56 protein-coding genes (2 of these 56 only partly in view) are annotated in these 55,159 nt (G+C 67.0%); 24 read left to right on the forward strand and 32 right to left on the reverse strand.

Translation table 11 applies throughout. The features are described from left to right. On the forward strand, positions 1-127 hold the end of the coding sequence (locus ABC347_RS14415; protein ID WP_413246403.1) for a DUF924 family protein. Its footprint begins 434 nt before the window's first position; the window shows 127 of its 561 coding nt (coding positions 435-561); its start codon lies beyond the left edge, outside the window; the stop codon is at positions 125-127. Positions 128-134: 7 nt separating this feature from the next. Here ABC347_RS14415 and dnaN read toward each other — a convergent pair whose 3' ends face one another. Continuing rightward, the gene (dnaN, locus tag ABC347_RS14420) at positions 135-1,247 is read right to left on the reverse strand and encodes a DNA polymerase III subunit beta (RefSeq protein WP_413246404.1); all 1,113 of its coding nucleotides are present in this window, start codon (positions 1,245-1,247) and stop codon (positions 135-137) included. 141 nt (positions 1,248-1,388) lie between these two features. After that, the gene (locus ABC347_RS14425; RefSeq protein ID WP_413246405.1) at positions 1,389-1,967 is read right to left on the reverse strand and encodes an outer membrane protein; all 579 of its coding nucleotides are present in this window, start codon (positions 1,965-1,967) and stop codon (positions 1,389-1,391) included. Positions 1,968-2,121: 154 nt separating this feature from the next. On the opposite strand from ABC347_RS14425, the gene ABC347_RS14430 reads away from it, so the two are divergent. The 4 genes from ABC347_RS14430 to ABC347_RS14445 are packed head-to-tail and all read left to right on the forward strand — an operon-like array spanning position 2,122 to position 5,877. Continuing rightward, positions 2,122-2,613: a hypothetical protein gene (locus tag ABC347_RS14430; protein ID WP_413246406.1), complete on the forward strand. Its 492-nt coding sequence runs from the start codon at positions 2,122-2,124 to the stop codon at positions 2,611-2,613. A gap of 47 nt (positions 2,614-2,660) precedes the next feature. After that, positions 2,661-3,869 carry a dual-specificity RNA methyltransferase RlmN gene (gene rlmN / locus ABC347_RS14435; RefSeq protein WP_413246407.1) on the forward strand — a complete coding sequence of 403 codons (1,209 nt, stop codon included), beginning with the start codon at positions 2,661-2,663 and terminating at the stop codon, positions 3,867-3,869. Between the two features lie 47 nt (positions 3,870-3,916). After that, a complete protein-coding gene (locus ABC347_RS14440) occupies positions 3,917-5,149 on the forward strand; it encodes a class I SAM-dependent methyltransferase (RefSeq protein WP_413246408.1) in 1,233 nt (410 codons plus the stop codon). Further along, positions 5,146-5,877 (forward strand): lysophospholipid acyltransferase family protein, encoded by a 732-nt coding sequence (locus tag ABC347_RS14445; protein WP_413246409.1) that lies wholly within the window; start codon positions 5,146-5,148, stop codon positions 5,875-5,877. The genes ABC347_RS14440 and ABC347_RS14445 overlap by 4 nt, the downstream gene beginning before the upstream one ends. Positions 5,878-5,881: 4 nt before the next feature. On the opposite strand, the gene ABC347_RS14450 is transcribed toward ABC347_RS14445, so the two are convergent. Next, complete coding sequence (locus tag ABC347_RS14450; protein ID WP_413246410.1) at positions 5,882-6,448, reverse strand: EF-hand domain-containing protein; 567 nt, start codon at positions 6,446-6,448, stop codon at positions 5,882-5,884. Between the two features lie 173 nt (positions 6,449-6,621). Between ABC347_RS14450 and ABC347_RS14455 the strand changes: the two genes are divergently transcribed. Beyond that, positions 6,622-7,842: an argininosuccinate synthase gene (locus tag ABC347_RS14455; protein WP_413246411.1), complete on the forward strand. Its 1,221-nt coding sequence runs from the start codon at positions 6,622-6,624 to the stop codon at positions 7,840-7,842. A 45-nt stretch (positions 7,843-7,887) separates the two neighbouring features. Here the strand turns inward: ABC347_RS14455 and ABC347_RS14460 are convergent, their stop codons facing one another. From ABC347_RS14460 to ABC347_RS14490, 7 genes are all read right to left on the reverse strand, one after another. Next, the gene (locus tag ABC347_RS14460; RefSeq protein ID WP_413246412.1) at positions 7,888-8,241 is read right to left on the reverse strand and encodes a HesB/IscA family protein; all 354 of its coding nucleotides are present in this window, start codon (positions 8,239-8,241) and stop codon (positions 7,888-7,890) included. Further along, positions 8,241-8,687, reverse strand: coding sequence for an SUF system Fe-S cluster assembly protein (locus tag ABC347_RS14465; protein ID WP_413246413.1), 447 nt, complete (start codon positions 8,685-8,687; stop codon positions 8,241-8,243). Before ABC347_RS14465 ends, ABC347_RS14460 begins: the two co-directional genes overlap by 1 nt. Then, positions 8,684-9,898 (reverse strand): cysteine desulfurase, encoded by a 1,215-nt coding sequence (locus tag ABC347_RS14470; protein ID WP_413246414.1) that lies wholly within the window; start codon positions 9,896-9,898, stop codon positions 8,684-8,686. The genes ABC347_RS14465 and ABC347_RS14470 overlap by 4 nt, the downstream gene beginning before the upstream one ends. After that, positions 9,895-10,977 carry a SufB/SufD family protein gene (locus tag ABC347_RS14475; RefSeq protein ID WP_413246415.1) on the reverse strand — a complete coding sequence of 361 codons (1,083 nt, stop codon included), beginning with the start codon at positions 10,975-10,977 and terminating at the stop codon, positions 9,895-9,897. Before ABC347_RS14475 ends, ABC347_RS14470 begins: the two co-directional genes overlap by 4 nt. Continuing rightward, positions 10,974-11,717, reverse strand: a complete 744-nt coding sequence (gene sufC / locus ABC347_RS14480) for a Fe-S cluster assembly ATPase SufC (RefSeq protein WP_413247073.1) — start codon at positions 11,715-11,717, stop codon at positions 10,974-10,976. The genes ABC347_RS14475 and sufC overlap by 4 nt, the downstream gene beginning before the upstream one ends. Positions 11,718-11,816: 99 nt before the next feature. Then, the gene (gene sufB, locus ABC347_RS14485; RefSeq protein WP_413246416.1) at positions 11,817-13,301 is read right to left on the reverse strand and encodes a Fe-S cluster assembly protein SufB; all 1,485 of its coding nucleotides are present in this window, start codon (positions 13,299-13,301) and stop codon (positions 11,817-11,819) included. Continuing rightward, positions 13,298-13,723: an SUF system Fe-S cluster assembly regulator gene (locus tag ABC347_RS14490; RefSeq protein WP_413246417.1), complete on the reverse strand. Its 426-nt coding sequence runs from the start codon at positions 13,721-13,723 to the stop codon at positions 13,298-13,300. The genes sufB and ABC347_RS14490 overlap by 4 nt, the downstream gene beginning before the upstream one ends. Before the next feature lie 140 nt (positions 13,724-13,863). Between ABC347_RS14490 and ABC347_RS14495 the strand changes: the two genes are divergently transcribed. Beyond that, positions 13,864-14,223, forward strand: coding sequence for a DUF4440 domain-containing protein (locus tag ABC347_RS14495; protein WP_413246418.1), 360 nt, complete (start codon positions 13,864-13,866; stop codon positions 14,221-14,223). Here the strand turns inward: ABC347_RS14495 and ABC347_RS14500 are convergent. Both ABC347_RS14500 and ABC347_RS14505 read right to left on the reverse strand, forming a co-directional pair. After that, positions 14,216-15,085: a helix-turn-helix domain-containing protein gene (locus tag ABC347_RS14500; protein ID WP_413246419.1), complete on the reverse strand. Its 870-nt coding sequence runs from the start codon at positions 15,083-15,085 to the stop codon at positions 14,216-14,218. The two genes, ABC347_RS14495 and ABC347_RS14500, sit on opposite strands and share 8 nt — an antisense overlap. Positions 15,086-15,329: 244 nt before the next feature. Further along, entirely contained in the window at positions 15,330-17,192 is a 1,863-nt protein-coding gene (locus ABC347_RS14505; RefSeq protein ID WP_413246420.1) for a DUF885 domain-containing protein, read from the reverse strand. 87 nt (positions 17,193-17,279) lie between these two features. On the opposite strand from ABC347_RS14505, the gene ABC347_RS14510 reads away from it, so the two are divergent. Genes ABC347_RS14510 through ABC347_RS14520 form a run of 3 tightly spaced genes read left to right on the forward strand, consistent with a single transcriptional unit; the run spans position 17,280 to position 21,820 of the window. Next, a complete protein-coding gene (locus ABC347_RS14510; RefSeq protein ID WP_413246421.1) occupies positions 17,280-18,305 on the forward strand; it encodes a quinone-dependent dihydroorotate dehydrogenase in 1,026 nt (341 codons plus the stop codon). A gap of 55 nt (positions 18,306-18,360) precedes the next feature. Beyond that, complete coding sequence (gene ggt / locus ABC347_RS14515) at positions 18,361-20,028, forward strand: gamma-glutamyltransferase (protein WP_413246422.1); 1,668 nt, start codon at positions 18,361-18,363, stop codon at positions 20,026-20,028. A 28-nt stretch (positions 20,029-20,056) separates the two neighbouring features. Continuing rightward, complete coding sequence (locus ABC347_RS14520) at positions 20,057-21,820, forward strand: AMP-dependent synthetase/ligase (protein ID WP_413246423.1); 1,764 nt, start codon at positions 20,057-20,059, stop codon at positions 21,818-21,820. Between the two features lie 8 nt (positions 21,821-21,828). Here ABC347_RS14520 and ABC347_RS14525 read toward each other — a convergent pair whose 3' ends face one another. The 8 genes from ABC347_RS14525 to ABC347_RS14560 all read right to left on the reverse strand — a co-directional run bounded on the left by ABC347_RS14525 (position 21,829) and on the right by ABC347_RS14560 (position 28,485). Then, on the reverse strand, positions 21,829-22,227 hold the full coding sequence (locus ABC347_RS14525; protein WP_413246424.1) for a hypothetical protein: 399 nt from the start codon (positions 22,225-22,227) through the stop codon (positions 21,829-21,831). Between the two features lie 49 nt (positions 22,228-22,276). After that, a complete protein-coding gene (gene gloB / locus ABC347_RS14530; RefSeq protein WP_413247074.1) occupies positions 22,277-23,008 on the reverse strand; it encodes a hydroxyacylglutathione hydrolase in 732 nt (243 codons plus the stop codon). After that, the gene (locus tag ABC347_RS14535) at positions 23,008-23,421 is read right to left on the reverse strand and encodes a VOC family protein (RefSeq protein ID WP_413246425.1); all 414 of its coding nucleotides are present in this window, start codon (positions 23,419-23,421) and stop codon (positions 23,008-23,010) included. The genes gloB and ABC347_RS14535 overlap by 1 nt, the downstream gene beginning before the upstream one ends. A gap of 24 nt (positions 23,422-23,445) precedes the next feature. Then, positions 23,446-24,168, reverse strand: a complete 723-nt coding sequence (locus tag ABC347_RS14540; RefSeq protein WP_413246426.1) for a tetratricopeptide repeat protein — start codon at positions 24,166-24,168, stop codon at positions 23,446-23,448. Beyond that, a complete protein-coding gene (locus tag ABC347_RS14545; RefSeq protein ID WP_413246427.1) occupies positions 24,165-24,896 on the reverse strand; it encodes an alpha/beta fold hydrolase in 732 nt (243 codons plus the stop codon). Before ABC347_RS14545 ends, ABC347_RS14540 begins: the two co-directional genes overlap by 4 nt. Positions 24,897-24,953: 57 nt before the next feature. Then, positions 24,954-26,063: a M48 family metallopeptidase gene (locus ABC347_RS14550; RefSeq protein WP_459565463.1), complete on the reverse strand. Its 1,110-nt coding sequence runs from the start codon at positions 26,061-26,063 to the stop codon at positions 24,954-24,956. Next, positions 25,984-27,108, reverse strand: coding sequence for a YjgN family protein (locus tag ABC347_RS14555; protein WP_413246429.1), 1,125 nt, complete (start codon positions 27,106-27,108; stop codon positions 25,984-25,986). The genes ABC347_RS14550 and ABC347_RS14555 overlap by 80 nt, the downstream gene beginning before the upstream one ends. 63 nt (positions 27,109-27,171) lie before the next feature. Next, positions 27,172-28,485, reverse strand: coding sequence for a dicarboxylate/amino acid:cation symporter (locus ABC347_RS14560; RefSeq protein WP_413246430.1), 1,314 nt, complete (start codon positions 28,483-28,485; stop codon positions 27,172-27,174). 174 nt (positions 28,486-28,659) lie between these two features. On the opposite strand from ABC347_RS14560, the gene ABC347_RS14565 reads away from it, so the two are divergent. The 4 genes from ABC347_RS14565 to ABC347_RS14580 all read left to right on the forward strand — a co-directional run bounded on the left by ABC347_RS14565 (position 28,660) and on the right by ABC347_RS14580 (position 32,547). Beyond that, positions 28,660-29,481, forward strand: a complete 822-nt coding sequence (locus ABC347_RS14565; protein ID WP_413246431.1) for a ferredoxin--NADP reductase — start codon at positions 28,660-28,662, stop codon at positions 29,479-29,481. 79 nt (positions 29,482-29,560) lie between these two features. Continuing rightward, entirely contained in the window at positions 29,561-31,564 is a 2,004-nt protein-coding gene (gene thrS / locus ABC347_RS14570) for a threonine--tRNA ligase (RefSeq protein ID WP_413246432.1), read from the forward strand. A 129-nt stretch (positions 31,565-31,693) separates the two neighbouring features. Continuing rightward, a complete protein-coding gene (gene infC / locus ABC347_RS14575; protein ID WP_413247075.1) occupies positions 31,694-32,203 on the forward strand; it encodes a translation initiation factor IF-3 in 510 nt (169 codons plus the stop codon). A gap of 14 nt (positions 32,204-32,217) precedes the next feature. Beyond that, the gene (locus tag ABC347_RS14580; RefSeq protein ID WP_413246433.1) at positions 32,218-32,547 is read left to right on the forward strand and encodes a hypothetical protein; all 330 of its coding nucleotides are present in this window, start codon (positions 32,218-32,220) and stop codon (positions 32,545-32,547) included. On the opposite strand, the gene ABC347_RS14585 is transcribed toward ABC347_RS14580, so the two are convergent. The 4 genes from ABC347_RS14585 to crtY are packed head-to-tail and all read right to left on the reverse strand — an operon-like array spanning position 32,511 to position 36,701. Next, positions 32,511-33,485: a phytoene/squalene synthase family protein gene (locus tag ABC347_RS14585; RefSeq protein WP_413246434.1), complete on the reverse strand. Its 975-nt coding sequence runs from the start codon at positions 33,483-33,485 to the stop codon at positions 32,511-32,513. The genes ABC347_RS14580 and ABC347_RS14585 overlap by 37 nt on opposite strands. Further along, positions 33,482-34,063: an LOG family protein gene (locus ABC347_RS14590; protein ID WP_413246435.1), complete on the reverse strand. Its 582-nt coding sequence runs from the start codon at positions 34,061-34,063 to the stop codon at positions 33,482-33,484. Before ABC347_RS14590 ends, ABC347_RS14585 begins: the two co-directional genes overlap by 4 nt. After that, positions 34,060-35,544, reverse strand: coding sequence for a phytoene desaturase (locus ABC347_RS14595; protein ID WP_413246436.1), 1,485 nt, complete (start codon positions 35,542-35,544; stop codon positions 34,060-34,062). The genes ABC347_RS14590 and ABC347_RS14595 overlap by 4 nt, the downstream gene beginning before the upstream one ends. Next, a complete protein-coding gene (crtY, locus tag ABC347_RS14600; RefSeq protein ID WP_413246437.1) occupies positions 35,541-36,701 on the reverse strand; it encodes a lycopene beta-cyclase CrtY in 1,161 nt (386 codons plus the stop codon). Before crtY ends, ABC347_RS14595 begins: the two co-directional genes overlap by 4 nt. A gap of 89 nt (positions 36,702-36,790) precedes the next feature. Here crtY and ABC347_RS14605 point away from each other — a divergent pair, with 89 nt between their 5' ends. The 3 genes from ABC347_RS14605 to ABC347_RS14615 all read left to right on the forward strand — a co-directional run bounded on the left by ABC347_RS14605 (position 36,791) and on the right by ABC347_RS14615 (position 40,218). After that, positions 36,791-37,705 carry a sulfite exporter TauE/SafE family protein gene (locus tag ABC347_RS14605; protein ID WP_413246438.1) on the forward strand — a complete coding sequence of 305 codons (915 nt, stop codon included), beginning with the start codon at positions 36,791-36,793 and terminating at the stop codon, positions 37,703-37,705. Between the two features lie 23 nt (positions 37,706-37,728). Further along, complete coding sequence (locus tag ABC347_RS14610; RefSeq protein ID WP_413247076.1) at positions 37,729-38,463, forward strand: TIGR02186 family protein; 735 nt, start codon at positions 37,729-37,731, stop codon at positions 38,461-38,463. A 90-nt stretch (positions 38,464-38,553) separates the two neighbouring features. After that, the gene (locus tag ABC347_RS14615) at positions 38,554-40,218 is read left to right on the forward strand and encodes an ATP-binding protein (RefSeq protein WP_413247077.1); all 1,665 of its coding nucleotides are present in this window, start codon (positions 38,554-38,556) and stop codon (positions 40,216-40,218) included. Positions 40,219-40,384: 166 nt separating this feature from the next. Here the strand turns inward: ABC347_RS14615 and ABC347_RS14620 are convergent, their stop codons facing one another. Next, entirely contained in the window at positions 40,385-41,899 is a 1,515-nt protein-coding gene (locus tag ABC347_RS14620; RefSeq protein WP_413246439.1) for a M23 family metallopeptidase, read from the reverse strand. Positions 41,900-42,139: 240 nt separating this feature from the next. Here ABC347_RS14620 and ABC347_RS14625 point away from each other — a divergent pair, with 240 nt between their 5' ends. Continuing rightward, positions 42,140-44,689 (forward strand): helicase-related protein, encoded by a 2,550-nt coding sequence (locus tag ABC347_RS14625; RefSeq protein WP_413246440.1) that lies wholly within the window; start codon positions 42,140-42,142, stop codon positions 44,687-44,689. After that, positions 44,682-44,945 (forward strand): RNA-binding S4 domain-containing protein, encoded by a 264-nt coding sequence (locus ABC347_RS14630; protein WP_413246441.1) that lies wholly within the window; start codon positions 44,682-44,684, stop codon positions 44,943-44,945. The genes ABC347_RS14625 and ABC347_RS14630 overlap by 8 nt, the downstream gene beginning before the upstream one ends. A 114-nt stretch (positions 44,946-45,059) precedes the next feature. Here ABC347_RS14630 and ABC347_RS14635 read toward each other — a convergent pair whose 3' ends face one another. After that, complete coding sequence (locus ABC347_RS14635) at positions 45,060-45,608, reverse strand: (2Fe-2S)-binding protein (protein ID WP_413246442.1); 549 nt, start codon at positions 45,606-45,608, stop codon at positions 45,060-45,062. Positions 45,609-45,795: 187 nt separating this feature from the next. Between ABC347_RS14635 and rpsU the strand changes: the two genes are divergently transcribed. Together rpsU and ABC347_RS14645 are read left to right on the forward strand one after the other, a co-directional pair. Next, positions 45,796-46,002 (forward strand): 30S ribosomal protein S21, encoded by a 207-nt coding sequence (rpsU, locus tag ABC347_RS14640; protein ID WP_093315719.1) that lies wholly within the window; start codon positions 45,796-45,798, stop codon positions 46,000-46,002. A gap of 69 nt (positions 46,003-46,071) precedes the next feature. Next, positions 46,072-46,635 carry an FKBP-type peptidyl-prolyl cis-trans isomerase gene (locus tag ABC347_RS14645; RefSeq protein WP_413246443.1) on the forward strand — a complete coding sequence of 188 codons (564 nt, stop codon included), beginning with the start codon at positions 46,072-46,074 and terminating at the stop codon, positions 46,633-46,635. 283 nt (positions 46,636-46,918) lie between these two features. On the opposite strand, the gene ABC347_RS14650 is transcribed toward ABC347_RS14645, so the two are convergent. The 6 genes from ABC347_RS14650 to pyrE are packed head-to-tail and all read right to left on the reverse strand — an operon-like array spanning position 46,919 to position 51,679. Then, positions 46,919-47,977, reverse strand: a complete 1,059-nt coding sequence (locus ABC347_RS14650) for an AI-2E family transporter (protein WP_413246444.1) — start codon at positions 47,975-47,977, stop codon at positions 46,919-46,921. After that, the gene (gene lepB / locus ABC347_RS14655) at positions 47,974-48,855 is read right to left on the reverse strand and encodes a signal peptidase I (RefSeq protein ID WP_413247078.1); all 882 of its coding nucleotides are present in this window, start codon (positions 48,853-48,855) and stop codon (positions 47,974-47,976) included. Before lepB ends, ABC347_RS14650 begins: the two co-directional genes overlap by 4 nt. A 17-nt stretch (positions 48,856-48,872) precedes the next feature. Then, positions 48,873-49,289, reverse strand: coding sequence for a holo-ACP synthase (gene acpS / locus ABC347_RS14660; RefSeq protein WP_413246445.1), 417 nt, complete (start codon positions 49,287-49,289; stop codon positions 48,873-48,875). 4 nt (positions 49,290-49,293) lie between these two features. Continuing rightward, a complete protein-coding gene (locus ABC347_RS14665) occupies positions 49,294-50,022 on the reverse strand; it encodes a pyridoxine 5'-phosphate synthase (RefSeq protein ID WP_413246446.1) in 729 nt (242 codons plus the stop codon). Then, positions 50,019-51,089, reverse strand: coding sequence for a serine hydrolase domain-containing protein (locus ABC347_RS14670; protein WP_413246447.1), 1,071 nt, complete (start codon positions 51,087-51,089; stop codon positions 50,019-50,021). Before ABC347_RS14670 ends, ABC347_RS14665 begins: the two co-directional genes overlap by 4 nt. Then, positions 51,086-51,679, reverse strand: coding sequence for an orotate phosphoribosyltransferase (gene pyrE, locus ABC347_RS14675; RefSeq protein ID WP_413246448.1), 594 nt, complete (start codon positions 51,677-51,679; stop codon positions 51,086-51,088). The genes ABC347_RS14670 and pyrE overlap by 4 nt, the downstream gene beginning before the upstream one ends. 173 nt (positions 51,680-51,852) lie before the next feature. On the opposite strand from pyrE, the gene coxB reads away from it, so the two are divergent. The 3 genes from coxB to ABC347_RS14690 all read left to right on the forward strand — a co-directional run. Continuing rightward, the gene (gene coxB, locus ABC347_RS14680) at positions 51,853-53,031 is read left to right on the forward strand and encodes a cytochrome c oxidase subunit II (protein WP_413246449.1); all 1,179 of its coding nucleotides are present in this window, start codon (positions 51,853-51,855) and stop codon (positions 53,029-53,031) included. After that, on the forward strand, positions 53,028-54,686 hold the full coding sequence (gene ctaD, locus ABC347_RS14685) for a cytochrome c oxidase subunit I (protein WP_413246450.1): 1,659 nt from the start codon (positions 53,028-53,030) through the stop codon (positions 54,684-54,686). The genes coxB and ctaD overlap by 4 nt, the downstream gene beginning before the upstream one ends. An 83-nt stretch (positions 54,687-54,769) precedes the next feature. Beyond that, positions 54,770-55,159, forward strand: partial view of a heme o synthase gene (locus ABC347_RS14690; protein WP_413246451.1) — the 5' end (the start) only. It continues 519 nt past the right edge of the window; only the first 390 of its 909 coding nucleotides appear in the window; it begins with the start codon at positions 54,770-54,772; the stop codon falls past the right edge of the window.

Here is a 55,159-nt window from a genome sequence, read left to right on the forward strand (position 1 = left end):
CTACGCCCAACTGCACGCCGAAGTGATCGATCGCTTCGGCCGCTTCCCGCACCGCAACTCCGCGCTGGGCCGCGAGACGACGGCGGAGGAGCAGGCCTATCTCGATGAGGGCGGGTTCGCGGGCTAGCCGTGGATCACACCCGCATCGGCATCAGCACGTACAGCGCCGGCGCCTTGTCGTTCTCGCGGATCAGGGTGGGGGCGGCGGCATCCGCAAGGTGAACCTCGACGCTGTCGCCTTCGATCTGCCCCAGAATATCCATCAGGTAGCGCGCGTTGAAGCCGATCTCGAACGGCATCGCGGCATAGTCGCCCGGCACCTCTTCGGCTGCGGTGCCGTTTTCCGGACTGGTGACGGAAAGCGTGATCTTGTCGCGGTCGAGCGCCATCTTCACGGCGCGGGTCTTTTCGCTGGCGATGGTCGCCACCCGGTCGACGCCTTCCATGAAGCTGCGCGGATCGAGCTTCAGCAGCTTGTCGTTCGCGGTCGGGATGACGCGGCTGTAATCGGGGAAGGTGCCGTCGATCAGCTTGCTCGTCAGGATCGCCGTGCCGAGGTTGAAGCGGACTTTGGTGGTGGACAGCGACACTTCGACCGAGCCGTCGACTTCGTCGAGCAGCTTGCGCAGCTCGCCCACGCATTTGCGGGGGATGATGACGTCTGGCATGCCGGCGGCGCCATCGGGACGGGCAACGGTGACGCGCGCGAGGCGGTGGCCGTCGGTGGCCGCCGCCTTCAGCACCGGCTGCGCATCATCGGCGACATGCAGGAAGATGCCGTTCAGATAGTAGCGCGTCTCCTCGGTCGAGATCGCGAACCGGGTCTTGTCGATGATCTGCTTCAGCGTCTCGGCGGGCAGTTCGAACTTGGTGGGCAGATCGCCCTCGGCGATCACGGGGAAGTCGTCCCGCGGCAGCGTCTGGAGGTTGAAGCGGGCACGCCCGGCCACGATCAGCATCTTGCCTTCGGCCGCGGTCAGCTGGACCTGCGATCCTTCCGGCAGCTTGCGCGCAATATCGAACAAGGTGTGCGCGGAAACCGTGGTCGATCCGGCAGTTTCGACGTCGGCGGAGACGGTGTCCACGATTTGCAGGTCGAGATCGGTCGCCATCAGCTTCAGCGCGCCATCCGCCGTCGCCTCGATCAGCACGTTCGAGAGGATCGGGATGGTGTTGCGCCGCTCGACCACGCTCTGGACGTGGCTGAGGCTCCTCAACAGGATCGCGCGCTCGATCGTCGCCTTCATTCTGTGCCCCAAATCCCCGAAGTCCAAACGGACTGGCGTTATAGCGCGGGTGACGGGGGCCGGAAGAGGGGCCGCACAGAAAAAGGCCGGACGTTGCCGCCCGGCCTCTTCCCGCATCCCTGATAAGAGGGGCGCGATCGATCAGAAGCGGAAGCCGAAGCCGGCGACCGCCTGGTGGCGTTCCACACCGGCTTCATAGTTGGAATAGCGATATTCCGCCTTCACGAAGCTGTTCGGGCCGACCTTCTGCTCAAGTCCGGCGCCGACGCGCACGCCATCGAGATTGCCGTCGGCCAATTCCACGCGGCCGGTGCCGTCGTCGCCGGTCGCACGGAAGCCGGCATTGGTGTAACCGACCTTGCCGTAGACGAGCGTATCGGGACCGATCGCAGAGCCGACCCGGCCGCCGGCGTAGAGATCACGGCCGACACGGGCACAGACTTCCGGGCTGGCGGCGGTGCGCGCGCCAACGCAATCCTTGATGTTGGAGTCGGTATATTCACCTTCCAGGCCAACGACGAGGCCGCCCAACTGCATGTCGTATCCGGCCGCGACGCCGTACATGACGCTGTCGTCCTTGCCCGGGTTCACATCGACCTTGTCGTAACCGATGATGCCTTCGACGCGCGGGCCGGTGAACGGAGCGGCCTCCTGCGCGAGGACGGGGGATGCGGCCGCGCCGGCGAGCAGCAGGGCGGCGGTGTAAGCAAAGCTACGCATGATCAAACTCCATCACGAATCCCCGTTGCCGGGGCCCGCGCTCAGTGCCTGAGAGCGATCGAGGTTGCATGAACCTCACATAAACGAGCCCTTCCGTTGTATTTGGGCCACAGATCGGGGAAGGTGGGCTATGCTCCTTCGATCCTCGCGACCGATGATCCGCGCAATCCTGATGGCCGGCCTGCTGTTGGCGGCGTCGCCGGCTTCGGCAGCGCGAGAGTCGCTTGGCGTGTTCGACGGCTGGGGTTCGTTTCGCGACGATCGCCCGACGCGCTGCTTCGCAGTGGCGGAGCCGGTCGTGCGGCGGGGCGGGGGGGATTGGCGCCCGTTTGCCAGCATCTCCTTCTGGCCGGCGCGCGCGGTGCGCGGGCAGATCCATATCCGGCTGCGGCGCGCGAAGTTGCCGGGCGCACCGGTCACGCTGGCGATCGGCGATCGGCGATTCGCGCTGATCGGCGGCGGCGGCGATGCATGGGCGCCCGACCCGCGCACGGATGCCACGATCGTGGCGGCGATGCGATCCGGCACCAGCCTGTCGGTCGAGACCCGCGCGCGCGACGGGCGCGCGTTCGTCGATGCCTATCGATTGCGCGGCGCTGCCACCGCGATCGATGCCGCCGCCTTGGGATGTGCACGGCGCGGTTGACTGCGGCAACGGTGGAAAAAATGGCGCACTTCGACTACATCGCCGCGATGAACGCCCCCCAGACCATCGCCATGCCCATCCCCGGCCATATCGATCCGGTGCCGGTGCCGCGCCCGCAGGTGCCGCGCGCCGACGGACGGGTCGACCTGATCGGGCTAACCCGCGATCAGCTGCGCATGGTGCTGGCGGACGCCGGGCTGGAGCCCAAGCAGGCACGGCTGCGCGCCAAGCAGCTGTGGCACTGGATCTATAACCGCGGCGCGACCGACTTCACGGTGATGACCGACATCGCCGAGGCGATGCATCCTTGGCTGGCCGAACGGTTCGTGATCGGCCGCCCGCAGGTCGTCGAGGCGCAGGTCTCGACCGATGGCACGCGCAAATGGCTGCTGCGGTCTGATGATGACCAGGATTACGAGATGGTGTTCATCCCGGATGCCGATCGCGGTACGCTGTGCGTATCGAGCCAGGTGGGCTGCACGCTGAATTGCCGCTTCTGCCACACCGGCACGATGCGGCTGGTGCGTAACCTGACCGCAGGCGAGATCGTCGGGCAGGTGATGCTGGCCCGCGATGCGCTCGGCGAATGGCCGAGCCAGCCCGAAGGCCGGATGCTCACCAACATCGTGATGATGGGGATGGGCGAGCCGCTCTATAATTTCGATAATGTCCGCGATGCGCTGAACCTGGTGATGGATGGCGACGGGCTGGCGCTGAGCAAGCGCCGGATCACGCTCAGCACATCGGGCGTGGTGCCGATGATGGCGCGGGCCGGTACCGAGATCGGCGTCAATCTCGCCGTGTCGCTGCATGCGGTGACGAAGGAGGTGCGCGACGAGATCGTGCCGCTCAACCGCAAATATGGAATCGAGGAACTGCTGCAGGCCTGCGCGGATTATCCCGGCGCCAACAACGCGCGGCGCATCACGTTCGAATATGTGATGCTGAAGGACAAGAATGACAGCGACGCCGATGCGCGCGAGCTCGTCCGCCTGCTGCGCAAGTACAAGCTGCCCGCCAAGGTGAACCTGATCCCGTTCAACCCCTGGCCGGGCGCGGCCTACGAGACATCGACGCGCGAGCGGATCGCGGCGTTCAGCGACATCGTGTTCAAGGCCGGCATCTCGGCCCCGGTGCGCACGCCGCGCGGCCGCGACATCGATGCCGCCTGCGGACAGCTGAAGACTGCATCGGAGAAGAAGAGCCGCGCCGAGCTCGACCGGCTGGCGGAAGAGAAGCAGGCCGCGCTGGGCTGATCGCGCATGGTCTTGTTTTTGCTTCGTCCGGCGAGCTAGCAGGAGCCATGTGGCTGCTCGATCGAATGCTGCGCCGGATCGTCAAGCGCGGCGAACTCCTCGTCACAGAGGCGGATGGGACGCTGCATCGCTATGGCGCGGAAGATCCTGCCTTCGGCCGGGTCGCGATCCGCTTCACCGACGCCGCCGTGCCCGCCTTCATCGCCCGCCACCCGCGGCTCGGCGCGGGCGAGGCGTGGATGAACGGTCGGATGGTGATGGAGGAAGGCGATATCCTCGCGCTGATCCTGCTGATCCGCAGCAATGCGCCATGGGAAAAGGGCGGGTCCAAGCTCGGCGGCAACAAGGTCAAGCAGCGGATCGGCGCGGCGGCATCGCTGGTCGGCCGGCTGAACTGGGAACGGCGTTCGAAGCGCAATGTCGCCCATCATTATGATCTGGGCGATCGGCTCTACGATCTCTTCCTGGATGCCGACCGCCAATATAGCTGCGCCTATTTCACCGATCCCGGCAACAGCCTGGAACAGGCGCAGGCCGACAAGAAGGCGCACATCGCCGCCAAGCTGAACCTGAAGCCGGGTCTGCGTGTGCTGGATATCGGGTGCGGCTGGGGCGGGATGGCGCTCTATCTGAACCGGGTTGCCGATGTCGACGTGCTGGGCGTGACGCTGAGCGAGGAACAGCTGAAGACGGCACGCGCGCGCGCCGAAGCTGCCGGCGTCGCCGATCGGGTGAAGTTCGAGCTGATCGACTATCGCCGCGTGGAGGGCCAGTTCGACCGGATCGTCTCGGTCGGCATGTTCGAACATGTCGGCCCGCCCAATTATCGCCGCTTCTTCGCCAAGTGCCGCAGCCTGCTGGCGGAAGACGGGGTGATGCTGCTGCACACGATCGGCCGCTACGGGCCGCCGGGCACGACCGATACCTGGACCACGAAGTACATCTTCCCCGGCGGCTATAATCCCGCACTGTCCGAGATCGTTTCCGCCAGCGAGCGATCGAAGCTGATCCTGTCGGACATGGAAACGCTGCGCGTCCATTATGCGCTGACGCTGGAGCAATGGTATGCGCGGGCGGTGGCGGCGGAGCGTCGGATCGTCGAGCTGTATGACGAGCGCTTCTACCGGATGTGGATCTTCTATCTGGCCGGGGCGATCGCGGCGTTCCGGTTCGGCGGGATGTGCAACTACCAGCTGCAGTATATCCGCCGCCGCGATGCACTGCCGATCACGCGCGACTATCTGACGACGGCAGAGGCCAGCCTGAAAGCGCTGGGTTGAGACGGCTGGGGCGGCTGCGCGCCGGCATCGGCGTCCTCGCCGGTCTGACGCGGGTGCCGCTGTGGTTGGGTGCGGCACCGCGCAGCCCCTACGCGCGCGGACGGGAGCGCAGCTTCTTCCGGCGCGTGCTGGCCGGCTTCGGCATTCATCCAAGGTTCCGGGGTGCGGATCCGGCCGGGCCGGGCACGCTTTATGTGGCGAACCATGTCAGCTGGGCCGATATCCCGTTGCTGGGCGCGCTGCTGGATGCCGATTTCGTATCGAAGGACGATGTCGGCGGCTGGCCATTGCTGGGGCGGTTGGCGCGGCGGCGCGGCACGTTGTTCATCGATCGCGATCGCAAGCGCGAGACCGGCGGGCAGGCCGACGCGATGGCGGATCGGCTGGCCGAAGGCCACAGCCTGGTGCTGTTCGCGGAAGGCACGACCGGGGATGGCGTGACGCTGCTGCCGTTCCGATCCAGCCTGTTCGCCGCAGCCCGCGCGGCCCGGATGATCCAGCCGGTGCTGATCCGCTACCGCGCAGCCGACGGCGCTCCGCTAGATGCAGCAGCGATGCGCGCGTTCGCCTGGAGCGATCATCCGCTGGGGCAGAACGTCGCTCATATCGCGCGGACCGGAGCGGTGGCGGAGGTGGTGCTGCTCGATGCCTTTGCCCCGGGCGAGGACCGCAAGGCGATCGCGGCCCGCTGCCGGGACGCGATCGCCGCTGCCTGGAACGCGGACTGACCGATCAGCCTGCGGGACGCGCGCGTATTGCCGCCCGCGCCGCCTTGCGCTCTTCGGCCGTGACGGTGCCGTCGCGGTTGGCGTCGGCCGCATCGAAGCGGGCGATCGCGCGGGCCGACAGCTCGGCATAAGTCAGCTGGCCGTCCTTGTTGGCATCGGCCTGCATCAGCATCGCCCCGCCTCGCCCGCCCATCCGGCCGGCACCCCGCCAGTGACGTTTGCCATCGCGCTTCGAGGCGTCGGGGCGGGGGGCGGTGAATTCTTCGCGGCTCAGCGTGCCGTTCCGGTCGGCGTCGAGCGTGGCGAACAGCGCGGTGCGGCGCTCGCCGCGCTTCGCCTGCCGCTCGGCCTTCTTCCCGGTGCGATGGGCGTCGATTTCGGCCTGGCTGATGCTGCCGTTGCGATCGGCGTCGAGCTTGGCGAACCGGGTCTTGAGGCGAGCTTCGAGATCGGTGCGAGTCATTGCTGGGCGCGGATCGGCCGGAGCGGCGATGGCGGGAACGACGGTGGCGCCTAGCGTGGCGACGGCGGCCAGCGCCAGCAGGGGCAATTGCGCAGAGAATCGGTTCATGATCGGCTCCTTCACGCGCGGCAGGTCTGGACCGCGCGGAGATTCGGCTAAGCGCGCGATATTGCTGCCGTTGTTCGATCCTGACGCATGCATTTCATCCCTGCAACATGGCAACGCGCTTGAACCCGCCGTCCGCCCTGTGGCAGGGGCGGCTCGCCTTTCGGGAGACGATGATGAGCGACGCCGTAAAGCGAGTGGTGCTGGCCTTTTCGGGCGGGCTCGACACCAGCGTGATCCTGAAGTGGCTGCAGCAGAATTATCGCTGCGAAGTCGTGACCTTCACGGCCGACCTTGGCCAGGGGGAAGAGCTGGAGCCGGCGCGCGCCAAGGCGCGGCTGATGGGCGTGCCCGACGAGCATATCTTCATCGACGATCTGCGCGAGGAATTCGTGCGCGATTATGTGTTCCCGATGATGCGTGCCAATGCGCTGTACGAGGGGCTTTACCTGCTCGGCACCTCGATCGCGCGGCCGCTGATCGCCAAGCGCCAGATCGAGATCGCGCGGATGGTGGGTGCGGATGCGGTGGCGCATGGCGCGACCGGCAAGGGCAATGATCAGGTCCGTTTCGAACTCGGCTATTATGCGCTGCAGCCCGACATCAAGGTCATCGCGCCCTGGCGTGAATGGGATCTCACCAGCCGTACCGCGCTGATCGCCTTTGCCGAGCAGCACCAGATCCCGGTGCCGAAGGACAAGCGCGGCGAAAGCCCGTTCTCGACCGACGCGAACCTCCTTCACACCTCGTCCGAGGGCAAGGTCCTCGAGGATCCGTGGGACGAAGTGCCCGATTATGTCTTCTCGCGCACCGTATCGCCCGAGGAAGCGCCGGACGTGGCGACGACGATCACGATCGATTTCGAGCGCGGTGATCCGGTCGCGATCGATGGCGAGGGGCTTGCGCCCGCGGCGCTGCTCGCCAAGCTCAACGATCTTGGCCGCGACAATGGCATCGGCCGGCTCGATCTGGTCGAGAACCGCTTCGTCGGCATGAAGAGCCGGGGCATGTACGAGACCCCGGGCGGCACCATCCTGCACTTGGCGCACCGCGCGATCGAGCAGATCACGCTGGATCGCGGCGCCGCCCACCTCAAGGACGAGCTGGCGCCGCGCTATGCGGAGCTGATCTACAACGGTTTCTGGTTCAGCCCGGAGCGCGAGATGCTGCAGGCCGCGATCGACCACAGCCAGCAGAAGGTGTCGGGCACGGTGCGGCTGAAGCTCTACAAGGGCGGGGTGCACATCACCGGCCGCAAATCGCCTTATTCGCTCTATTCGGAGAAGGTGGTGACCTTCGAGGACGATGCCGGCGCCTATGACCAGCGCGATGCGGCGGGCTTCATCAAGCTCAACGCGCTCAGGCTTCGTCTGCTGGGGCGCCGGGACGGGCGGTAGGCCATCGTCGCCCCTGCCTACGCAGGGGTGACGCGCCTTGTTAGATCAGACCGTGAAGCTCTCGCCGCAGCCGCAGGCGCCCTTGGCGTTGGGGTTCTGGAACACAAAGCCGGCGGTGAAATCGTCTTCCACCCAATCCATCGTCGATCCGATCAGGTAAAGGATCGATCCGCCGTCGACATAGAGCGTGCCGCCCGGCGTCGCGATCGCCTCGTCGAACGGATCCGCGGTCGAGACATAATCGACCGAATAGGCGAGGCCGGAACAGCCGCGGCGCGGGGTCGACAGCTTCACGCCGACCGCATCGGCCGGGGCGCGGCCCATCAGATCGGCGATGCGGGCCTCGGCCGAAGGCGTCAGGATCAGCGCGGCGGGGCGCGGGCGGGCGGTGGTGGCCATCACAGCATCCCCAGTTCGAGCTTGGCCTCGTCCGACATCTTCTGCGGATCCCATGGCGGATCCCAGATCAAGTTCACCTCGGCCGATCCCACGCCCGGCACCGCGCCGACGCGCAGTTCCACCTCGCCCGGCATCGATTCCGCGACGGGGCAATGCGGCGTCGTCAGCGTCATGGTGACGATGGCATGCGCATCATTGATCTCCACGCCGTAGATCAGGCCCAGATCATAGATATTCACCGGGATCTCGGGATCGTAGATCTCCTTCAGCGCCTCGATCACGCCATCATAGAGCGCGCCGCCCGGCTCCCCGGCCGGCTGGTCCGCCGCGGGCTGATCCAGGAAGCCGGTCAGATAGTCGCGCTGGCGCGGTTCCGCCTCGACGCGTGCCTTCGGCGGGGCTTCCACCCCGGTCACTTCCTCGACTGCGATCCTGCCGTCGCTCATCCGAAAATCCTCGTTACTCGCTCGATCCCGCGCACCAGTGCCGCAACATCGTCGGCACCGTTATAGACGCCGAAGCTGGCCCGCGCGGTGGCCGGCACACCCAGCAGGTCCATCAGCGGCTGCGCGCAGTGATGGCCGGCGCGGATCGCCACCCGCTCCTCATCCAATATGGTGCCGACATCGTGGGGATGCACCCCCTGCACCGCGAAGCTTACGATGCCAGCCGAATCCTCCGGCCCGAACAGCGTGACCGAGTTCAGGCCCGACAGCGCCTCGCGCGTCATCCGCACCAGCGCGGTTTCATGCGCGTGAATGGCATCCAGACCGATGCTATCGACATAGTCGATCGCGGCATGCAGCCCCAACGCGCCGACGATATGCGGCGTGCCGGCCTCGAACCGGGCGGGTGGGGCGGCATAGGTGGTGCGTTCGAACGAAACCCGGTCGATCATCGCGCCGCCGCCCTGCCAGGGCGGCATCGATTCGAGCAATTCGGCCCGCGCCCACAGTGCGCCGATCCCGGTCGGCCCGTAGAGCTTGTGCGCCGAGAAGACGTAGAAATCGCAATCAAGTGCAGCAACGTCGACCGCCAGCCGCGGCACTGCCTGGCAGCCGTCCAGCAACAGCTTTGCGCCCACGTCGTGCGCAAGATCAGCGGCGCGGCGGGCATCGAGCACCGAGCCCAGCACGTTGGAGACATGGGCCAGCGCGACCAGCTTGTGCGCCGGGGTCAGCATCTGCGCCACCGCGTCGAGATCGATCCGGCCGTCCTTGGTCAGCGGCGCGACGTCGATCTCGATCCCCGTCCGGTCGCGCAGCAGCTGCCAAGGCACGATGTTGGAGTGATGCTCGAGCTGTGAGAGCAGGATGCGGTCGCCGGCCTTCAGATGGGTCGCGGCCCAGCTCTGCGCCACCAAGTTGATCGCCTCGGTCGCCCCGCGCGTCCAGACGATCTCGTTGGCATCGCGCGCGCCGAGGAACCGCGCGACGCGGGCGCGTGCGTCCTCATAGGCGATCGTCATGTCCGCCGAGCGCGCATAGACGCCGCGATGAACGGTGGCATAGGTTTCGCCATAACCGCGCGCGATCGCGTCGATCACCGGTTGCGGCTTCTGCGCGGTCGCCGCGGTATCGAGATAGGCCCAGCCGGCGGGAATCGCCGGGAAATCGGCAAGCCGGTCCAGCGGACGGGTGTCGAGCGCTACGGTCATGCCGCGCGCTCCAACCAGCTGTCGGCATCCCGGGCGAACGCCTCGCGCACCTGATCCTCACCGATCCGGTCGAGCGCATCCGCCACGAACGCGCGCGTCAGCAGCGCGCGCGCCGGTACCGGTGGAATGCCGCGCGAGGCCAGGTAGAACAGCGCGGCGCGATCGAGTTCGCCGACTGTGGCACCATGGGCGCACTTAACATCGTCGGCGAAGATCTCCAGTTCGGGCTTCAGGTTGATGGTGGCGTTGCGCTGCAGCAGCAGGCCGCGCAGCGACTGTTCGCCGTCCGACTTCTGCGCATCGCGCGCCACTTCGACGCGCGCGGCCAGGCTGGCGGTCGCATGATCGTCGGCCACCGCGCGCCAAAGCTGACGCGAGCTGCCACCCGGCGCGGCATGGCGCACCACCGCGGCGACATCGTGGCGCTGGCCGCCGCGCGCCAGCAGCGCACCGCCATGTTCGGCGAACGCGCCTTCGCCTGCGAGATCGATCGCGGCATCCAGCCGCGTCCCCGCCCCGCCCAAGGCCAGCTGAATGGTGACCAGGCTGGCGCCATCGGCCACCACCGCTTCGTCCCGCAACGATGTGAAGCCAGAGGCTTGCCGCAGCCGCACGCTGCGCATCAGCCGCGCGCCGCGGGCGAGATCGATTCGCGTGCGCCGGTTGGACCAGCCATCGCCGACATGCGTCTCGACGATGCTGGCCTGCGCACCCGCCGCCAAACTGATTCGCGCAGGAACATGATTGGCGCCGCCGGTGGCGACATGGACGATTTCGATCGTGTGCGGCAGCGACTGGTCGGTGCCGAGCGTCAGCGTCCAGCCGGCACCGGTGGCAAGCCGCCCCAGCGGATGATCGCTCTCGCCTTCGACCGTGCCGATCGCCAGGCCGCCCTGATCCGATAACGCTGGATCGAGCATGCCATCGAGAAAGAACAGCCGCGGCCCGCCGCAGCCGATCCACAGATCATGCGTATCGATCACGCCGCCGCGCGGCGTCGCTTCCGCAAGCGCGGGCAACGCCGACAGATCGGCCCAGCGCCAGGCTTCGTCGCGTGAGGAGGGGAGCGCCAGCGTCAAGCGACCACCCCGACATAGCCTTCGCGCTCCAGCTCGTGCGCAAGATCCGCGCCGCCCGATCGCACGATCCGCCCGCCGGCCAGCACATGCACGAAATCGGGGCGGACATAATCCAGCAGACGCTGGTAATGGGTGATCAGCAGCACCGCCTTGTCGGGCTTGCGCATGATCGCGTTGATGCCGTGGCCGACCGCCTTCAGCGCATCGATGTCGAGCCCGCTGTCGGTCTCGTCGAGAATGGCGAGCTTCGGATCGATGATCCCCATCTGCACCATCTCGTTTCGCTTCTTCTCGCCACCCGAAAAGCCGACATTGACGGGACGCTTCAACATCTCGGCATCCATCCCCAGCACATCGGCCTGCGCACGGGCGAGCTTCAGGAATTCGGCGCCCGAAAGCTCCGCCTCGCCGCGGCCCTTGCGCTGCGCATTGAGTGCGGACCGCAGGAACTGGACGTTGGAGACGCCGGGGATCTCGACCGGATATTGGAAGCCCAGGAACAGGCCAGCGGCTGCCCGCTCGTGTGCATCGAGCGAAAGCAGGTCCTGCCCGTCGAAGGTGGCGCTGCCGCCGGTCACCTCATAGCCGGGCCGCCCGCCCAGCACATAAGCGAGCGTCGACTTGCCGGCGCCGTTCGGCCCCATGATGGCATGGACCTCGCCTGCGTTGATGCTGAGCGTAAGGCCCTTCAGGATAGGCTTGCCGTCGACTTCGGCGTGGAGGTTATCGATCGTGAGCATTCCAAATCCCATTCGTCGCTCCTGCGCAGGCAGGAGCCCATGTCTCTCTCGCGTGGCACATCGACCAGCCATGGGCCCCTGCCTTAGCAGGGGCGACGGCTAACCGACCGACCCCTCCAGCGAAATCCCCAGCAGCTTCTGAGCCTCGACCGCGAATTCCATCGGTAGCTGCTGCAGCACTTCCTTGGCGAAGCCGTTGACGATCAGCGCCACCGCGCTTTCCTGATCCAGCCCGCGCTGCATCGCGTAGAACAGCTGGTCGTCGCTGATCTTCGAGGTCGTCGCCTCATGCTCGATCTGCGCCGAAGGGTTGCGCACCTCGATATAGGGCACGGTGTGCGCACCGCATTTGTCGCCCAGCAGCAGCGAATCGCATTGGGTGAAGTTGCGTACGCCTTCCGCGCCCGGCGCCACGCGGACCAGGCCGCGATAGGTGTTGTCGCTGCCGCCGGCGCTGATCCCCTTGGAGACGATCGTCGAGCGCGAGCCGCGGCCATTGTGGATCATCTTGGTGCCGGTATCGGCCTGCTGGCGATTGTTGGTGACCGCCACCGAATAGAATTCACCGACCGAATCCTCGCCGTTCAGCACGCAGCTGGGGTATTTCCAGGTGACGGCGCTGCCGGTTTCCACCTGCGTCCACGATACCTTCGATCGGGCACCCTGGCACAGCGCGCGCTTGGTGACGAAATTGTAGATGCCGCCCTTGCCCTCCGCATCGCCGGGATACCAGTTCTGCACGGTCGAATATTTGATCTCCGCATCGTCCAGCGCGACCAGCTCCACCACCGCGGCATGGAGCTGGTTCTCGTCGCGCATCGGCGCGGTGCAGCCTTCGAGATAGGAGACGTAGCTGCGCTTGTCGGCCACGATCAGCGTGCGTTCGAACTGGCCGGTATTGGCGGCGTTGATCCGGAAATAGGTGCTCAGCTCCATCGGGCAGCGCACGCCTTCGGGAATGTAGACGAAGGTGCCGTCCGAAAAGACCGCGGCGTTCAACGTGGCGAAATAATTGTCGTGGATCGGCACGACCTTGCCCAGCCACTTGCGAACCAGATCAGGATATTCCTTCAGCGCTTCCGAGATCGACCGGAAGATCACGCCCGCCTTTTCGAGCTCGGCACGGAAGGTGGTGGCCACCGACACGCTGTCGAACACCGCATCCACCGCGACCTTGCGCGCGCCTTCCACGCCGGCGAGCACCTTCTGCTCCTCGATCGGAATGCCGAGCTTTTCATAGACGCGCAGGATTTCGGGATCGACCTCGTCCAGGCTGCCGATCGTCTCCTTCGCCTTGGGCGCGGCGTAGTAATAGGCGTCCTGATAATCGATCGGCGGGATGTTGAGTTTCGCCCAGTCGGGTGCCTCCATCGTGAGCCACAGGCGGAACGCCTTCAGCCGATAGTCGAGCATCCAGTCCGGCTCGCCCTTCTTGGCGGAAATGAAACGGACGGTGTCCTCGCTCAGCCCCTTCGGCGCGAAATCCTGCTCGATATCGCTGGTGAAGCCCCACTCGTAGGTGGCGAGCTTGTCCGCGGCGTCCTGCGCCTCGCGGTTGCGGACTTGGGTGGTGTCGTCGGTCATGCGGGATTTCCAGTGAAAGACGGAGCCGACAGGCTGGCGAGGCTGACCCCGCCGAGCGCGCCGCGCACCGCATCGTTGACCGCGCCCCAGTGCGGGCGGACGGCACAGGCATGTTCGAGCCCGCAATCATGGCGGCCATGATCGACACAGGCCGTCATCGCGATCGGGCCTTCGACGGCTTCGACGATCTGAGCCAGGCTGATCGCAGCGGCGGGCCGCGCCAGCACGAAGCCACCGCCGGTGCCGCGGGCGGAAGCGAGCAACCCGGCAGAGGCCAGCCGCCCCATCAGCTTCTGCGTGGTCGGCAACGGCACACCTGTCTCATCCGCCAGCGTATTTGCCGACAGCCGCTCACCCGCCGGATGGCGGGCCGCCGCGGTGAGGATCACCACTGCGTAGTCGGCAAGGCTGGACAAGCGCATCGCGTTCCAATCGGATCGAATCGTTCCGATTGCAGATGGGGCGGGCGGCAGGCGGGGTCAAGACGCGAGGCGTAACGATTGGAACGTCGCGAACGGCTGCGCGCTTCCTGCCCGACTGACGGCGATCGAGGAGCTTGATGATGGACGATGCACGGATCTGGGCGTTCGAGGAAAGCCTGTGGACCGGCGACGCCGACCATTACCGCGAATCGATCGACGAGGCGTGCGTGATGGTGCTGCCGGCGCCGCCCTATGCCTTCAACGCCGAACAGGCGATCGCCGCGGTTTCCGATACCCCGCGCTGGTCGACCGTAACGTTCAGCGACACACAGGTCAGCCGCCCGCAGGAAGGGCTAATCGTGATCGCCTACAAGGCGAACGCCACGCGCGACGAGGCCGATGGCTATGAAGCGCACTGTACATCCACCTATCGCCGGATCGCGCATGAGGAATGGCGCGTCGTGCAGCATCAACAGACGCCGCCGCTGGCGATCAGCTAAACATCTGCAGCTTGGGCATGTGTGCGGCCAGATCGCGCCGCTGAAGCATCAGCCGGGTGACCGGCGTGGGGTTGGCCTGGAACTGGCGCGGGGTCAGGCCAGTGAACTGCTTGAAGTCGCGAATGAAGTGCGACTGGTCATAATAGCCTTCGCCGGCCGCATCCTGCCAATGGATGTCCTCCCGCCCCAATAGCGAAGCAGCGCGAAGGGCCCGATATTTCCGCGCGATCAGCTTGGGCGGCCCGCCGTAGCTGCGCTTGGTCAGCCGTTCGACCTGGCGTGCCGACAGACCAAGCTCGGCCACGAAATCATCGACCTTTGGGCTTGCGGACCCGAGCAGCCAGCGATCGGCCAGCTTGGTGAACCACAGCGGCGGATCATCGGCCTGCGCCGCGATCGGGCGCAGCAGCGCATCCGCGATCTGCACCATGATTTGCGGATTCAGTGAATCGCGCATCGCGTCGACGGCCTCGCGGATCGCCGATCCGAAGATCTGGGTGGCATCCACCACATCGCTGGTGTGGCGGCTCGCATCCTCGCGGACCAGCGCGGTCCATCCCGCAGGCAGCAGGCTGATGCCAAACACCAGCACCGGCCCGGCGATATCGAATCGGGTGGCGGACAAGGTGGGGCCGAGCAACGCGGCTTCAGGCGTGATCCGGGCCACCCCGTCCGCAAACATGTAGGCGCCGTGGCCCGCGATCATGAAGCGCATCTGCGCAAGATCGGCGCGGACCATGTCCACAACCTGCGGAAGATCCGCATAGAAGAGATAATAGGATGAAATGTAGCGCCGCAGTTCCGGGGCCGGCGCACAGTAGCGCAGACCGACTTGCGGTATCGCGCTGGCGCCATCCTCCACGACCCGTCACCCCCATAATGTCCGGTGGCGACATGATAGCGCGAAATGATAAACAAAAAAAGCGGCCCGACCGACCGAAATCGGCCGGGCCGTCTAGTAAAAGGTCCCCCGGTGAAACCGGAAGCCCTTCGGGTCGCGGTTTCCCTCTATGCCCGCGGCCGATTCGCGAATTGCACAGAATCGACAGCAGAAACGTGGTTGAAGCGTAACAAACTTGCGTTCAACCGAGTCCAGAGAGATCAGATCAGCCCGTCTTGCCGCCCCGCGCAATCCAGGCGTCGACCCTCTGTTCGAGCACATCCAGCGGAACCGGGCCGCTCTTGAGCACGACATCGTGGAAGCCGCGCACATCGTAGGCAGAGCCCAGTTTCTGCTGGGCACGGTCGCGAAGCTCGCTGATCTTCAGGCGCCCCACCAGATAGGCCGTCGCCTGCCCGGGATAGATGATGTAGCGCTCGATCGCCTTGACGATGCCGCCCGGAGCATCGGCCGAATTGTCCTCGACATATTTGATCGCCTGCTCGCGGGTCCAGCGCTTGTGGTGCAGACCCGAATCGACAACCAGCCGGATCGCACGGTGCAATTCCAGCTGCAGCCGGCCGAAATCGCGATAGGGATCGGTGTAGAGCCCCATGTCCTTGGCGAGCTTCTCCGAATAGAGGCCCCAGCCTTCCGAATAGGCGGTGACCCCGCCGAACCGGCGGAACGGCGGCACATCGCCCAATTCGGTCTGGATCGCGCGCTGCAGATGATGGCCGGGAATACCTTCATGGTAGAACAGCGCCTCGACCTCGAACAACGGCATGTCCGACATCTTGTAGAGATTGGCGTAATAGACTCCGGGGCGCGATCCGTCCGGCGCCGGGCTCTGGTAGAAGGCCTTGCCCGCTGATTTCTCACGGAACGGCTCGACAGCCTTCACCTGCATCGGTGCCTGCGGCAGCACTCCGAACCATTCGGGCAGCTTGGCCGTCACCGCCGCCTTCGCCTTCTCGGTTTCCGCCAGATAAAGTGCGCGGCCCTCGGCCGTCTCGGGTGCGTAGAAGCGCTTGTCGGTCCGCATGAACTTGAAGAAGTCCTGCAGCGACCCCTTGAAGTTCACCGTTTTCATGATGCCCTGCATCTCGCCGTGGATGCGCGCGACATTGTCGAGTCCGACCTGGTGGATCTGGTCGGCAGTCATGGTGGTGGTGGTGTAGTTGCCCAGCCGCTCGGCATAATAGGCCGCGCCATTGGGGAACCGCCAGATGCCGTCGTCGGTGCCCGCCAGCTTCTCCTGGCGCTGCATCTCGGCAACCAGCCGGTCGTAGGCGGGCTTGACCGAGGTGGTAAGCGCCTGGGTGCCTGCCGCCAGGATCGAGTCCTTTTCCGCCTGCGGGATGGTCAGCTTGGCGACCTTGGTGCGCAGGTCCTCCAGCAGCGGCGACGTCCCCTGGCCGCCGAACGGCGCGCCGGTGACGATGTTGCGCGCATCCTGGATCACATAGGGATAGACCCACTTCGGCGGCATGACGCCCATGCCGGCGCGCTTCCTCGAGATCACGAGGATCTCGTCCATCGCCGGCCCCAGCGCCTGCAGGCGGCTGACATAGGCGTCGGCATCGGCCTTGCTGTCGATGCGGTGGATGTTGATCAGGAACGCGGGCAGCTGGCTCTGGGCGCCGTTCATCTGGTCGAACGTGTAGTCGTAGTCCCGGAACTCATAGGCTTTCCGGCTGCGCTCGACCTTCTTTTCGAACAGCGTGTAGGACAGCTGATCGTCGGCATCGAGCGAGGCGAAGGCGAAGCGGCTCTTCATCGCGTCCAGCGCGGCGAGATCGGCGCGATATTCCTCCTCGGCCGCAGCCTCGGTGAAATCGTCCCACTTGCCGTAATCGCCGTCGCGCACGCCGCGATAGGCCTTGCCGAGCGGAGACCGGGCAAGCTGGGCGGCATCATAATCGGCAAAGAACTTGGCGAGCGCAGCCTTTTGGTCGGACGGGGCCGCTGCCGGAGCGCTCGCTTCGGCCGGGGGCGGGGTCGCGCCGACGGTGTCGGCCGGGGCATCGGTGGCGGCGCAGCCGCTGACGAACAGGGCGGTAGTGGCGAGCAGCAGGATACGGGTCATGGAAGCTCCAGTCGGTCGGGGCGTCTGGACGCAACCCCGGATCAGGCAGGTCTGGCGTCCCCACGCCGCCGGTGCCATAGCCGCCTAATGCACCTCTTTTCCGCCGTCCGTCCACTGCTGTTCGCACTCGATGCCGAACGCGCCCACGGATTGACGATCTCGCTGCTGGCGCTGAAGCGCGGCGCGGCACCCGCCGACGACGCCATCCTGGCAACGCGGGTCGCCGGGATCGACTTTGCCAACCCGATCGGGCTGGCGGCGGGGGCTGACAAGGACGGCCGCGCGATCGGCGGCTTCCTCGGGCTGGGCTTCGGCGCGGTCGAGATCGGCACGCTGACGCCGTTGCCGCAGGCCGGCAACCCGCGTCCGCGCCTGTTCCGGCTGCCTGCGGACCGCGCGGTCATCAACCGGATGGGGTTCAACAATGGCGGGCTGGCCGCTGCGCTCGATCGCGTGCGCGCCACGCGCGGATCTGTTGGCGCGGGCGTGATCGGCATCAATGTCGGTGCCAACAAGGACAGTGCCGACCGGATCGCCGATTATGCGAAGGGCGTGGCAGCCGCCGCACCGCTCGCGGACTATGTGACGATCAACATCAGCTCGCCCAACACGCCCGGCCTGCGCGACTTGCAGCACGGCGCGGCGCTGGCCGAACTTCTCGCGGCCTGTGCGGCGGTCCGTGGATCGACGCCGCTGTTCCTGAAGGTTGCGCCCGATCTTGATCACGCCGCGATCGACGCCATTGCCCGCGCGGCAATCGAAGGCGGGGTGGCTGCGCTGATCGTGTCGAACACCACCGTATCGCGCCCGCCGCTGATCTCGCCCGCCGCCACGGAGGCGGGTGGCCTGTCCGGCGGGCCGCTCAAGGATCTTGCCTTGCAGCGGCTGCGAGATTTCCGCGCGGCAACCGGCGCGGGGCTGCCGCTGGTGGCGGCGGGCGGCATCGGATCGGCCGACGATGCCTATGATCGCATCCGTGCCGGGGCATCGCTGGTGCAGCTCTATTCGGCGCTCGTCTATGAAGGGCCCGGGCTCGCACGGCGGATCGCGCGCGGGCTGGCGCAGCGGCTGCGCCGCGAAGGCTTTGGTAGCGTCGCCGAAGCAGTCGGCTGAAGCGCGGCGGAACATCGCGCTTGCCGCTGCGGAATGCGGGACTAGTGTCCGGCCGATGATGTCGCGTCTGCTGTTCGCCTTTCTCATCATCGTGCCGGGTGTCGCCCATGCCGCGGGCGGCGTGGTTTCCGCCGCCGATCCGCGCGCGGCGGCCGCCGGCCAGGCCATGCTGCGCCAGGGCGGCAGCGCGACCGATGCCGCGATGGCGATGATGCTGGCGCTGACCGTGGTCGAGCCGCAATCGTCGGGGATCGGCGGGGGCGGCTTCCTGGTTCATCACGATGCCGCGACCGGCCGGATCGAGACGATCGACGGGCGCGAGACGGCGCCGGCCTCGGCCGGGCCAACCCGCTTCCTGGACGCGGACGGCAAGCCGCTGCCCTATTCGCGGGCTGTGCCCGGCGGCTTTTCGGTCGGCGTGCCGGGCAATATCCGGCTGATGGCGATGGCGCATGCGAAATGGGGCAAGCTGCCCTGGGCGACGCTGTTCCAGCCTGCGATCACGCTGGCGGAAGATGGGTTCACGATCAGCGGATCGACCGGCCGGGCGCTGGCATCGGCGGCGAAGAACTGGAATGACTTCCCGGAAGCGCGCGCGATCTGGTGGGCGGACGGAAAGCCGCGCACGGCCGGCAGCACCATCCGCCTGCCGAAATTGGCCCGGCTGCTCGAGACGGTCGCGAAGGGCGGGCCGGATGCGTTCTACGCGGGCGATGCCGGCGAGGCGATCGTGCGGGCGGTGGCGACCTCGAAGCGCAATCCCACCGCGCTGACGATGGTCGATCTCGCCGAGTATCGCGCCAAGCCGCGCGCCGCGGTGTGCGGCGCCTATCGCGGCTACCGGATCTGCGGGATGGGGCCGCCATCCTCGGGCGCCACGACGATCCTGCAGATGCTGGGCATGATCGAACGGTTCGACATTCCGACGATGGGCAGCGGTTCCGCCGTCGCCTGGCACCTGATCGGGGAAGCGATGCAGCTTGCCTATGCCGATCGCGAGAAATGGCTCGGCGATCGGGATTTCGTCGAGGTCCCGGTCGCCGGGCTGATCGATCCCAACTATCTGCGCGCACGATCACGCCTGATTTCTCCGACGCGCGCGCTGGCCCGCTACGAAGCCGGCACGCCCCCCGGTGCGCCGCGGCGGACCGCGGGCGTCTCGTCCGAAGTGGCAGGGACCACGCATTTCGTGGCGGTCGATGGCGAGGGCGACGTCGCTTCGATGACCTCGACGATCGAGGGTCCGTTCGGCAGCCAGCTGATGGCCAACGGATTCTTCCTGAACAACGAACTGACCGACTTCACCTTCACGCCCCAGCGGGATGGCGCGTCGGTCGCCAACCGGGTGCAGCCGGGCAAGCGGCCGCTGTCATCGATGTCGCCGACAATCGTCTACGACAGCGAGGGCAAGGTCGTGCTGGCGGTGGGATCGGCCGGCGGCAAGCGGATCATCATGCATGTGATGAAGACGCTGGTGGGCTTCATCGACTGGAAGCTGCCGGCCGCGCAGGCGATCGCGCTGCCGAACCTCTATTTCGGCGGTGGGGCGCTGCTGGTGGAAAAGGATACGCCGCTGGCCGCGCTCGCGCCCGCGATGACGAAGCTCGGGCAGACGGTGACGCCGGCCGATCTGGGATCGAAGCTGAATGCGGTCGAGCGCGTGGACGGCGGCTGGCGCGGCGCTGCTGATCCGCGCGGCGAAGGCGTGGCGCTGAACGAATAGGAAGCCCCCAATGGGCCTGGGAGAGGCAATGCGGCAGCTGGAATATTTCCCCAACCTGGTCACCATGTTCTTCACCCGCGTGCGCGAGCGGGGCGATGCCCCGTTCCTGTGGGCCAAGCGCGACGGGCAGTGGCGGCCGACCAGCTGGGCGGAGGCCGGCGATCAGGTGGCGCGATTGGCGGCGGCGCTCAAGGCGCTGGGGCTGGCGCGCGGCGAACGGGTAATGCTCGTTTCCGAAAATCGCCCCGAATGGTGCATCGCGGATCTGGCGATCATGGCGGCGGGCTGCGTGACGGTGCCGACCTACATCACCAACACCGAGCGCGATCATGCGCATATCCTGGAGAATAGCGGCGCGCGCGCGGTGATCGTCTCCACCCAGAAGCTCGCCAAGGCGCTACTGCCGGCGGTGCTGCGCTCCTCCTCGTGCGACACCATCATCGGGATCGAGCCGATGCGCGCCGGCCAGACCGGGGCCGCCGCCTTCCACGACTGGCGATCGCTGATCGACGCGCAGGCCGCCGACATCGCCGCCGTCGAACGTGCCGCCGATTTCCGCCGCGATGATCTGGCGTGCCTGATCTACACGTCGGGCACCGGCGGCGCGCCGCGCGGCGTGCGCCAGCATCACGGTGCGATCCTGCACAATTGTGCGGGCTGCGTGGACGTGATCTCTGCCGATTTCGGCTGGGGCGACGAAGTGTTCCTGTCGTTCCTTCCCGCCAGCCACGCCTACGAGCATAGCGGCGGCCAGCATTTCCCGATCGCGCTGGGTGGCCAGATCTATTATTCGGAAGGGCTGGAGAAGCTGGCTTCCAACATCGAGGAAGTCCGCCCGACGATCATGGTGGTGGTGCCGCGGCTGTTCGAGGTGCTGCGTACCCGCATCCTCAAGCAGATCGAGAAGCAGGGGCGGCTGCCGCGCTATCTGATGCGGCGCGCGCTTTCGATCGGAGCCAAGGAGATCGCCGGCGCCAAGCCCTTCTGGGATCTGCCGATGGACCTGATCCTGTCGCGCACGCTGCGTCCGAAGATCCAGACGAAGTTCGGTGGCCGGCTGAAGGCGATGGTGTCGGGCGGGGCGCCGCTCAATCCCGATGTCGGCACCTTCTTCCACTCGCTGGGGCTAACCCTGCTGCAGGGTTACGGCCAGACCGAGGCGGCCCCGGTGATCTCCTGCAATCGGCCAAGCGTCGGCATCGCGATGGATACGGTCGGCCCGCCGCTGAAGGACGTGCAGGTGCGGATCGCCGATGATGGCGAGATCCTGGTCCGCGGCGAGCTCGTCATGCACGGCTATTGGCGCAACGAGGAAGAGACGGCGCGCGTCCTGAAGGATGGCTGGCTGCACACCGGCGACATCGGCCATCTCGACGCCAAGGGCCGGATCGTCATCACCGATCGCAAGAAGGATCTGCTGATCAATGACAAGGGCGACAATGTCGCCCCGCAGCGGGTTGAAGGCATGTTGACGCTGGAACGCGAGATCGGACAGGCGATGGCGTATGGCGATCGGCGTCCCTATCTCGTGGCCCTGATCGTGCCCGATGCCGACTGGCTGCGCGAGCATGGCAACCCGCCACTGACCGACCCCGAAGTCCAGCGCGCGATGATGGCCGCGGTCGACCGCGTGAATTCCGGCCTGTCAGTGATCGAAAAGGTGCGTCGCATCCTGATCGCGGATGGCCCATTCACGATCGAGAACGAGCAGCTCACACCTTCGATGAAGATCCGCCGTCACGTGATCCGCGCCGCCTATGGCGATCGGCTTGACGCGCTCTACAAGAAATAGCGGATCGGTCAGCGCTTGCGATAGGGCGTGAAATCGCCGAGCGGGCAGGCCCCGTAGCCGAAGCCCTGCCGCAGATCCATCACCTGCGCGATATCGCCGCTGCACAGCAGGCTGCCGACGCTGCGCGTGACGAGCGAGCGATTGGGCCGCAGCGCCGCGCAGCCGCCGGGCGGGCGGTTGACATAGCGCAGCTTGGAGCTGACTTCGTAGACGATCATCGTCTCGTCGATGATCTTGGTGCTGCGCACGCCCGTCAGGTTGATGCAGTTGCGTGGCGGCCCAGCCTCCGACGCAGCCATATACTCCTTCAGCCGCTCGGCATCGCGCGCGGCGCGCTCGTCGGGGCCCGCGCCGGCGGGGGTGGCCGCGATCAGGCCGATGGCGATCAGTGGCAGGGTGGCACGCATCACTCGTCTCCGTTTCCAGTCCCCGGACAACCAGATAGCATGCGATGGCTCAGCCGCGAAACGCATCCTTCGCCGCGCGCCGTGCGGCGAGTTCGGCGGCGTCGCTCGCGCGCATGAAGGGATTGGTGGCGCGTTCCAGAGCGATCGTGGTGGGTACCGTCGCCTCGCCGGCGACGCGCATCCGGTCCACCTCCGCCATTCGCGTTGCGATCGCTGCGTTGTCCGGCTCGGCGACCAGCGCATAGCGGCCATTCGACTGGGTATATTCGTGCGCGCAATAGACCATCGTCTCGGGCGGCAGCGCCTTCAACCGGCTCATATTGGCGAACATCTGGTCCGCCGTCCCTTCGAACAGCCGGCCGCAGCCCATCGCGAACAGCGTGTCGCCCACGAAGATCGCGGCGTCGTCGGCCAGGTGATAGGCGATATGGCCCGACGTATGCGCCGGCACCTCCAGTACGACGGCGGTGCGCGCGCCGATCGATACGCGATCGCCTTCGCCCACGGTGCGATCCAGCGTCGCGATCCGATCGGCCTCGGCCGCGGGGCCGGTGATGGTGCAACCGGTCGCCGCCTTGATCGCGGCATTGCCGCCGACATGATCGGGGTGCCAGTGCGTGTTCCAGATCTGCGAGATCACCCAGCCGCGCGCGTCCGCCGCGGCCAGGACCGGATCCGCCTCGGCGGGATCAACGACGACCGTCTCCCCGCTCTCAGCATCGTGCATCAGCCAGATGTAATTGTCGCTGAGCGCAGGGATGCGGACGATCTCGAGCGCCATTACCACTGGCCGGTGTTCGGCATCGACGCCCAGGGTTCGGCCGGCGGCAGATGCCCGTCCTGCAGCAGCTCGATCGAGATATCGTCAGGGGTGCGCACGAACGCCATGTGGCCGTCGCGCGGCGGGCGGTTGATGGTCACGCCGGCATCCATCAGCCGCTGGCAGGTCGCGTAGATATCGTCGACGCGGTAGGCGAGATGGCCGAAATTGCGGCCGCCGGCATACTCCTCCGGATCCCAGTTGTGGGTCAGTTCGACCTGCGCGTCTCCCTGCCCTGGCGGGGCCATGAAGATCAGCGTGAAGCGCCCCTGCGCGTTATCGAAGCGCTTGACCTCTTTCAGGCCCAGCAGCTCGAAGAAGGCGACGGTCTTGTCCGGATCGGACACGCGGATCATGGTATGAAGATAGCGCATGACCCGAATGTAGGGTGCGACGCGCTATTGCGCCAGTTGCGCGAGCCCATCCTTTGCGGCGATCCCGGCAGGGGATTGTGGTGCGATCGTCGCGGCCTTCGTCCAGGCGGAACGGGCCGCCTCGATATTTCCCGACAGCGCGGCGATGTTGCCAGCCTCCATCTGCACCGATGCGTCGTCTGCCGAAAGCTTCACCGCCCGGGCGATGTCCGCCTGTGCGCGCGCCATGTCTTTCTGCCGCCGCGCCAGCGTCGCCGAGAGCAGCCAGGCAAGCGGATCGGCGGGGGCGAGCGCCAGCGCCTGATCAAGATCGGCGCGGGCAGCGGGCAGATCCGCCAGCGCCACGCCGGCGCGGGCGCGATCGAGATAAGCCTCACCGCGCAGCACATCGCCCATCACCGGCAGCGCCAGCGCACGATCAATCTGGCGGCGGGCCTGCGCGGCATCGTCGCCGGCCAGCGCGGCGTTGGCGGCCTGCACCCAGAAGGTGGCGGCGCGACCGTCGCGCGCCTTCTCCGCCTCGGTCGCCGCCTGTTCGAAGGCGAGTGCGGCGGGCTCCCAGCGTTCCTGGGCGGCGTAGGCCAACCCCAGGCATTGCCGCGCCAACAAGCCGCCGCCTGCATCGCGCCAGCGGATCGCTTCGGCTTCGGCCTTGGCGGGATCGGCCTTCGCAAGCGCGGCGCAGGCGTCGTAGCGCGCCGAGGCCGGATCGGCGGCGAACAGCAACAGGGCGAGAATCGGGCTCACAGGCTCTCCAACAGGATCGCCACCGTCGTCAGCAACAGGCGGATATCCTGCGGGCGCGACAGGCGATGATCGCCATCCTTGACAAGGGTCGTCTGCACATCGGCTGAACGCAGCCGATCGGCCAGCGCCAGCGCCACCTTCCACGGCACGTCGGGATCGGCCTGGCCGTGGATCAGCCGCACCGGGCAATCGAGTGCGATCTCGGTCTGCAGCAGCCGCGCCGCCTCGCCCGATTGCCAGAAGGTGCGGGTGGTGACGGTGGGGGTGTCGGCATAGGCGGACGACTGTTCGAGCCGCCCTTCGCGCAGGATCACCATCTTTTGGTCGGTGGTGAAGCCCCAGTCGGTGAAATCGGGTGCCGCGGCGATGCCGACCAGCCCGATCACCCTGTCCGCGATCGCGCGCGCGACCAACAGCATCAGCCAGCCGCCCATCGAAGAACCCACCAGCAGCACCGGACCCGGCACAAGCGCATCGATCAGGTGCAATACGTCGTCCCGCCAGACAGCGAGCGATCCATCCTCGAATGCACCGCCGCTGGCGCCGCAGCCCGAATAGTCCAGCCGCAGCATCGCCCGGCCCTCGCTAGCCGCCCAGGCATCGAGCGCCAGCGCTTTGCCGCCTTCCATGTCTGACATGTAGCCCGGCAGGAAAATGATGGTGGGGCCGGTGCCGGGCCGATGGTGATAGGCGAGCGGGGTGCCGTCGGGGCGGGGGAGATGGGGCATTGCCCAGCCTTTAGAAGCATGGATGCCGCGCAGGAAGGGCGCTGCGGCCGAGCGCCCTTATCGGCCGCACATCGTGCGCAGTGCGGTCCAGTCGGCAGTCGACATGGCGGGCGTCGTGCCGACGCGCGGCGCATCGCGGAACCGGGCCATGCGGCTGGCATCGCTCGGATGGGTGGCGGCAAGGCTCGCCAGCCGGCCGAGCGCATCGTCGTCGGCGTGCTTGCGATCGGGATCCTTGCCCAGCCGCTCGAAGAAATCGGCGATGCCGGCGGGCGAGATGCGCGCCGCCGACAGCAGCGCCAGCGCTTCGCGATCCGCCTCTGCTTCGGCACTGCGGCTGTGGCGCAGGAACAGCCCGGTCGAGGCCAGCGACCCCATATTGCCGCCCAGCCCCTGCAAGAAGATGTCCATGCCGAAATGGCGGATCAGTGCCTGGTTCGGATGGCGGCGCTGGATATGGCCGATCTCGTGCGCGAGCACGCCTGCCACCTCGTCCGGTCCGCCGGCGGCCTGGATCAACCCATCGAGCAGGATCAGTTCGCCGCCGGGCAGCGCGAACGCGTTGACCTGTCCGGTGCGCGCGACGTGGATCCGCACCGGTTCGACTAGCCCGCCCGGCGGGGTAAGCCGCGCGACCAGCCGGGCGAGGGCGGCATCGCCGGCCGCGGTCTCGCACCCGCGGTCGCCGCCGGCGATCAGATCGGCATAGGGGCGGCCGACGCCTTCGGCCACGCGGCGCGGCACATAGGGCGCTGCCCAGACCAGCGCGCTATTGCCGAACAGCCAGACGACCAGCGCGATCGAGACGACCGCCGCCACCGCCGCGCCGATCCAGCCCCAGGCGCGCGCGGTAACGCGATCCCGTCGCGGCAGATCATCGAACCCGTCCGGGTCACCACGGAACAGCAGCCGCCAATCCGGCTCTCCCGCCAGATGCAGCGCCAGCGTGCTGGCGGATATGGTGCGGGTCAGGCTGTCGGCGGGCAGAGCGAGATCGGTCGTGTCGCCGACGATCCGGATCGTGTCCGCCTCCCGCCAAACGCGCACCGGGATCGCCCGCGCACTTCGCCCATCGAACAGGCGCGCGTCAGAAGGGGGTGACATCGAACGCATCGGCAAGCCCGTCCCCCTGGCCCGGGGCGGCAAGATCGGTCTGGCGCATGGCATCCTCGTCGAACGTGCCGTCGATGCGGATGCGGCGCGCCTGGAACGCCCAGTGGCGATAGGGCATCAGCAGCGTCCCGATCCCCAGCGTGAAGATGATCAGCGCCATGTTGCCGAGATAGTAGCGGACGACCTGGCCGGTGGTGACATCGAAGCCGAGTTGCATTCGCCCGTCGATGCGGGTGGCGCCCCAAGTCTCGCGCAGGAAGGCGGCGTGATAATGGGCGAACAGCAGCGCACCGACGAAGCCGATCGCGAACAGCCCGCCATAGAGCGACAGCACGAACAGCAGCAGCCCGCCAGGCGACGGCGTCGGATCGCGGAACAGATCGCTGGCGAACGCGCCGGCGAACAGCGTGCCGGCCAGGATCGCCACCATCGCCAGCATCACACCCCAGACGATCAGGAACCTGGGATAGAGCGTGCGCGCACGCGCGTTCGCCTCCATCGGCAGGCTGCCCAGCCGGATATCGCGCACCAGCCGGTTCCAGCGGCGGACGCCGACCCAGGGCGTGGCGAAGCCGAGGCTGAAGGTTTGCGCCATCAGCAGCCCGAAATGATAGAGGCCGAACGACCAGCCCTGGCCGATCATGCCTGACCGGATCCCGCGCCAGGCGGTGCGCGACAGCATGTAGCGCCAGCTGCGATAGATGCCGACGCCGATCAGATACCAGATGGCGAGCACAAGCAGCGATTGCGTCACAAGCAGCACGGCCTTCGCGCCGCCGCTGGCTGCCGCCGCCAGGATCGAGACGATGCCGAACGGCACCGAGATCAGCAGCACGACGAGGATCGCGCCGATCAGCAGTTCCAGCCCGGTGCCGCGGTAATCCAGTCCGTCGCCGCCCACTTCGGTATGCGCCCAAAGATAGCGGCGGAACCTGGCCTTTGCCCAGAATCGATAGAAGCCCAGCGTGACGATGGTGAGCAGCAGGTTCAGCAGCTGCATCAGGAAGAAGTCACCGGCCAGGCCGACGAACGCCACCTGCGGCGCGGGCGCAGCGCCATGCGGCGCGGCCCCGTCGCCGTGCTTGTCGAGATCAATCAATCAAGCCCCCGCCCTGACGGGCCCGATCATGACCGGGCCGGCCCCAGTGTCAATCGGCCGCGATCAGGCGCGGGGATCGATCTCCAGCCCCTTCGTCCCGCCGTGGGGCGTATTGGCGGGGGCGTGGGGCGGCTCGATCTCGGGCGGCTCGAGCGGTTCGATGACGCCTTCCCACTTGGCGACGACCGCAGTCGCCACCGCATTGCCGACGACGTTGGTGCCGGACCGGCCCATGTCGAGGAACTGATCGACCGCCAGGATCAGCAACAGCCCGGCCTCTGGAATGCCGAACTGGCCCATCACCGCCGCGATCACGACCAGCGATGCGCGCGGCACCCCGGCGATGCCCTTCGACGTCACCATCAGGATCAGCACCATCGTGATCTGCTGGCCCGCCGAGATATCGATGCCATAGGCCTGCGCGATGAACAAAGTCGCGAAGGTCATGTAGATCATCGAGCCGTCGAGATTGAACGAATAGCCCAGTGGCAGCACGAAGCTGGCGATGCGGCGCGGCACGCCGAACCGGTCCATCGCTTCCAGAACGCGCGGATAGGCGGCTTCCGAAGAGGCGGTGGAGAAGGCAAGCAGGATCGGCTCGCGGATGTAGCGCGCAAGCAGCCCGGCGCGCCGGCCCAGCACCACGAACGCGGCAAGGAACAGGACGCCCCAGAGGATGCCGAGCCCCAAGTAGAAGGAGCCGACGAACTTGGCATAGGTGGCGAGGATGCCGACCCCGTTGACGGCGATCGCATGCGCGATCGCAGCGAAGACGGCGATGGGTGCGAAGCGCATCACATAATCGGTGATCTGCAGCATCACCGCCACCAGCGCCTCGACCGCCTTGACGAGCGGGGCGCCCTTTTCGCCGATCGCGGTGAGCGCCACGCCGACGAAGATCGAGAAGATCACGATCTGCAGGATCTCGTTGGCGGCCATCGCCTCGAAGATCGACTTCGGGAAGATGTGGGTGAAGAAGCTGTGGAGGTTGAACGCCGCCTTGTCCAAGCCCGCGCTTTCGCTGGCGGGCGGCAGCGGCAGATCGAGGCCGGCGCCCGGCTGTAGCAGGTTGACCATGATCAGCCCGAGTGTGAGCGATACCAAGCTGGCCGAGATGAACCAGGCCATGGTGCGCACGCCGATCCGCCCGAGCGCTGCGGTATCGCCCATATGCGCGATGCCGGCGACCAGCGTGGCGAACACCAAGGGCGCGATGATCATCTTGATCAGCCGCAGGAAGATATCGGTCACGATCGTGAAATAGCCGGCCCGCTCCTTCAGCAGCGCGGGATCGGCGATGGAAAGGTTCATCGCATAGCCGACCGCGATGCCGAGGATCATGCCGATCAGGATGTAAAGCGTCAGGCGTTTGGCCACGGGCGGCTCCGAAGGAAGGATGCATCACTCAGACGGCATGGGACAGCCAGCGTCAAGCCGGCCCCAAGCCCGGCTATCGCGCGGCGCAGGCGGAGTGACGTTGCAGCCTGCGGGAAGGAACGCTACTGGCGCGAACATGCTAACCGTTCGCAACAATCCGATCCGCGCTGCGCGATGATGGAAGGCACGATCGTCGCCGCCGCCCCGCTGATCGAACCGACCGCCGCGCTATCGGTGGAAACGGTCCGTACCGTGCGCCACTGGAACGAGCATCTGTTCAGCTTCACGATCACCCGGCCGGCCAGCTTCCGCTTCCGTTCGGGCGAATTCGTGATGATCGGCTTGCCGCAGGAGAACGGCAAGCCGCTGCTGCGCGCCTATTCGGTTGCCAGCCCCGCCTGGGCGGAGGAACTGGAATTCCTGTCGATCAAGGTGCCGGATGGTCCACTGACCTCGCGGTTGCAGCGGATCCTGCCGGGCGACCAGATCTATCTCGGGCGCAAGCCCACCGGCACATTGGTGTCCGATGCGCTGCTGCCGGGCAAGCGGCTGTTCCTGCTGTCCACCGGCACCGGCCTGGCGCCGTTCCTGTCGGTCGCACGCGATCCCGATATCTACGAAATGTTCGAGCAGGTGGTGATCGTCCATTCGGTACGCCGCGTGTCCGATCTCGCCTTCCGGCAGGAGCTGGAGATGCAACTGGCGGGGGATCCGCTGGTGCAGGATCAGGCGCTGCTGCAGCTGACCTATCTGCCGACCGTGACGCGCGAGGAATTCCCGACCAGCCAGCGGATCGACGCGCTGATCGATTCGGGTCGGCTGTTCGAGGGACTGTCCGGTGATGCACGCTTCGACCCGGCGAGCGATCGCATCATGATGTGCGGCAGCATGGAGATGATCAAGACGCTGGGCACGAAGCTCGACGGGCTCGGCTTCGTCGAGGGATCGAACGCCAAGCCGGGCGACTATGTGATCGAACGGGCGTTCGTCGGCTGACATCAGCTTCGGGCGGAGGCTTGCCCCCACGCCCTTCGCCAAGGCATAGGCGGCGCCGTCCATAACCACAGGCGTTGCCATGTCCGCGCATTTCAAGATCACGCTTCCCGACGGTTCGGTGCGCGAGGTGCCGGCGGGCACCACCCCGGCCGATATCGCGGCGGCGATCGGGCCGGGACTGGCGAAGGCGGCGCTCGCCGCGCGCGTCGACGGCGAGCTGCGCGATATCGGCCGGCCGTTCGAGGGCGATGCGCAGCTGGCGCTCGTCACCGCGCGGGACGAGGCGGACGCGCTGGAGCTGGCGCGCCACGATTATGCGCATGTGCTGGCCGAAGCGGTGCAGCATCTGTTCCCTGGCACGCAGATCACCTTCGGCCCGGCCACCGATGATGGCTTCTATTATGATTTCGCGCCGAAGGACCGCCCCTTCACCGAGGAGGATCTGCCCGCGATCGAGGCCGAGATGCGCCGCATCATCGCGAAGGACGAGCCGCTGGTGCGCGAGGTCTGGGATCGTGCCGAGCTGATCGCGCGCTGGCAGCGCCAAGGCGAGACGTTCAAGGCCGAATGGGCGGCCGAGCTGCCCGGTGACGAGGAACTGACCGTCTATCGTTCGGGCCAGGGCGACGAGGCTTGGCTGGACATGTGCCGCGGCCCGCATCTGGCCTCCACCGGCAAGCTCGACCCCGCCGCGTTCAGGCTGACGCGCGTGTCCGGCGCCTATTGGCGCGGCGACCAGAAGAACGCGATGCTCAGCCGCATCTATGGCACCGGCTGGCTCAACAAGAAGCAGCTCGACCAGCATCTGTTCCGGCTTGAAGAGGCTGCCAAGCGCGATCATCGCCGGCTGGGGCAGGAGATGGACCTGTTCCACCTGCAGGCCGAAGCGCATGGATCGGTCTTCTGGCACCCCAAGGGCTATATCATCTGGCGCGAGCTGGAGGCCTATATGCGCCGCGCGATTGATGCGGCGGGCTATCGCGAGGTGAAGACCCCGCAGGTGATGGACGCGCGCCAGTGGGAGCAATCCGGCCACTGGGGCAAGTATCGCGAGAATATGTTCGTCATCCCGGACGAGGTGCCCAACACCGCGGACGAGGGGCCGATCGTCTCGGACGATGCCGAGTGGATGGCGCTCAAGCCGATGAACTGCCCGGCGCATGTGCTGATCTTCCGGCAGGGCATCAAATCCTACCGCGATCTGCCGCTGCGCTTCTACGAGAATGGCTGCTGCCATCGCAACGAGCCACATGGCGCGCTGCACGGGCTGATGCGCGTGCGCCAGTTCACCCAGGACGACGCCCACATCTTCTGCCGCGAGGACCAGATCGTGGCCGAGGTGCGCGCCTTCTGCGAGCTGGCGGACCGGATCTACAAGGATTTCGGCTTCACCTACGCCATCAAGCTGGCGCTGCGTCCTGAAAAGCGGTTCGGCAGCGATGCGATGTGGGACCTTTCCGAGAACGAGCTGCGCGACGCAGTCGTCGAGGCGGGGTTGGCGACGTCCGACTATGGCTGGGAAGAACTTCCCGGCGAAGGCGCCTTCTATGCGCCCAAGCTGGAATGGCACCTGACCGATGCGATCGGGCGGACCTGGCAGGTGGGCACCATCCAGTCCGATCGTGTGCTGCCCGAACGGCTGGATGCCAGCTATGTCGGCGAGGATGGCGAGCGCCACCGCCCAATCATGCTGCACCGCGCGATCTTCGGCAGCTATGAGCGCTTCATCGGTATCCTGATCGAGCATTTCGCGGGCAAGCTGCCGGTGTGGCTGGCCCCGGTGCAGGCGGTGGTGGCGACGATCGTGTCCGATGCGGACGACTATGCGAAGGGCGCAGTCGATCGGCTGAAGGGTGCGGGCATCCGCGTCGAACCGGACCTGCGCAATGAGAAGATCAACTACAAAGTGCGCGAGCACAGCCTGGCCAAGGTGCCGTTCCTGCTGGTGGTCGGCAAGCGCGAGGCCGAGGAAGGCACCGTGGCGATCCGCCGCCTGGGCGACCAGGGCCAGACCGTGATGCCGCTGGACGATGCGATCGCGCTGCTGCGCAAGGAAGCTACCCCGCCCGATCTGGCCAGTTGACCCGGCCACAGCGCGCTCCCCTTCCAAGATGAACCGCGAAGGACTATATCGGCGCCGTCCCACGGACGACGAACAGGAGAATCTGCTATACGCCCGCCCATGATGCGTCGCGGCCTCGGCCCGACCCCTATGCCTCTCAACGGCCCTCGCTACAACGAATTCATCCAGAGCCAGAAGGTCCGGGTGATCGACGAGAATGGCGAGAATCTGGGCGTGATGTACACGCGCGAGGCGATGGAGCAGGCGCAGGAAGTGGGCCTCGACCTCGTCGAGGTGTCGCCGAACGCGGATCCGCCCGTCGCCAAGTTCCTCGATGTCGGCAAGTTCAAGTACGAGACGCAGAAGAAGGCGAACCTCGCCCGCAAGTCTCAGAAGACGCAAGAGATCAAGGAGATCAAGATGCGTCCGAACATCGACGACCACGATTATGACACGAAGATGAAGAAGGTCTTCGAATTCATCGACGAGGGCGACAAGGTGAAGCTGACGCTGCGGTTCCGCGGGCGCGAGCTCGCCCACGGCCAGCTTGGCATGCAGGTACTGCAGCGGGTTCAGGCCGATGTCGCCGAAGTGGCCAAGGTGGAGCAGTTCCCCCGCATGGAAGGCCGCCAGATGCTGATGGTGATCGCGCCCAAATAGGCGCGGTTCGCGGCATGGCGCACCGTGCAGGCGGTCATCCGATCACGCCGGATGGCCGCTATTTCGTCGTGCGGGGCCGGCTGTGGCGGATGAGCGATCCGGGGCTGGGCGAGGAACGACGGGCCGTGCTCGTCTCGGACCTGATGGTGGCGCGATCCGGCATGGCCCGTGCCCGTCGCGCGGGAGCGGCGACGGCGCCGTTCCGGGAAGCGGTCGATATCGCCAAGCGCGCGCTGGGCGAACGCGGGCCGGTCTGGTGGGATGACGGCGCGCCCGACTATAATCGGTACCTTGCCAAAAACACGCCCTATGCGGAGTGGTGGTCGGCGCAATCTTCCGATTGACGTGCGGTGCGCGGCCGGGTCCACAGGCCATCGCGCGGCTTGCCGGCGAAGCGCTGGCGGCGAAGCGCCTGGCCCCCCGCCTTCGCGATCCAGCCGAGCTTGTCCGCCTTGGTCGTGACGATCCGGCGATCCCAGCTATGGTCACGGCGGCGGATCACCTCGCGCGCAATATCGCCATAGATGCCGGCGGCGGCGAGTACCGCCCAAGCCGAACGAAATGGCAGTGCCGGCGTGCCCGCCCGCGCGGATTCCTCGTAGCCCGCGGCCAGCGTCGCCAGCCGGCAGCCGACCAGCCCGGCGCGCTTGCGGTAGATCGGGCGCATCAGTTCGCCGGGCGGAATGTCATAGTCGGAGAGCCAGTCCATCGGCACGTAGCAGCGGCCGACGGCATCGTCCTCGCTCAAGTCTCGGGCGATGTTGGCGAGCTGGAAGGCGAGACCGAGGTCGCAGGCGCGATCGAGCGTGGCATCGTCGTCGGCCGGCACGCCCATCACGATCGCCATCATCACGCCGACCGCGCCCGCGACATGATAGCAGTAGCGCAGCAGATCATCCTCGCTGCGCGGGCAAAAGCCGGCGGCATCGAGTGCGAACCCCTCGATCACGTCGAACGGCAGGGCGTGCGGGATCGCGCATTCGGCCGCCACCACGCCCAGCGCATCGAAGGCGGGATCGCCGGTGCGTTCGCCGGCCAGCGCCCGCGCCGTCAGGTCGCGGATCAGCGCCAGCCGCGCGGGGGCGTCGTCGATCGCGGTCAGGCCATGGCCATGATCCTGCCCGTCGATCAGATCGTCGGTCCTGCGGCACCAGGCGTAGAGCAGCCAGGCGCGTTCGCGGGTAGTACGATCGAACAGGCGCGACGCGGCTGAAAAGCTCTTCGATCCGCGCGCGATCGCGATCCGCGCCGCTTCGACCAGTGCCGCCCGATCGGAATTCACAACTGGCTGCGCACCAGATCTACGACGGACGGGGCGGGGACATGATCGGCAAATTTTTCGAGCAGCGTTTCGATGTCGTCCGCCTCGATCAGGTTGGCGCGGTGGGCGGGGCGCAGGAAGCCGGCATCGACCACCTTGTCCATGAACGCGATCAGATGATCGTAGAAGCCGCCGACGTTAAGCAGCCCGACCGGCTTTTCATGATAGCCGAGCTGCGCCCAGCTCAGCGCCTCGAACAATTCGTCCATCGTGCCGGTGCCGCCGGGGATGGTGACGAAGCCATCCGCCAGATCAGTCATCATCTGCTTGCGCTGGTGCATCGTGCCGACGATGTGGAGTTCGGTGCAGCCGCGATGCGCCACTTCGGCATCGCGCAGCACTTCGGGGATGACGCCGATCACCTCGCCGCCGGCTTCGAGCGCGCTATCGGCGACCAGCCCCATCAGTCCCAGCCGGCCGCCGCCATAGACCACGCCGATGCCACGCGCCGCCAGCGTGCGGCCGAGCGCCACCGCGGCTTCGGCATAAGCCGGATCGGTGCCGGGGCGCGATCCGCAATAGACGGCGAGCCGCTTCACGCGCGCAGATCCTCCAGCATCAGCTTGGCGGTGGCCTTCGCCGATCCGACCACGCCGGGAATGCCCGCGCCCGGATGGGTGCCGGCACCGGTGAAGTAGAGGTTGGGGATCTTGTCGTCGCGGTTGTGGACGCGGAAGAAGGCGCTTTGCGTCAGCAGCGGTTCCAGGCTGAACGCGGAACCAAGGTGCGCGCCGAGATCGCGGCCGAAATCGGCCGGCGTGTAGTGAAAGCGCGTGACGAGGCGATCCTTCAGGCCAGGGATCAGCCTTTTCTCCACCTCTGCCAGAATGCGATCGGCATAGGCCTCGCCGGCGGTGTCCCAGTCAATCGGCAGCTTGCCCATGTGCGGCACCGGCGCCAGCGCATAGAAGGTCGAGCAGCCCTCGGGCGCCATCGACGGATCGGTGACGGTCGGGTGGTGCAGATAGATCGAGAAATCCTCGGCCAGCACGCCATGATCGTAGATGTCGGTCAGCAACCCTTTGTAGCGCGGGCCGAACAGGATCATGTGATGCGGAATGCCGGGCCACGCGCCCTTCACGCCGAAATGAACGACGAACAGCGATGGTGAATAGCGCTTGCGCGACAGCGCGGAGGTCGCCCGCTTGCCCCGCGGCGTGCCGCCAAGCAACGTGGCATAGGTGTGCATCACGTCCGCATTGGAGGCGACGGCATCGAAATCGCGATGCCAGCCGCTGGCGGTGGTGACGCCGGTTGCGCGGTCGCCCAGCGTATCGATCCGCGCCACCGGATCGTTCAGCCGCAGCGTGCCGCCCAGTCGTTCGAACTGGGTGACCATCGCCGCAACGAGCCGGTTGGTGCCGCCTTTCGCGAACCAGACGCCGCCATCCTTTTCCAGCTTGTGGATCAGCGCATAGATGGCACTGGTCGTCATCGGATTGCCGCCGACCAGCAACGTGTGGAACGACAGCGCCTCGCGCAGCTTCTCGTTCTTCACGAAGCTGGACACCATCGAATAGACCGAGCGCCAGGCCTGCCGCTTCGCCAGCGCGGGCGCCGCCTTCATCATCGATGCGAAATCGAGGAAGGCGACATGGCCGAGCTTCTCATAGCCTTCACGATAGACCGCAGCGGCATAATCGAGGAACTTGGCGTAGCCGGCGATATCGGCCGGGTTCAGCTTCTCGATCTCGCGATTGAGGCCGGCATCGTCGTTCGAATAATCGAAATTGGTGCCGTCGGGCCAGTTGAGCCGGTAGAAGGGCATCACCGGCATCAGCTCGATGTCGGCGGCCATGTCGCGTCCGCTCAAGGCCCACAATTCCTGCAGGCAGGCGGGATCGGTGATCACGGTTGGCCCGGCATCGAAGGTGAAGTCTTCGCGTTCCCAGACATAGGCGCGGCCGCCCGGGCGATCCCGCGCTTCGAGGATCGTGGTGGCAATTCCCGCCGATTGCAGCCGGATGGCGAGCGCAAGCCCGCCGAACCCGGCACCGATGACCGCGGCCGTCTTGTTCATTTCGCCTCTTTCAGCACTTTCAGCGCGCGCGAGATGGGAACGGGCGGCTTGCCGGCCAACACCCGCAGCTTGTCCGCCCGAGTTGATCGGGCGGCGTAGAACCGCCCGATCAGGCGCGGGCGCAGCGTGTAGAATCGTTCCAGCACGCGGTAGCGTTCGGCCGGGGCGGCGGCGCGGAACAACATCCTGTCCAGCAGGCGATAGAAGCCGCGATCGGCCCAGCTAACCGACGCAAGATCGTGCAGCGCGGACGCCAGCGCCGGACCGGTCAGATCCGCCATCCCGGCGATCAGGTGCGCGGTGCGCACCGCATCGGGCAGCGAATAGCCGGTGGTGGGGTGGAACAAGCCCGCGCGGACCCCGGCCTTGCCGACCGCGCTGCCGCCGGACTGCCAATAGGCCTCGAAATCGCCGCCCAGCGCCACCGGCAGCACCCCGGTTTCGCGCCGGCCGGTCGAGACGACTTGCCATCCGCGCTGCGCGGCATAGGCGTGCACCCGGCTGGCCAGCAGATCAGGCTGGAGCTTCGGCGAATCGCTGTAATAGGTATCTTCGATGAACAGCGTGCGTTCGTCGAACGGCAGCACATAGACGAAGCGATAGCCGTCATACTGGTCGACCGTCGCGTCCATCACGATCGGCCGCTCCACCCCGTGCGGCTCCGCCAGCACCAGTTCCTCGCCCAGGAATTTCTGCCAGCCCACATCGAGCAGCGACAGCGTGCCTGCGCCGCGCGCATCGATCACCCCGCCCGCCTCGATCCGGGTGCCGTCTTCGAGCGTAACAGTGCGCGCGCCGACGCCGAGCGCGCGCCGCCCGGTCATCACGCGATCCGCGGGCAGCGCATTGCGGACTGCGGCATCCAGCCGTTCCGAAGGGATTGAATAATAGGGCGTCTTCAACAGTCGCGAATGGCTGGGAAAGCGGACCTCGTAACTGGGCCAGGCATAGGCGACGAGGGGGGCGAGGATGTCGCGCTGGTCGCGCGGCACATCGCTTTCGAAGAAGGACCAGATGTGGTTGCCGCCGATTCGCTCGCCCGCCTCGATCAGCACGACATCCAGCTCGGGCCGCTTCGCCGCGAGGGCAAGCGCGATCAGGCCGCCGGCGAGCCCGCCGCCGACGATCGCGATGTCATGAGGGGCGCCGCTGGCCATCGATCCCGCGCATAGCGGAGGCGGTGCGGGGCGCATAGGGGGCTCGCCGGTTGCCTCGCCTGCGGCCGCACCGTAGCGAGGGGGCGGCCATGGACATCTATCTTCCGATCGCCGGCCTGTCGGTCAACATGCTCGTCATCGTCGGGCTCGGCGGTGTCGTGGGCTTGCTGGCCGGAATGTTCGGCGTCGGCGGCGGTTTCCTCACCACGCCGCTGCTGATCTTCTACGGGATTCCGCCTGCCGTCGCGGTGGCGTCCTCCGCTACCCAGATCACCGGTGCCAGCGTTTCGGGCGTGTTCGCGCATTTCCGGCGCGACGGCGTCGATTTCCGGATGGGGGCGGTACTGGTGGCGGGCGGCGCGCTCGGCGCGCTGCTCGGCGGCTTCATCTTCCGGATGCTCCAGGACAGCGGCCAGATCGATACGGTGGTGGCGATCCTCTACGTGTTCCTGCTGGGCGGAATCGGCATCCTGATGGCGAAGGAGGCGATCCAGGCGGTAGTTGCCAGCCGCCGCGGCACCGTGGCCCCAGTCACCGCGCGCCGCCACCATCCGCTGATCGCGGCGCTGCCGATGCGGTGGCGGTTCTATCGGTCGGGGCTGTACATCTCTCCGCTCGCCCCCTTCGCACTTGGCTTCATGACCGGTGCACTGACCGTGTTGATGGGTGTGGGCGGCGGCTTCATCCTGGTGCCGGCGATGATCTATCTGCTCGGCATGTCGACACGGGTGGTGGTTGGCACCTCGCTGTTCCAGATCCTGTTCGTGACCGCCGCCACCACGATGGTGCATGCGCTGACGACCGAGGCTGTGGATATCGTGCTGGCTGTGCTGCTGCTGATCGGCAGCGTGACGGGCGCGCAGCTCGGCGCGCGCTTCGCCAACAGGCTGAAACCCGAATATCTGCGCCTGTTCCTGGCGTTCATGGTGCTGACGGTCGCGCTGCGGATGCTGCTGGGGCTGACCTGGCGGCCGGAGGAGATCTACACGGTGCAGCCGCTGTGAAGGCGGCGACCGCGCTGCTGGCGATGGCGGCGCCGTTGCTGATGGCCCAGGCCAAGCCCAAGCTGGTGCCCGATGTCTCGCAGCGGCGGATCGAAATCATCTACAGTTTCACCGGGGCGGAACTGCTGCTGTTCGGCGCGATCCTCTATCCCGGTGGTCGCGTACCAAAGGATCCGCCCGATATCGCCGTGGTGTTGAAAGGACCGGCCGAATCGATCACGGTTCGCGAGAAGGCCCGCATTGCCGGGATCTGGCTGAACGCGGACAGCGCGCGCTTTCGATCGGTTCCGACCTTCTATGCCATCGCGGCGTCGCGCCCGCTGAAGGAACTGACCGACGCGCGGACTGCGGCGATCTACGAACTGGGGATCAGCAACATCCAGCTTTCGCCGGCCAGCGGCGCGGCGCCCGAGGAGGCGCGCCGGTTCGAGGCCGGTCTGGTCGACCTCAAGCGCCGGTCCGGCCTCTATACCGAAGGCGAGCATGGCGTGGAGATCAGCGAGGGCGTGCTCTATCGCGCGCGCATCCAGGTGCCGGCGCGGGTTCCCGTCGGCAATTACACAGCGGAGACGTTCCTGATCCAGGACGGCCGCGTCGTGGCGGGTGCCGTCCGCGATATCGCGATCGAGAAGACGGGGTTCGAACGGCTCGTGGCGGTGGCCGCGCGCAACTGGTCGTTCGCCTATGGGCTGGCGGCGGTTGCGGTCTCGCTGCTGCTCGGCTGGGCGGCGGGGGCGTTGTTCAACCGCCGCGCGTGACATGGCGGCCCGGACCAAAGCCCTAAATTAACGTCTGGCGACTAAGACCTGAGGCTGATCGCATCAGGACGGCCGAGAGCAATGAACGACATGACTGGAATGCAGGGCTTTGCGGTTGGACTGGGCGTCGTGCGGCCAGCCGCCCCGTCGCCGCTGGAAGCCGTCGAGATCGGACGGTTGATCGAGATCGCCGGCTCCTCTTCGCAAGCGCTGCTCGACGGCGCGATCCTCCAGTCCCTGGCTGGCGAGCCCGATCCGTCGGTGGCCATGGCCGGGCAGGTCGGCAGCATGATCAAGGTTGCGGTCGGCAAGCGCTGGCTGATCGCCAATGTCCGCTCGCTGCGGCTGGCGGATCATGACGGCGATCGGATCCTCGCCTTCATCGACTTTCTGGGCGAAGGCGACGAGGAGCGGCTGACCGGCCGCCTGACCAATTTCCGACGCGGCGTCACGCGCTATCCGGTGCCCGGCAGCCGGGTCTTCCCGGTTTCCAGCCCCGAGATGAAGCAGATGTTCGCAGCGGACGACCGGCCGCATATCGAGATCGGCACCATCTATCCCACTGCCGACATCCGTGGCGCGCTGTTCGTCGATGCGATGCTGGGCAAGCATTTCGCGCTGCTGGGATCGACCGGCACCGGCAAATCGACGTCCGCTGCGCTGATCCTGCACCGCATCTGCCAGCTGGCCCCCGAAGGCCATATCGTGATGATCGATCCGCACGGCGAATATTCGGCCGCGTTCAAATCCACCGGCGAGATCTTCGACGTCAACAATCTGGCGATGCCGTATTGGCTGATGAACTTCGAGGAGCATTGCGAAGTCTTCATCAGCTCGCAGGGGGCGGAGCGGCAGGCGGACTGCGACGTGCTGGCGAAATGCCTGCTGGCGGCGCGCGCGAAGGGACGGCTTGGCGAAAGCATCCCCAAGCTGACAGTCGATTCGCCGATCCCCTATCTGCTGTCCGATCTCGGCAACATCCTGCAGACCGAGATGGGCAAGATGGACAAGTCCGGCGGCACCGGGCCCTATATGCGGCTGAAATCCAAGCTGGACGAAATCAAGACCGATCCGCGCTACAGCTTCATGTTCTCCGGGATGCTGGTCGGCGATACGATGGCGGCCTTCTTACAGAAGATTTTCCGGCTGCCCGGGCACGGCAAGCCGATTTCGATCATCGACGTCTCGGGCGTGCCATCGGACATCACCTCGGTCGTGGTAGCGGTGCTCAGCCGGATGGTGTTCGATTATGCGATCTGGAGCCGCGAGGAAGCGCAGCGCCCGATCCTGCTCGTCTGCGAGGAAGCGCATCGCTACATCCCGTCGGATCGGGTGACGACCGGTGGCGCGGTCCGCAAGATTCTGGAACGGATTGCCAAGGAAGGCCGTAAATATGGCGTGTCGCTGGGCCTGATCACGCAGCGGCCGTCGGATCTGGCCGAAGGCGTGCTCTCGCAATGCGGCACGATCATCGCGATGCGCCTGAACAACGAGCGTGACCAGGCCTATGTGAAGGCGGCGATGCCCGAAGGCGCGCGCGGCTTCCTCGATTCGATCCCCGCGCTGCGCAACCGCGAATGCATCATCTGCGGCGAAGGCGTGGCGATCCCAATCCGGGTCACGCTCGACGATCTCGAGCCCGAAAAGCGCCCGGCGTCCAGCGATCCGCTCTTCTCCGACCTCTGGCGACAGACCGGTGGCGAGGATGAGATCGTCACGCGCACCATCCGCAAGTGGCGCAGCCAGGGGCGGTAAGCCGCCGTCCGCCATTGTCCGTTCGCCCGAGCTCGTCGAAAGGCTGCCCTTTCTTCGCAGCCGAGACGATGCGGGCCGAAGACAGGGCAGTGTTTCGAAAGACTCAGCACGAACGGGATTGAAGGGGGCCGGGATCGAGACAGCGTGACCGATGTCCGCCGCAGGATCAGGCCGCCGGCTTGTCGTCCTTCTTCGCGGTCGCAGTGCGGTTCGCGCCCAGCGGCACTGCCAGCAGACGGTTCAGCTTGGCCTTGAACTGCTGCAGCTCGGCTCCCGCCAGCAGTGCGGTGCTGATGAAGCTGATCGATTTCGGGTTGATCGCTACATTGTTGCGATAAACCTCGTAATGCAGGTGCGGGCCGGTCGACAGGCCGGTCGAGCCGACATAGCCGATGACCTGGCCCTGCGATACGCGCTGCCCGGGCTGTGCCACGATCCGGCTCATATGGGCATAGGCTGTGGCGAGACCGCCGGAATGGCTGAGCTTCACATAATTGCCATGGCCGCCATGGCGGCCGGCGAAGACGACAGTGCCGTCGGTCGCTGCCACGATCGGCGAGCCATAGGCCGCCCCGAAATCGAGCCCCTTGTGAAAGCGCGAAAAGCCGAGCACCGGGTGGCGGCGCAGGCCGAAGCCCGACGTCAGCCGGCCGATCACCGGTGCGCGCATGATGCCCTTGCGTTCGCCCACGCCCGAAGCCTCGAACCATTGTTCGCGCCCGCCGAGCGTCCACTTCAGCATCCGCGTCTGCTTGCGGCCCTGATCGAGCCCGGCATAGAGCAGCTGGCCCACCTCGACTTCGCCGGTGGCGGCGCGGCGATGCTCGACGATGATGTCGAACCGGTCGTCGGAGCGGACGTCGCGACTGACCGACATGCGCTGTGCGATCGCGCGAAGGTAGGTCTCGACCGCCTTGGCCGGCGCGCCGGCCGCGCGCGCGGACCGGAACAGGCTGCTGCCCACCCGGCCCTGAATCCGCAGCGGTGTCTCGTCCACCGCGATCGGGGTCGGCACCAGCTTCAGCCGGCCGCCGATCCGCTCGACCGCGAGCTGGAGATCGAAGCGTGCCCGGAACGACAGCGCGTCCAGCGGGCGCGCGACGTTGCGGTTGGGCCTGCGACCGAGCGTGATGCCGATCCGCGTGCCGGGCTTGATCGCATCGATATCGGTAGTGCCGCGGACCATGTCGGCGATCGCGACCGCTTCGGCGCGGGCGACGCCCGACCGCTCCAGCACGCGCGCGAAACCGTCGCCGCGGCCGAGTGTGGCGGCCAGATCGATCGAGGGACGCTCGGGCGTGTCGACCAGCGGCTGCACCGCATCGGTCGCGGCCATCCGCCGGCCGGTGTCGGCGCCGAAAGCGGCCGGGGCAATACCGATCGTGCGGGCCTCATCCCATTGCGCTTCGGCCAAGGGCGCGGGGGCGGCAGCCGGGATCGACTGGAAGCCCGGCGAAAGCAGGATCGTGGTTGCGCACAGCGCGGCGCAGGTGGCCGCGCCCCGCCACCATTCACGGCTGCCGATGCGTGCGCCAAGATCGACGACGAGATCGAGATCCTCGATCCAGTGTGCCGCCTTGCGGCCGAACACGGGCGCAGCCGCCGCCGGTGCGCGCAGGCCCGCCGCCAGGGTTAGCGTGGCGCCCGCGCCGCCGATGCCGAACTCGTTGCGCTGGAACAAGCCCGCGCCCCCCGCAAATTGCCAATGCCCCCGCCATGCGCAGCATGGCCGGTGGCGAGGACTGTGGGGTAGGATGGTTAAAGTAAAGCTAACAGGCGGCCGACCGATTCCGGTGCGCGGCGAACGGTTTGCGGGATCCGACGAAGCGTTCCCCGTGTTGGAACATCCCTCCCGCGGCTGCATCGTGGGGCGCCGAAATCGCCGCTTGCATCGGCAATGCAGACGCCCGACATCAAGGATATGGCGCGTCATGATGCCAGTCCGCTCGTCGCGGTGCTCGGCCCAACAAATACGGGCAAGACCCATCTCGCGATCGAGCGGATGTGCGGCCATTCCAGTGGCATGATGGGCTTTCCGCTCCGGCTGCTCGCCCGCGAGGTCTATGACCGGATCGTGCGCATCAAGGGCGAGCGCTCGGTCGCGCTGATCACCGGCGAGGAGAAGATCCTGCCGCCGGAGGCGCGCTGGTTCTGCTGCACGGCGGAATCAATGCCGCTCGACCGCGACTATGCGTTCGTCGCGCTGGACGAGGCGCAGCTAGGCGCTGATCCCGAGCGTGGTCATGTCTTCACCGATCGGCTGCTGCGCGCGCGCGGCCGCGAGGAGACGATGATCCTGGGTTCGGACACGCTGCGCCCGCTGCTGCGGGAGCTGGTGCCGGAGGCCGAGATCATCTCACGGCCGCGCTTTTCCACACTCAGCTACGCCGGGGTCACCAAGCTTTCGCGATTGCCGCCGCGCTCGGCGATCGTCGCCTTCTCGGCCGAGGAAGTCTACGCCGTGGCGGAGATGCTGCGGCGGCTGCGCGGTGGTGCGGCAGTGGTGATGGGCGCGCTCTCGCCTTCCACCCGCAATGCTCAGGTGGCGATGTTCCAGGCTGGCGAGGTCGATTATATCGTCGCAACCGATGCGATCGGCATGGGGCTGAACATGGATGTCGCCCATGTCGCCTTCGCCTCCCTGCGCAAGTTCGACGGCCGCCGCCAGCGCCGGTTGACGATATCGGAAATGGCGCAGATCGCCGGCCGCGCGGGCCGCCATCAGCGCGACGGCACGTTCGGCACGCTGGGTTTCGAAGGCGCGCGCGGCGCCGCGTTCGACGAGGAGGAAATCGCCGCCATCGAGGCGCATCGCTTCCCCCCGCTCAACCATCTTTACTGGCGCGAGGGCCGGCCTTCGCTGGACAGCGTGGATGCGCTGATCGCCGATCTGGAACGCAAGCCCGATCTGCCCGGGTTGCGCGCGGCCCGCGAGGCGACCGACCTGTCGGTGCTGAAGCGGTTGGCGGAAGAGGATTGGGTGCGCCAACGCGCACGCGGCCAGCGCGCGGTCGCCCGGCTGTGGGCGGCCTGCGGCCTGCCCGACTTCCGCAAGACCGGGGCGGAGCCGCACAGCCGGCTCGTGGCACGGATCTATCGCCACCTGAGCGAAGGCGACGGCCACCTTCCGGCAAGCTGGTTCGCGGAAGAGATCGCGCGGCTGGACAATGTGCAGGGCGATGTCGAAACGGTTGCGGATCGCATCGCGGGGGTGCGGACCTGGGCCTATATCGCGCACCGCGCCGACTGGCTGGCGGAGCCCGCCAAATGGGCCGACCGCACGCGCCGGCTGGAGGAGAAGCTGTCCGATGCGCTGCACCAGCGACTGACGCAGCGCTTCGTCGACCGACGCACGGCAGTGCTGATGCGTGATCTCGGTGCGCGAGGCCTGGATGCCCTGCCGGTGACGATCGCGGACGACGGCACGGTGGCCGTGGCTGACGAGCCGATCGGCCGCCTGGATGGATTCCGCTTCCGCGTCGATCCCGACGCCAAGCTGGCCGACAAGAAGCGCCTGCTGGCAGCGGCCGAACGCAAGCTGGGCGGTGCGCTGGGCGATCGTGCGCGTGCGCTGGCCGCCGATGGCGACGAGCATTTTGCGCTGGCGACCGATCCGGGCCTGCCGGTCGCGATCCTCTGGCGCGGGCATCTGGTCGGCCGGTTGCGGCGGGGGCGCGGCCTGCTGAGCCCGCGGATCGAGCTGCACCGCGCGCTGGATGCGCTGCCGCCGGCGGAACGGCGGCTGATCGAGGCGCGGCTGGAAGCATGGGTGGCGGCAATGGTCGCACGCCACCTGGCGCCGCTGGCCGCGTTGCTGGCGGCGGCGCGCGATCCGGCCGAGCCGCCGGCGCTGCGCGCGCTGTTCGCCCCGCTGGCCGAGGCCGGGGGGGCGATCGATCGGCGCGGGCACGATGCGATGGTGGCGTCGATCGATCGCGATGCGCGGCGGCGCGCGGCGCGGCTGGGCGTAAAGCTCGGCACGCTCGATCTTTATCTGCCGGCACTGTTGAAGCCTGATGCCATGCGCTGGCGCGTGGCGCTGCTGGCGGCTCATGCGGGCGAGCCGATGGCTGCGCTGCCACGTGACGGCGCGGTGGTTGTGGAAACGCCGCCCGATCGGGCCACGTGCGAAGCCCATCTGCGTGCCGGCTTCCGCCCGCTCGGCGCGCAGATGCTGCGGATCGACATGGTCGAGCGGCTGGCCCGGATCGCGCACGATGCCCGCCCCGCGGACGGCGGCGTGCGCGCGCCGATCGCACCCGATCCGTCGCTGGCGATCTCGCTGGGGCTGAAGCCGCCCAGCTTTTCGCAACTCATGCTGGCGCTCGGCTTCAGGCCCGGTGCGGCGGGGCAGGGCTGGCTTTGGAAGGGGCGGCGGCCCGCGCGCATGACGGGGCCGCAACCGGCCGCACCGCCGCGGCCCGGCAACGCCTTCTCCGCGCTCGCCGCGCTACGGGGCGGGCATGGCTGATCAGCAGCGGCTGGACCGTTTCCTCTGGTACGTGCGGCTGGCAAAGACGCGGAGTGCCGCACAGGCTCTGGCGGAAGCCGGCCGGTTGCGGATCGACGGGCGCGTGATCGATCGCGCGCATGCCGCGGTTCGCGTCGGCAACGTGCTCAGCTTTGCGCTGCACGACCGGGTGCGCGTACTGCGTATCGTCGCGCTGCCCGCCCGCCGTGGCCCGCCTGCCGAAGCCCGCGACTGCTTCGAGGAAATCGGCACCTAGAGAGCGACATCTCGATCCCCACCGCGTCCGTGTCGAGCGCAGTCGAGGCACGGTTGGCATTGCCTGCGGCACATCTCTCGGCTTCGCTCGGAAAGAACGGATGGAAATGCTATTCTATCGCTGCTTCTTCGGTGCGACCAGCGCCGGCACGGCCCGGGCCGCGTCCTCGGGATCGATCCCCGGCGGCGGGGCGGCCGTCATCGGTTCACCCCCGGCGAGCATCGCCGCTGCGCGGCGGATGGCGCGGCGAATACGCGGATAGGTGCCACATCGGCAGATATTGGTGATCGCCGCATCGATATCGGCGTCGCTTGGGCTGCGATTGCGCTCGAGGAGCGCGGCGGCCGCCATGATCATGCCCGACTGGCAATAGCCGCACTGGGGGACCTGTTCCGCCACCCAGGCCTGCTGCACCGGATGGCCACGATCGCGCGACAGCGCTTCGATGGTGGTGACGAAGCTGCCCTCGATACTGGCGATGCTGATCTGGCACGATCGCCGCGCCTGCCCGTCGACATGCACGGTGCAGGCGCCGCACAGCCCCGCGCCGCAGCCATATTTGGTGCCGGTCAGGTTCGATGCGTCGCGCAGCGCCCACAGCAGCGGCGTTTCGGGATCCATCCGGTACTGGATGGGCTGGCCGTTCACGGTGAAGCGCGTCATCGCGTGCGGCGATAGCGGATCGGCGGGGCAGTTGGGAAGCGCCGGGCTTTCGGCTTGAAGAATCAGGGGCACGCTGCTAGGGCCGCGCCTTCCTCGACGGGTTTGCGCCCGTCGTGAACCTTTTTTGCGCGCCTGCGATGCCGGTCCGGACCGGCAGGGTGCTTACGGATCGGAGACTGACGGCGTCATGCAAATCATCGTTCGCGACAATAATGTGGACCAGGCACTGCGCGCGCTCAAGAAGAAGCTGCAGCGCGAGGGCGTCTATCGCGAAATGAAGCTGCGCCGCCATTACGAGAAGCCCAGCGAAAAGCGTGCCCGCGAGCGGGCCGCGGCGATCCGCCGCGCGCGCAAGCTGGAGCGCAAGCGCGCCGAGCGCGACGGCCAGCGCTGATCTTGCGCCGGTGCCCGCACGCGGGCATCAGGACCCGAGATTGAAGCTGTAGCCGGAGCGAGCCCCGACATGTCCGAAGTGACCGCCGTCCCCCTTCGTCCGATCGCGAAGGGCTCGCTCGTCAAACTGTGGGTCGGGGTCGGCCTGATCGTGTCGGTCGCGATCGGCGTCGCCGTCGCATCGACCGCCGCGCAAGTGCGCGCCGCGATGCCCCCGGCCGAATATCTGGCCGCCAATGGCAAGCGCGCGGGCATCGTGACCACGCCGACCGGCCTGCAATATCAGGTGATCACCGAGGGGCAGGGTGCCAAGGCCACCGCGCAGGAGATCGCGCTGGTCCGCTACGACGGCCGTTTCGTCGATGGCGAAAGCTTCGATTCGACCGATCAGCCGGTGCCGTTGCCGGTCGGCGGCATGATCCCGGGCTTTTCCGAAGGCCTGCAGCTGATGAACAGGGGCTCCAAGTACCGCTTCTGGATCCCGCCCGAGCTGGCCTATGGCGAGCGCGGCGCGCCCGATCCCCGCACCGGCGAGCTGAAGATCCCGCCCAATTCGGTGCTGGTGTTCGATGTCGAACTGGTCGAGCTCGCTCCCGCCTCGGCGATGGGCCTGCCCGGCATGGGCGGCCGCTGATAATAGCGGTTTGAACCGCCGTCTGGCGGCGCGATACCCGGGTTCGATCCGTTATGCTGATGTTCCATCCGTCATCCTGACGAAAGTCAGGATCCAGAGGCGCGACAGTCCGGTCGGGCAGGCTGCGCGCTGATTGAGAAGCGGCGACTGTCGAGGGCTCTATCAGTCGAACAGTGGACCGACAGGTTACGAGAAGCCCGTCTGGCCGCCGCCTTGCACAATCGTCATCCGCTGCCGCTCTGGATGCTGACTTTCGTCAGCATGACGGAGGTTGGCGCGGGGCTTAACCGGCTCCCGCTTCCTCCGCGGCATTCTCGGATCGCTCCTCGAGCAGGACCTTGATCATCGCCACGATCGGATCCGCCAGCGCCAGCCCCATGATCCCGAACAGCGCGCCGAACAGCAGCTGCGCGCCCAGCACCAGCGCAGGCGCCAAGTCGACCGAACGCTTCGCCACCATGGGCACGATGATATAGCCATCGACGATCTGCACGATCACATAGACTGCGATCGCCCAGAGGCCCGCTTCGAACCCGGCCGAGAAGCCGACCAGCACGATCAGCACGCCCGAGACGATCGCGCCGATATTGGGCAGGAAGGCGAGCAGGCCGGTGAGAATGCCGAGCAGCCCGGCCATCGGCACCCCGCCGACCGCGAGCAGCGCCCAGGTGCCGACGCCTTCGACCGCCATGCCGAGCAGGCGGCCCGCCATCAGCCGGCGCATCGTGTAGCCCATCTTGGCGGACGTCTGGTAGAATTCCTCGCGCTTAGCCATCGGCAGCATCCAGGCGAAGCCGCGCTCGTAGAGCTTGGGCTCGATCGCGATGAAGATGCCGATCACGACGATCATCGCCAGCGACGAGATCGCGCCGAGCGCGGTGCCGACTGCCGATGTGAGTCGGCCGAGCGATCCCATCAGCTGGCTGCCGATCTGGCTGGCCGCGCCGTCCGGCACCAGCCCCATGCTGCTGACCCAGCCGAACAGCTGGTTGGCCTGCGCGGTGACGACGGTGCGCAGCGCTTCGAACTGGCCGGCGATCGAGGCGCCGGCAAAATAGACCGTCCACACCAGGAAGCCGAATACGCCCAGGCAGACGATCAGCAGCCGCCAGCCGCGCCCGATCTTGAGCACGCGGCCCAGCAGGCGGGTGCCACCGTCGAGCATCGCGGCGAACACCGCGCCACCGATGATCAGCAGCAGTGGCTGGGCAAGGAACCACAGCAGCACGACGCTGGTCGCGACCGCGATCCAGACGACGGCCTTCTGCAGTTCGCGCGCGGTCAGCGGATCGCGGAAGTCGGCGGGGCCGGGCGCCTCGGCCTTCGGGATCGAGTCGCTCACTTCGGGGCAGGCCCGCGCGCGGGATGCAGGCTGGTGCCAGCACGGCCGCCCCGCATCGCGGTGAACCAGCTCAGCGGGTTCCAGATTTCTGATGTGCCGTCGAGCGAGAAGGTGATGAATTCGGCGCGGCCACCCAGATTTTCCCAAGGCACCGGTCCGCCGAGGCCGAGATATTCGGATGCGACCCGGCTGTCGGCAGATTCGTCACGATTGTCGCCCATCAGGAAGACATGGTTGGCCGGGATCGTGATTTCGGGGAAATCGTCGACCGTGGCGATATAGGCCAGGTCGATCGTGTCGTAGCTGCGGCCGTTGGGCAGCGTTTCGCGGTAGATCGGCAGGCTGCAATAAAGCTTGCCGTCGTCACCGGTGATGCGGTGGCCTTCCTGGCGGCCGCTGTTGCACGGCAGGTTGGCATCGACCGGCAGGCGGATGTCCGGCATCCGGACGCGCGGCACCGGCTTGCCGTTCAGGATCACCTGGCCGGCGACCAGCGACAGCCGATCCCCCGGCAGCCCGATCACGCGCTTGATATAATCCGACGACTGGCCGGTGGGGGTGACGATCGCGATGTCGCCGCGCTCGGGCAGCGATCCAAACAGCCGGCCCTGCATAAACGGCAGCAGGTGGAAGCTGGGCGAGACATAGGACCAGCCATAGGGATATTTGGTCACCACCAGCCGATCGCCCTTGATCAGCACGGGCATCATCAATTCGCTAGGAATATAGAATGGCTTCGCCAGGAAGCTGTGGAAGCCGAGCACCGCCAGCACCAGCCAGAACACGCCCTTGATCTCGGCCCACCAGTCGGTGCCCTTCGCCTCCGGCTGCGCCGCGGCCGGCGTTACAGCGGGCTCGGGCGTGGCTTCGGGGGGCATGGTCGTGTCGCGATCGCTCAAGCGATCTTCTCCTGGATGGGCCGCGCTTCGAGGATGACGAACGCCTGGGCCCAGGGATGATCGTCGGTCAGGGTCAGATGGATGGTGATCGCGTGGCCCCGCGGGGTCAACGCGTCAAGCCTCGCCTTCGCTCCGCCGGCCAGCGCCAGCGTAGGCGCTCCGGATGGCGCGTTGACCACGCCGATATCCTTCATGAACACGCCGCGCTTGAAGCCGGTGCCGACGGCCTTGGAAAAGGCCTCCTTGGCGGCAAAGCGCTTGGCATAGGTGCCGGCGGCGGTGAACGGCCGCCGTGCCGCCTTCGCCCGCTCGACATCGGTGAACACGCGGTTGGTGAAGCGGTCCCCGAACCGATCCAGCGAGGCCTGGATCCGCTCGATGCTGCAGAGGTCGGATCCCAGGCCGACGATCACGGGATTATCGCGCCCCATCCATCAGCGCGCGCATCTGCCGCACGCTGTCCGCAAGCCCCGTGAACAGTGATTCGCCGATCAGGAAATGGCCGATGTTGAGTTCCATGAGCTGCGGGATCGCGGCGATCGCGGTGACGTTGGCATAGGTCAGCCCATGGCCGGCATGCGGCTCGATCCCGTTCTTCGCGGCCAGTGCTGCAGCGTCGGCGATGCGGCGCAGTTCGGCGGGAATGGCGTCCTCCTCAAGCTCGGCATAACGGCCGGTGTGGAATTCCACCACCGGGGCGCCGATCCGCAACGCCGCATCGATCTGTCGCGGATCGGGTTCGATGAACAGGCTGACCCGTATCCCGGCTTCGACCAGTGGCGAGACGAAGCCGCGCAGGCGATCAAACTGGCCGGCGACATCGAGCCCACCCTCCGTCGTCAGCTCCTCGCGCTTCTCGGGCACGATGCAGGCGGCGTGCGGGCGGTGCTTGAGCGCGATCGCCAGCATCTCTTCGGTCGCGGCCATCTCCAGGTTCAGCGGTACCGTCAGCGCTTCCGACAGGCGGGCGATATCGTCGTCGGTGATGTGGCGGCGATCCTCGCGCAGATGGGCGGTGATGCCGTCCGCGCCGGCCTGCTCGGCCAGCAGGGCCGCGCGCACCGGATCGGGGTAGCCCACGCCGCGCGCATTGCGGATGGTGGCGACATGATCGATGTTCACGCCCAGGCGCAACGGGCTGCTCATGCCGGACACGCCGCGGCGGAGAGCAGTTCATAGCTTGGGCCGGACGCCTGCCAGACCTCACCGAACGGGAATTCGGCGCGATCCGTGAAGATGATCAGTGCGCGGCGCTGCGCGGGCAGCAGGAAGTTACGGATCTCGATGCCGCCGATCGCACCGCGCCGCTCCACGATGGCGACCGGATCGGGGCATCCCTTGAGCGGAACCGCAAAGCTCCACTGGCCGAGCGCGGCGAAGCCCAGCGCAGGATCGCCGGCCCACATCGCGGCGGTCGCCACCTTGTCCAGCAGGCGATTGTCCATCAGCGCGCGATCGATCGCCCACAGATCGCGGATCGTGCCATAGGCGGCGCCAGCGGCGGCATAGGTGCCCAGGTTCACGCGCGGTTCGGCCACACCTTTGGTGTCGAACCCCGCCACCTGCACCGGCCCGCCCCCATCGACCGGAAACAGGCCGACCGACTTCAAATCGAGCGGTACGGCGATGCGATCCGCAAGCAGATCGGCGAAGGGTTTGCCGCTGATCTTTTGCAGCACGACGCCAAGCACGATGAAATCGCAATTATTGTAATGGAACTCGCCGCCCGGCGCGGCGCGGGGCGGGCCGGCGCAGAAGCCCTGTGCCTCGGCCTCCGCGGACGCGGCAGCACCGGTCGCGCGATAGAAGGGCGGCATGCCATCCTTGTCGGTCGCCGACTCGGATGGATCGGCGAGCCCGCTCTGGTGGCGCAACAGCTGGCGGATCGTGATCGTGCCGGCGTTGGCGGCCTTCCAGTCCGGCCAATAGCGCGCGACCGGCAAGTCGAGCTCGATCCGGCCGGCGGCGACTTCCTGCATTATGATCAGCGCGGTCAGCTGCTTGGTGACCGAAGCCCACCGCCAAACCGCATTCTCGGCCGGCGCGTCCGCGCCATAGCGGCGGACCAGCGCGCTGCCGTCGGCGTCGCCGACCAGCACCAGGCCGTGCAGCCCCGCCGCCCCGGCGATCGCATCGATCCGGTCCGATGGGGGCGCCCCGCCGGCGGAAACCGACAGCAGCGCGGCGAACGCGGCGACGGCTGCGCGGATCATGACAGCGCAGGCTCGCTCCGGCTTCCGGGCTTGATCGCCGGAACCGCGGCCAATTCCGGTGGCAGCGCATCGGCGGCGTAGCTGGGCACGTCGAGCCGGATCAGCGGGAAGAACGGCACGCCCAGATCGCCCGCACCATTCGATCGATCGACCAGGGCGGCAGCCGCGATCACCCGACCGCCGGCCGCCTCGATCGTGGCGATCGCTTCCCGTGAGGACAGGCCGGTCGTCACCACATCTTCCACCAACAGCACCTTCTGCCCCGGCACCAGCGCGAATCCGCGGCGGAATTCGAAGCTGCCGCCAGGCCGTTCGACGAACAGCGCATCCAGGCCAAGCGCGCGGCCCATCTCGTGACCGATGATGACGCCGCCCATCGCAGGTGAGACGACGCAGTCGAGCTGCGCTTTCAGCTTGTCGGGGATCGTCAGCGACAGCGCATTGGCAAGCCGCGCGGCACGGGCCGGGTTCATCAGCACCCGCGCGCATTGCAGGTAACGGGGGCTGCGCAGGCCGGACGAAAGGATGAAGTGGCCTTCCAGCAGCGCGCCCGCGGCCCGGAATTCGGCCAGCACCTCGTCTTCGCCCATTGCCTGCCGCTTCCCCGCTGGTGCCTGTTCCGCCATGGATAGTGTCGGCGGACGGCGGCTTCAACCTTGACCGCAAGGGCGGTTTGGCGCATCGGCGCACCAGCCTGTATGGCGTGCGATCGCGGCCGGCCTGGCCGGCGGCATGCGATCGACCGAACGACCCTGGGGGTATGATGACGCGTGTGAAGCCCTTTCTGCTGTCCCTGGCGCTGATCGCGGCGCCGGCCTTTGCGCAAGGCGCGGCGCCCGCCGCTGCCGATCCGGCTGCCGTGGCGACCAGCACTGCGGCTCCGCAAGTGACGCCGACGCCCGCGCCAACCGCTGCCGAAGTCGCGGGTACGGCCGCGCCCGCCGCCGCCGCTGCGCCTGCTCCGATCGGCCAGGCAACCGATGCCGCGCCGCCGCGCGAAATCGCTGCGCCGACGCCCGGCATCGGCCAACCGGATGGTCGCATGGGCCTGCAGGAACAGGTCACCGAAGTCGGCCAGGATGCGGCGTGGATGCACGATATCGTGCTGATGCCGATCATCACCGTGATCTCGATCTTCGTGCTGCTGCTGCTGCTGTGGACGATCATCCGCTATCGCCGCGCCGCCAACCCGGTGCCGTCGCGCACGACCCACAACACCATGATCGAAGTGATCTGGACGCTGGTGCCCGTGCTGATCCTGGTGGTGATCGCAGTGCCGTCGATCCGGCTGCTGGCCAAGCAATATGCGCCGCCGAAGGCCGATCTCACCGTAAAGGTGATCGGCAACCAGTGGTACTGGACCTATCAGTATCCGGATAACGGCGATTTCGAGGTCGTCTCCAACATGCTGAAGGAGCCGAGCGAGGTTCAGCCCGGGCAGCGCGCCCGCACCGAACGCGATGGCCCGCGCCTGATGGCGGTCGATGAGCGTATGGTGGTGCCGCAGGGCGCTGTCGTGAAGCTGATCGTCACGTCGGCCGACGTGATCCATGCCTTCGCGATGCCGGCCTTCTGGTCGAAGATGGATGCCGTTCCCGGCCGCCTCAACGAGACCTGGTTCAAGGTCGATCGTCCCGGCGTCTATTTCGGCCAATGTTCGGAGCTGTGCGGCGCACGCCACGCCTATATGCCGATCGCGGTGGAAGTGGTGCCGCCGGCGCAGTTCGCGGCGTGGGTCGCATCGAAGGGCGGCACGATGCCCGGCGCGGCCGGTGCGGCCAACCCGGATGCCACTTCGCCGGCGAGCCCGGCAACCGCCGGCGCTGCGGCCCCCGCTGCCGCCGCCGCCACTCCCGCGACCGGCCCGACCGTGAACGCCACCGTTCCGGCCCAGCCGACCACCCAGGGCGCCACCGCCAACGAAGGCACGCAGACCCGATGACCGATACGACCGCAACCGCAGCGCATTTCCAGGCGCATGACGATCACGCGCATCATGATGCGGATCACAAGCCGGGCTTCTTCGCCCGCTGGTTCATGTCCACGAACCACAAGGATATCGGTACGCTGTACCTGATCTTCGCGATCGTGGCGGGGATCATCGGTGGTGCGATCTCGGGCATGATGCGCGCCGAGCTCGCCGCACCCGGCATCCAGTATCTGCCGGGCTGGCTGACGATGCTGCACGGCCCTGGCACCTTCGACGAAGCGCTGCACCTGTGGAACGTGCTGGTCACGGCGCACGGCCTGATCATGGTGTTCTTCATGGTCATGCCGGCGATGATCGGCGGGTTCGGCAACTGGTTCGTGCCGATCATGATCGGCGCGCCCGACATGGCCTTCCCGCGCATGAACAATGTGTCGTTCTGGCTGCTGATCCCGGCCTTCTCGCTGCTGCTGGCATCGCCTTTCTTCGGCGGCGCGGGCACCGGCTGGACGGTCTATGCACCGCTTTCGACCTATGGCGAGCCGGGGCCGTCGGTCGATATGGCGATCCTGTCGCTGCACCTTGCCGGCGCATCGTCGATCCTGGGTGCGATCAACTTCATCACCACCATCTTCAACATGCGCGCGCCGGGCATGACCCTGCACAAGATGCCGCTGTTCGTGTGGTCGGTGCTGGTCACCGCCTTCCTGCTGCTGCTGGCGCTGCCGGTGCTGGCCGCGGCGATCACGATGCTGCTGACGGACCGCAACTTCGGCACCACCTTCTTCGATCCCGCCGGCGGCGGCGATCCGGTGCTGTACCAGCATCTGTTCTGGTTCTTCGGTCACCCCGAAGTGTACATCATGATCCTGCCGGGCTTCGGCATCGTCAGCCAGGTGATCGCCACCTTCAGCCGCAAGCCGGTGTTCGGCTATCTCGGCATGGCCTATGCCATGGTCGCGATCGGTGTGGTCGGCTTCATCGTGTGGGCGCACCACATGTTCACCACCGGCATGGATGTGAACACCAAGATGTACTTCACCGCGGCGACGATGGTGATCGCGGTGCCGACAGGCATCAAGATCTTCTCGTGGATCGCCACGATGTGGGGCGGCTCGATGTCGTTCAAGACCCCGATGGTCTGGGCGATCGGCTTCATCTTCATGTTCACCGTCGGTGGCGTGACCGGCGTGGTGCTCGCCAATGGCGGCATCGATAATTACATGCACGACACCTATTATGTGGTGGCGCACTTCCACTATGTGCTGTCGCTAGGCGCCGTGTTCGGCCTGTTCTGCGGCTTCTATTACTGGTTCCCGAAGATGTCGGGCCGGATGTACAGCGAGCTGCTCGGCCAGCTGCACTTCTGGGTGTTCTTCATCGGCGTGAACGTGCTGTTCTTCCCGATGCACTTCCTCGGGCTGGACGGCATGCCGAGGCGCTACCCGGATTATCCGGATCAGTTCGCGGGCTACAACCAGCTCGCCACGACCGGCTACATGATCATGGCGGTTGGCATGGCGTTCTTCTTCGTCAACGTCATCTGGTCGCTGATGGCGGGCAAGAAGGCGTCGGACAATCCGTGGGGCGAGGGCGCGACGACGCTGGAATGGACGCTGTCCAGCCCGCCGCCGTACCACCAGTTCGAGACGCTGCCGCGGATAGACTGACGACCGCGACCGGCGCGACGACACCCCAAGAGATGCTCACCCCGGACCAAATCCGGGGTGAGCCCTTTTTCGGACGGATCAGAATGGCCACCACTTTCGATCAAGCGATGCGGATGCCGGCGGATTGGCGCGATTTCCTCGCGCTGACCAAGCCGCGGGTGATGACGCTGGTCGTCTTCACGGGGCTGGCCGGGCTGCTGGCAGCCCCGGTTTCGATCCACCCGGTGCTGGGTTTCACCGCGATCCTGTGCATCGCGCTGGCCGCGGGCGCCGCCGCCGCGCTCAACATGTGGTGGGAAGCCGATATCGATGCGCTGATGAAGCGTACCGCGCGCCGGCCGTTGCCGGCCGGACGGATGGCGCGACAGGATGCGCTGCACTTCGGCGTCGGGCTCGGTGCCTTCTCGGTGCTGCTGATGGGCGTGGCGCTCAACTGGCTGGCGGCGGCGGTGCTGCTCGGCTCTATCCTGTTC

Origin of the sequence: Sphingomonas canaveralia (assembly GCF_047238125.1) — a bacterium.
Taxonomy (GTDB): domain Bacteria; phylum Pseudomonadota; class Alphaproteobacteria; order Sphingomonadales; family Sphingomonadaceae; genus JBDFMH01.

Coding starts and splice junctions, on each gene's coding strand:
- dnaN (WP_413246404.1), bottom strand. CDS start 1,247: ATGAAGGCGACGATCGAGCGCGCGATCCTGTTGAGGAGCCTCAGCCAC.
- ABC347_RS14425 (WP_413246405.1), bottom strand. CDS start 1,967: ATGCGTAGCTTTGCTTACACCGCCGCCCTGCTGCTCGCCGGCGCGGCC.
- ABC347_RS14430 (WP_413246406.1), top strand. CDS start 2,122: ATGATCCGCGCAATCCTGATGGCCGGCCTGCTGTTGGCGGCGTCGCCG.
- rlmN (WP_413246407.1), top strand. CDS start 2,661: ATGAACGCCCCCCAGACCATCGCCATGCCCATCCCCGGCCATATCGAT.
- ABC347_RS14440 (WP_413246408.1), top strand. CDS start 3,917: ATGTGGCTGCTCGATCGAATGCTGCGCCGGATCGTCAAGCGCGGCGAA.
- ABC347_RS14450 (WP_413246410.1), bottom strand. CDS start 6,448: ATGAACCGATTCTCTGCGCAATTGCCCCTGCTGGCGCTGGCCGCCGTC.
- ABC347_RS14455 (WP_413246411.1), top strand. CDS start 6,622: ATGAGCGACGCCGTAAAGCGAGTGGTGCTGGCCTTTTCGGGCGGGCTC.
- ABC347_RS14460 (WP_413246412.1), bottom strand. CDS start 8,241: ATGGCCACCACCGCCCGCCCGCGCCCCGCCGCGCTGATCCTGACGCCT.
- ABC347_RS14465 (WP_413246413.1), bottom strand. CDS start 8,687: ATGAGCGACGGCAGGATCGCAGTCGAGGAAGTGACCGGGGTGGAAGCC.
- ABC347_RS14470 (WP_413246414.1), bottom strand. CDS start 9,898: ATGACCGTAGCGCTCGACACCCGTCCGCTGGACCGGCTTGCCGATTTC.
- sufC (WP_413247073.1), bottom strand. CDS start 11,717: ATGCTCACGATCGATAACCTCCACGCCGAAGTCGACGGCAAGCCTATC.
- sufB (WP_413246416.1), bottom strand. CDS start 13,301: ATGACCGACGACACCACCCAAGTCCGCAACCGCGAGGCGCAGGACGCC.
- ABC347_RS14490 (WP_413246417.1), bottom strand. CDS start 13,723: ATGCGCTTGTCCAGCCTTGCCGACTACGCAGTGGTGATCCTCACCGCG.
- ABC347_RS14495 (WP_413246418.1), top strand. CDS start 13,864: ATGGACGATGCACGGATCTGGGCGTTCGAGGAAAGCCTGTGGACCGGC.
- ABC347_RS14505 (WP_413246420.1), bottom strand. CDS start 17,192: ATGACCCGTATCCTGCTGCTCGCCACTACCGCCCTGTTCGTCAGCGGC.
- ABC347_RS14510 (WP_413246421.1), top strand. CDS start 17,280: ATGCACCTCTTTTCCGCCGTCCGTCCACTGCTGTTCGCACTCGATGCC.
- ggt (WP_413246422.1), top strand. CDS start 18,361: ATGATGTCGCGTCTGCTGTTCGCCTTTCTCATCATCGTGCCGGGTGTC.
- ABC347_RS14520 (WP_413246423.1), top strand. CDS start 20,057: ATGCGGCAGCTGGAATATTTCCCCAACCTGGTCACCATGTTCTTCACC.
- ABC347_RS14525 (WP_413246424.1), bottom strand. CDS start 22,227: ATGCGTGCCACCCTGCCACTGATCGCCATCGGCCTGATCGCGGCCACC.
- gloB (WP_413247074.1), bottom strand. CDS start 23,008: ATGGCGCTCGAGATCGTCCGCATCCCTGCGCTCAGCGACAATTACATC.
- ABC347_RS14535 (WP_413246425.1), bottom strand. CDS start 23,421: ATGCGCTATCTTCATACCATGATCCGCGTGTCCGATCCGGACAAGACC.
- ABC347_RS14545 (WP_413246427.1), bottom strand. CDS start 24,896: ATGCCCCATCTCCCCCGCCCCGACGGCACCCCGCTCGCCTATCACCAT.
- ABC347_RS14550 (WP_459565463.1), bottom strand. CDS start 26,063: ATGCCATGCGCCAGACCGATCTTGCCGCCCCGGGCCAGGGGGACGGGC.
- ABC347_RS14565 (WP_413246431.1), top strand. CDS start 28,660: ATGATGGAAGGCACGATCGTCGCCGCCGCCCCGCTGATCGAACCGACC.
- thrS (WP_413246432.1), top strand. CDS start 29,561: ATGTCCGCGCATTTCAAGATCACGCTTCCCGACGGTTCGGTGCGCGAG.
- infC (WP_413247075.1), top strand. CDS start 31,694: ATGCCTCTCAACGGCCCTCGCTACAACGAATTCATCCAGAGCCAGAAG.
- ABC347_RS14580 (WP_413246433.1), top strand. CDS start 32,218: ATGGCGCACCGTGCAGGCGGTCATCCGATCACGCCGGATGGCCGCTAT.
- ABC347_RS14595 (WP_413246436.1), bottom strand. CDS start 35,544: ATGAACAAGACGGCCGCGGTCATCGGTGCCGGGTTCGGCGGGCTTGCG.
- crtY (WP_413246437.1), bottom strand. CDS start 36,701: ATGGCCAGCGGCGCCCCTCATGACATCGCGATCGTCGGCGGCGGGCTC.
- ABC347_RS14605 (WP_413246438.1), top strand. CDS start 36,791: ATGGACATCTATCTTCCGATCGCCGGCCTGTCGGTCAACATGCTCGTC.
- ABC347_RS14610 (WP_413247076.1), top strand. CDS start 37,729: ATGGCGGCGCCGTTGCTGATGGCCCAGGCCAAGCCCAAGCTGGTGCCC.
- ABC347_RS14615 (WP_413247077.1), top strand. CDS start 38,554: ATGACTGGAATGCAGGGCTTTGCGGTTGGACTGGGCGTCGTGCGGCCA.
- ABC347_RS14625 (WP_413246440.1), top strand. CDS start 42,140: ATGGCGCGTCATGATGCCAGTCCGCTCGTCGCGGTGCTCGGCCCAACA.
- ABC347_RS14630 (WP_413246441.1), top strand. CDS start 44,682: ATGGCTGATCAGCAGCGGCTGGACCGTTTCCTCTGGTACGTGCGGCTG.
- ABC347_RS14635 (WP_413246442.1), bottom strand. CDS start 45,608: ATGACGCGCTTCACCGTGAACGGCCAGCCCATCCAGTACCGGATGGAT.
- rpsU (WP_093315719.1), top strand. CDS start 45,796: ATGCAAATCATCGTTCGCGACAATAATGTGGACCAGGCACTGCGCGCG.
- ABC347_RS14645 (WP_413246443.1), top strand. CDS start 46,072: ATGTCCGAAGTGACCGCCGTCCCCCTTCGTCCGATCGCGAAGGGCTCG.
- lepB (WP_413247078.1), bottom strand. CDS start 48,855: ATGCCCCCCGAAGCCACGCCCGAGCCCGCTGTAACGCCGGCCGCGGCG.
- ABC347_RS14665 (WP_413246446.1), bottom strand. CDS start 50,022: ATGAGCAGCCCGTTGCGCCTGGGCGTGAACATCGATCATGTCGCCACC.
- ABC347_RS14670 (WP_413246447.1), bottom strand. CDS start 51,089: ATGATCCGCGCAGCCGTCGCCGCGTTCGCCGCGCTGCTGTCGGTTTCC.
- pyrE (WP_413246448.1), bottom strand. CDS start 51,679: ATGGGCGAAGACGAGGTGCTGGCCGAATTCCGGGCCGCGGGCGCGCTG.
- coxB (WP_413246449.1), top strand. CDS start 51,853: ATGACGCGTGTGAAGCCCTTTCTGCTGTCCCTGGCGCTGATCGCGGCG.
- ctaD (WP_413246450.1), top strand. CDS start 53,028: ATGACCGATACGACCGCAACCGCAGCGCATTTCCAGGCGCATGACGAT.